The organism is Corynebacterium sp. HMSC077D03 (assembly GCF_001808545.1).
Lineage (GTDB): Bacteria > Actinomycetota > Actinomycetes > Mycobacteriales > Mycobacteriaceae > Corynebacterium > Corynebacterium simulans.
Map to the genome: position 1 here is coordinate 140,648 of NZ_KV793688.1, position 52,774 is coordinate 193,421.

Consider the following 52,774-nt stretch of genomic DNA (forward strand, 5'->3'; position numbering starts at 1 on the left):
CCCAGTGCTTCTCGTCGTTGGAAGCACTGGGGAGAAGCCACCTGCGGGGTGCAGGAGTCGTGGCTTTTTGTTTTCCTTCCGTCCGGCTATGCGCCGGGGGAAGCGCATTGCGGACACCCAAAACTATACCGCCTTCACGCGCGCCCGCAACCGAAACATCTTCCAGTAGGTGCTTAGCGGCTAAACTTTGAAGTATGCGCATATCTGTATATGTGCATGCAGAGAGTCCCTTTTAGGTTAACTGCTATCAGTGACCATCGACCACATAGCATGATATACACACATGCGCATGTCGCTACTTAGATAAAATATCCCTGAAGCTATTCTTGCGTCATGACTCGAGTAATTTCCGTGATTCAGTCGAAGGGCGGGACAGGGAAGACCACACTTTCAGTGATGCTCGCAGAGGCAATTCGGCAGATGGGGTATACCGTTGCAATCGCAGACGGCGATCCCCAGCAATCTGCTACCCGATGGGCAACCAAAGTGAAGGATTTTCCATTTCCTATCGAATCTGTCCACAGCTCAAGTGATTTCTCTGGAGTTGTCAGAAAGGGGAACAATCCGGACTTTCTTATAGTCGATACCCCTCCAGGTGGTTTAGCTTTCATAACCGAAAGCGCCGAGGCTGCCGATTTAGTCCTTCTTCCCACTGGTGTTTCCCCGATGGATATTGATCGAACTCAGGTAACGCTTTCTTGGCTAATAGAAATGGGGACACCAACAGCAGTTGTTCTGTCGAATGTCGACAGGAGGGAAAACTTCTAGATGAAGTCCATGCCGAGCTGGAGGGTGATGAGACTGCAGCGCTTGCTGAAACAGTCATCCCAACTAGGGCGGCTACACGGCGTGCCTTCGAAACAAGGCCCAGCAGTACGAAGGTGTGGGATTCTTTGGCCCGAGAAGTAATCGCAGCATTTGAGGAGTAAGGGGTAAACGATGGCAATTCCAAAGGCTAAGAATAAGGCACGGGAAGAATCACCTGGAAATAGGTCGGAGAGCTCGCCCTCAACAAAGATGTTCGCTCAAGCTAATGATAAAGCGACACGTCTTCAGTTGTACGTCCGTGATCGACAATTGATTAAAGAACTCAAACTCGCTGCAGTGGAAGAAGAGAAGAGCATCTCCCAACTTTTTGAAGAGTGGGCAACACGATGGCTCGAAGAAAGAAGCTGATTAACTGGTGTATATACCTACACACATGTGTATGTAGGTATATACATTTATTCCTTCTAGCGCTCTGACCTCGCTGTTTTCTAAAGCTCTGGGCCTTGTTCTTCTTCAAGCTCATCAGCGGGTGCTTGTTCGTCGGTAGTGTCGCTGTCGCTGGTAACACTTTGCTGCTCTCCACCTAGGCCGAGGCTGGCGAGGAAGTCGAGGCTTGCTCGCGCACCTTCGTTCAGTCCGCTGGTGTCTTCGTCTTGAGTGTTGTCGGCGTTTTCCTCTTCTGGTGTGGTCTCGGGTGCAGGTTGCTCTTCCCCTACGGTGTTCTGGACGGCGGTGTCTTGCTCATCGTGGTGAGTCTCGTCATTGTCTGGTTCGTAGGCAGCAGCAATGGTTTCTGCGACCATGTCGCGGATTGCCTCTTGTGCTGGCTCGTCTAAGCCCAGGCGGCGTAGTTCATAGGTGCGTTGTGCGGCAAGTAGGTTGACTTCATCAGCGATGTAGCCTGCATGGTCGGCAACATCGTTGGGGACTTCCTCTGCGCGCAAGCGTGTGGCGATGTCTGCGCGGTCAGCCCAGTCCGTCTTCTCTCGGCGAATCGAATCGAGGCGTTGTTGAAGATTGTGGGCGTGCTCGCTGTCGTGTTGTGCGGCAGCGTTTAGGCGCTTGTCCCATTCTTCTGTGTCGTCGGCGCGGTAGCAGATTTCATCCCACAGACCTGTCTCCGGCAAGCTACATCCGGCCTCTTCAATAGCTTGCTGAGCTAGGCTGCGGCGCTGTTGCGCCTGTTCAAGACGCTTATGTGCATGGTCTATGCGCTGTTGGTACGTGCCATAGCCTGCAGCGTCATGGTCGTAAGCCCGCTCGGCTACCGGGCGGGTGTAGTCCTCTTTAAGCAGGCGTTGGTGCTCAATGTCTGCCATGGCCTGCTCGTAGGCGCGAATGCGCCCAGCATCAAGGCATATCTGCTGGTAGTCGGCCTGTACCTCGTTGAGGGCTGCGTCTTTGTCCTCGTGTAGGCGAGTAGTAATACTTGCCTCCTGCCAAGTCAGCGACTCGACCTTCGAGCGGGCAAAGCGTGCGTGCTCTGCCAGCACAGTTTGGTTGAGCTGGTTGAGGTTTCCTTCCTTTCCAGTAAGGCGAGCAGTTTCCGCGCGGTCGTAAGGGTTGTGGGTGCGCAGCCACGTATCGAGTTCTATATCTGTCTGACCAGATACAGGAGGCAATTGGTTGCGCTTTCCGGTATCGCGCAGGCGGAGCTGTTCATCTAGACGGTAGCGGATAAGACGTGCCGGATCGTGGGCGTTGTCAATATTGCGGGTAGCAGCGTCCATGACGGTGCGCGGATCAATGCCCGCGTCAATGAGTTTCGCCCAACCGTGGCGGATTGGTTCTGCGCCGTCGTTACTGGTTTCAATCTTTCGGGCAAGGTCGCCGGGTAGGGTGTCGATCCAGTCGGGGAGGTAGGAGTCGATGAAGTCGTTGGTGGCTTCGTCTTTGCCCATAAGCCACAGGCCCATCATGCGATCGGGTGAGGTTTGCTCGTCTACAACTTCGGCGATGACCTCACGTGCGGCCTTCGGGGTGGTATCGCGCGAAATTGCCTTATTAAAGACGTCCCTAGTACTTGGGGTGTGGTCTATGCCTTGGTAGTGGTAGTAGCCTTCCTCAGCAAGTTCATCTAGCTGATGTTCGGTGACAGCATAGATGTGGTTGGCGATTTTACCGCGTGTCAGCGCCACATACAGCCCGGCCCCATCGACGTGGTGGTCGATAACGGCGCGGGTACAGTCCACGGTGCTGCGCTGGGCGCGGTGGACGGTAGCAGCGTAACCCCATTAAGAAATTAACAATATCGGACAGTTAAGATATTCCTTCCAGCGCTCGACATGCGAGGCTGCGAGAGTTGTGTCTAATTTTTCCCAAAACGCTACGGTTGAGCAGTGCCGCCCCCGAGGAGCATGGACAGATTGGTTGCCAGCTCTCGCAGCACTCCCTCGTAGAAGCGCTTCACAGACAGCTACTGTAGCCAGGTGATCTTCACACGGTACGGGTCGAATTTCTTAGCGCCAGGCTTGCCAGGCAGGATGTGAATTTCCATTAGCAGCCGAGTCAGCCGTCGCTTATCCTCAACAGAGGCACCGCCCCACCATTTGGCAAAGTCCGGCACGTCGGCAAGTTCTACAGCAAGGGGGTCAGCAGCATGACTGGTCGTTAGTTCACGCATTTTTCCATCAAGACCTGCAATCTGAGCTTCAATTATCTTTGACATTCGCACGAATGTTGGCATGTCAATCTCTTCATCGATAGCAGAATTTTCAATCTGCTCACGCTTGGCCAACAACGCGTTTCGCCGTCCTGAAAGTTCTAGGAGTCGTTCGGTAAGGGTGTTGTTCTCTGGCGCCAAGGCCTTACGCAAGGCATCCACGGCGTCAGGTTGCTCCATGCGTTTAAGAATGACAGCTTCGATAAGATCATCAACCTCAGCACCGATAGAGACATGGGTACCGCCCGGCTCAGAGCGCTTGCAGGTATAGAAACGACGAGGTTTACCATCCTTGTTCCGCCGACTACGCGAATACATCGGTTCTCCGCAGGTGCAGGTCAGGACAGAAGCGAGGAAATAGCGCGGTGCGTTACCGCTATGTGAGAGCCGCCGCGACGGGTCGCGCAAGATTGCATCGAGCTTTTCACCTGTAACCTCGTCGATAATCGCAGACCAGTTGCCTTTACCAATGATTTTGCGATCTTTAACAAGACGTTTCCCCGTATCCGGGTCAGTTGGGTTGAACGTACTCAAGCCGCGCACGCGTGGGTTGAGTAAAATGTCTCGCAGCGTTGGCGCCGACATAGGCCTGCCTGAAGTCGCAGTAAGACTGCGTGCATGAAAGACCTCGCGCACGGTTTCGCGCAGAGTCTTTCCAGCAATGACCATCGCGGCGGCGTCGAGAATAGCCTTGGCCTCTTCGTCGATGATGGTCTCAGCGTCAGCCTCGTAGCCGAACATACGCCGCCCGCCTGTCTTAGGCCGCCCTGTCCGGGCCCGGTCTTCGTAGGCAGCTCGGATACGTGCAGCACGATCAATAGACTCCTGCTCAGCAATCAGACCAAGAATCACGATAGTGAGCCGCGATGCAGGGTCTGAAGGGTCAATGTTGTAGCCACGGTTCGCTTTGACGGTGACGTTGTGCTTCTCGCACAACTCAAAGAGCGCCAGTGTGTCTTTGGTGCGACGGGTCAGCCTGTCGAGTGCGTAGACGTAAACAACGTCAATCTCGCGGTTCTCGATGGCGTGAATAAGCTTGTTGTAATCAGGGCGAGGGTCGCCAGAGAAGGCGGAGATGTTGTTGTCCACGTAGGTGGCGACCACCTTAGCCTCGTCAGCCTCAGCGTGCTTAGTGGCGAGGTGAATTTGCCGCTTCACACCGGCTTCTTCCTGCTTATCCAACGAAATACGTGCGTAAATCGCCGCACGCTGTGCTGTAGTCGCTGTCATACGCCCTATCGTACCCCAAACCCACATTCCCTATTGCCGCTGCCAGTGGCGCCGATACATAGCCCGTGTGGGCCCATTCCGCCCTGGGCGGATTCTTTCAAATCGAGAAAGACCGGCTGCCCAGCCTCGTCCAAGCCAATCGGCACTTTCAGCCGCTGCTCCCCGGCGCGGCCATGCCACATCCCGCTGGCAGCAAGCTCATCCACATCACGCACCCCGACCAGATCCAGAAGGTCATTTTTGTGCTTGCGAGTCTTAATCCCGCGATAAGAATCTGGCCTGCGAAAGCGCGCTAAATTTCGGGCAAGCAATAAAACATCGGGCGCCGAAACCGTGTCCGGCACACCGAGAACTTCCTCCCCGGCGGCGGTTACTACCTGTAGCTTTTCATCGACCACCAAGAAGATGCCGTCTTCTTCGGCCCTTTGACCAAGCGGCGTAAAGCGTTGCACTCCTACACAGATATAGGCCGTTATTTCCTCTTCTGCCCAAAGGTCCTCATGCGGTGGGATTGCGGTGGCGTCGACAAGCACGATACGAAAGCGCGCCTTTTTCGGCGCGCGTGCATGGGGCAACCACTTCACCCATTCCCACTGCCCACCGGCCTGCGGATAAACCTCAATTCCCAGCGTTTCCGGGCCATGCGCCACTGCCAAATGCGCCACCATAGCGCGCGCTACCCCAGCGGCATTTTCCCCGCTAAGCCCCAGGTAATTGAAAGCCTGAATCTGTATGACCACCGGCATCTGCGCCAAGGTGCGCAAAGCATTGACCGTATGGCGCACGCTGACCGCACAGACTGGGTCAAGGTCTTCCGTAGCTCCTGAGTCCGGTACGTTGATAGGCACACACAGCGACATCGGGCCAGTTCCCACCCGCACCTCCAATGCATCCGGGGCATCGGCATTGCGCTCCCACATCCGGTAGCTTCCCACCAACGCCGCGACCTGAGCCGGCGCCGGGTTGCGATGTTCCTCATGCGCGCGCTGCGCGGCAGAGACCTCAAGAACCTTCTCCCGCAGCGCTTTCAAATGCCGCAAGTAAGTCCGCCGCGTCTCATCCGGATCCTGGGAGCCACCCTGCGGATTTATCATCATGAACACAGAGGCCAGCATCATGAGTGGGAACATCAAGCTCATCGGGCTAATGCGGCGGCTAGGCCCTGCTCCCAACACCATGAGCGCGACCATGCCCAGCATCGCAGCCACCATGACAATCGGCATGAGCAGCCTAATCAGCGGCACAGGCTGCGGGCGTACGGCCTCCGGAACTGGCTCTGCATCAATGCCTGCCTGCGGAAGCGGCGGAGCCGGCTCGCGAAGTGCGCTGTCTAAAGGTTCGACAGTTTTCTCGCGCGAAAGCCCAAGAATGGACATAATTCCCCCCAAAAAATCCCTCCGATTTTTGTGCCGCGCCCACCCGCTTTTCCTGCTTATCTAAACCACGAGGCAGCACCCCCAGCTACCTTCGTGGCTAAACACGCAGACACCAAAATGCTGACTGCGGTGGACACGTTGCCACTAGTAAGCCACAATGTGTGCCTATAGGCAAGGGGGAGAAGGCAAAAGCCAATGATTTTGGCGCCTTCAGGATTCTCGGGGGAGGATTTTTGCACATGAAACATGCGCCAAGCATTGCGCCCACACAATCTGTGCGGCTTACGGTTCGTTTCAACATCGGTGAATTCCGCAAAGAGGCTGACGTTTGTTTGCCCTTAAACGTCAGTATCGGGGAGGCATTGGGCGAGCTTTTGCTGCTTGCCGACGCCCCTATTTTCACCGTCCCGCTCCAAGCCAGCACCGCTGGTGGAAAGACCATTGCGCTCAGCACGGCTCTGGAGCGCACGCCACTGCACGATGGCAGTCTGCTTCTCATCGAGCAAGTCACTGACAAGCCTGCGCCCATCGTGCGCGATGCGGCAGAAGCACTTGCACACGATGCCGCCGATGCTAAACCCGCGCGCACTGCCACGCTGTGGGCAAGTTGTGGTTTGCTCGGCGCCAGCTGCATCATCGCGGCGCTCGCGGGTCTCGCAGCGGCGGCAGCGGCGTGTGCCCTTGGCGCATTCGCCCTCGCGCTATGGACGCGTTCGACGCTTATAACGAGCCTTTTCATCCTTGCTGCTAGCGCAGCGGGCTGGCTGTTTGTTGCGCCCGCGCAAGATGAAATGCCGTGGGGAATATGGGCCGCCTGCGCCGGCGCACTTCTTGCTTTATGTGCCTGCCATATGGCGCGACTCGGCGGAACCCGACTGGCCATGTTGACCATCTCCGCCGCGATACTTTTCGCAGTTGGCGCGGCCGGCAGCTATCTACCCGGCGCGCAGTCCGCCGGACTCGCTGGTCCCACAGCCCCCGAGGTTGTACCTGCTGCCGGTGCTGCCTGTTTGTTGCTGGCCATGGTCTTTGTCTTGGCGAACGCCGCCTCACTGTCTACTCACCTAGCCGGGCTCAAGGTCCCGCAACTTCCCACCGCTGGGCAAAGCCTCAACGTCTCCGACTCGGTACAAAGCGACGTCGATGCGCGGGCACAGCGCGCCGGGCTTGCATATGAGGGCATCTGCATCGGCGCAGCCATCGCCGGCATTCCCAGCCTCATGGTTGTAGCAGGAATGCCGTTGAGCCGTTCGGACGCCGTAGCCGCATTATTCGCACAGCTTTTATGCCTGGCCTTAGCCGGTGCCACGGTATTGCATTCCGTGCGGCACGCCCGGGTGGTCTCCAGTTGGGCGCTTTCCACGTGTGCGCTGGCGGCCGGTACCGCCGCTGTGGTGCTTGTGGGACGGGGTTGGCAAGAGCTTGCTCATCCAGCTCCGTGGAGCCTGTGGGTGATGAGCGTGCTTGGGTTCATCATTGTGGCGGCGATGGCCTCTACCCCGCTGTGGTCGCACAAGATTGCAGCGGCTGAGCCCACCACGATTGCCTGGTACGAACGCGCCGAAACCATCGCGGTGGCCGCGTGCTTGCCGCTCGCCGCGCATGTGGCAGGCCTGTTCTTCCTCATCCGCGGACTGGGATAGGCCCAACATGGTGAACTCAAAAGTCGTCCAGAAAAGGCTCGCCGCATTACTGCTAGCGGGATTTCCCTCGGCAGCAGCAATTTCTGCATTTACCGCGCCGACCCTAGCGTCGGCGCGTGAACCCGACGTCGCCTGTGCACAGCCGATTGCGGCAGCGCAGTCACCGCATACCTCAGCGGAGCAAAGCGCGTATCGGGCGCGGTTGCATTCCTTTGCCACTGGCGAGGGAATCAAAGTTGCCGTCATCGATACTGGTGTCAGCCCACACCCGCAGCTGCGCGCTTTGCGCGGCGTGGATGACTTTGTCACGCCCGAAGAACCAGATCCTTTGCGGGACTGCGATGTACATGGCACCGCGGTTGCAGGCGTCATCGCAGGCTATGACATCGGCATTGCGCCGCGGGCCGAGATTTTATCCATCCGGCAAACCAGCGCGCACTATCGGCACCGCGCTGCTGACTCAGAAAGTACCTCCGGCACGCTGGAGACTTTGGCCGCCGCATTAAACCGCGCCTTGGATGAACAGGCCAAGGTCATTAACATCTCGGTGGTTTCCTGCGTTCCAAGCGACGCCGCCGACCGCGTCGACACCCACGATCTCAACGCCGCGCTCCAACGCGCAGAGCACGAAGGAACGGTCATAGTTGCGGCATCGGGCAATGCTTCTTCCGATGGATGCACCAAGGAAGACACCGTCTATCCAGCACAAGCGGATACCGTTCTCGCAGTGGGCGCGCTTTCTACCGCGCACGAGGTCGCGGACTATTCCATTCCTGCCCGCAATGGAGCGCCAGAGCTAAGCGCCGAAGGCCACGTCCCGCTCGCCCTAGCACCGGGTAATCAATGGGCAAAAGCCAAAACCACCGACGGCAAGCAGGCTGCTGAGTTCCACGGTACTTCTTTTGCAGCGCCAGTGGTCACGGGAACCGTGGCGCTACTCGCCCAACGCTATCCGCACGATTCAGCGGCACAGCTGCGCGAGCGTATCTATGCCGCCGCCGAGCCAGGCCACGGCTTCATCGATCCGCTGCAAGCCCTTACCTTTCACCGGGCACAAGACAATGACAAAAACGCTGAGGCAGAAGACGAAGAAAAGACAGTCACCGTCTATCCAGCTGCCGTGCATCGCAGCCAGGCACCAACCCGGCTTATGACTTTGCTTGGCCTGCTCGGCCTTGCTGGCGTGATCGCCGCAACGCTACGGCGCGCCAAGCAGCACTAGGAATTAAAAGCCGGCGCTCTACTCGGTTCCCTCATCGCTGCCCTGGCTCGCCAAGGCGCTTTCGCGGTCTAGAGGAGAGCCCTCCGGCAGCAACCGCAAGATTTCCCACGGGACTTTTGCCTGCGTGGTCGTGCCCAGCGCTTCGACCAGTGCACCTTGTGCCACAGAGTGCCTGATACCCGTCGCCGAAACCACATGGAAACCGTGACCGCTGTCTACTCCTACCCCGCCGGCTTCCAAGCCAGCGAACCGATCAGCAGTGGCCTTGCCGGCAATAGAGACAGTTGCCTCAACCGCGGGGCTCAAGACCGTTGCGCCCAGCTCATCCGCGCAGAGCCAACCACGACCTGGAGACAGGAAATCATATGAATTGGCGGGCAGGTTGAAGGGTAACGCGGCGTCGGAAAGCGCGGCGACTTCGGCGCCATCGACCGATTCGCGCGAGGCGCCCATGCCTGCCAGCATCTCTGCCTGCGTAGGAGTAATCGAGGCCACGCTCTGCTCATCGCCTGCGCCTACGCGCACCCACAGATCATCGCCGGTGTCTAAAATCTGCGGGGTTTGCTCAGGAAAGCGCAGCGGCGGAAGCTCCGCGTAGGCATTCAGCAGATCCTCCGGGATCTGCCACACATAGGAATCATCGCGCACGCCAATGCCGCGGCGTAGCACGCGGCCCTGCGTCGAGGCAGCAGAAGGCAGCTCTACGCGCCCTGCCGAAGTCAATAGCCATTCCTTGCCACCTGTGGAAACCAACGCCGCCTCCGCACTGCGGAGGTGCTCAACCTTGGCGTTGGCCAGTACCACAGTCTCCCCGGGCCGGCTGCCTTCCCCATCAATCGTGGTGGGATTTTCTTTGTCCTCGTCAGCTGCGGCCGCATAACAGGCCGCCCAGCCTTGTGCCGGGGTTGCAGGATCGGCCAAGTAATCTGGGGCATCGGCAATTCCTAGCGGAGTGCCAAGCCGCGCATTGCTCAAGAACTCATTGCCCATGGCCTGGGGCGCCGCCGGCTCTCCCGCGATAAGGCGCGCGGAGGCCAAATTGCTCACCGGATGATAGGACTCATTAACCAGAACGAAAAGCTGGCCTTCCTGCGAGCGCACGATGGGTGCATCGCCCGGATTGGGATTGGGCTGGAGCCACGCGAGCATTCCCGAGCCGATAGCCAGAAACGACACTGCGATGATCCCAAAGATGAGGGCGCGGCGCCGGCTCGCTAAAGGATCATGAATCATGCGAATATCGCCAAGTACCAGGCCATGCTCCACGCGGCGCTGCAAAAATTTATGCCCGGATACCTGTGCTTTCGTCGTCGGCATTGGACGTGACATGCAGAATTTCCCCCCTCAAACAAGGCAGCACCCCTACTGCCCTAGTTTTGTCATTCCACGCGTTAGCTTAACCCAGCGAAAGCTCATCCGCAGTGCGACGGTCACGGGTCTGCGCAGCACGCGCCGCCAAATCAGCATCTGCCGGATAGTCCACCTGGACCAGGCTAAGCCCCTTTGCCGGCGCTAGCGGAATGTGGGAAGAACGGGAGTTCAAAGCGAGCATCTCCGCGGCAAAGTCGATTCCCCGGGAGCCCTCGCCTACCCGCAAGCAGCAACCCACGAGTGAGCGAACCATCGACCAGCAAAAGGCGTCGGCGCCCACGCGGGCTTCATAAAGCTGCGGCTCGCTCGGGGTAGATACATCGACCCACTCAAAAGACAAAAGGTCGCGAATTGTCGTGGCATGCGGCTTTGCCTTACAAAAGGCGGCGAAGTCATGCAAGCCAACTAACTGCTCCGCGGCTTGCTGCATTGCCTCGATGTCCACCGCCTTCGGCCAGACCGCAGTGTCGCGGGCGCGCGTCGGCAATGCCCCGCGCGGATGCGTCGTGATGCGGTAAACGTAGTGGCGCTCAAGGGCCGAAAAGCGCGCGTCAAAGCCCTCTGGTGCTTGCTGGCAGTCATGTACGCGAACGTCTTCCGGAAGGAGCTTCGCTAGGCGACGCACGAGCTTTACCGGGTCCCCATCAATCGATCGCTGCTCGAGTGCACTAGCTGGAATGTCGAAGTGCGCGACCTGGCCTGCCGCATGCACACTGGCATCCGTGCGCCCTGCCACGGTCAGTTCGACCTCATGGCGCAGGATCATCGAAAGATTGTCTTCGAGAACCTGCTGCACCGTACGCAGCTCGCCCTTCTGCCGGGCCCAGCCATGAAAATCCGTGCCGTCATAGGACAGATCGATACGCAGACGCATGCTTAATTAACTCCCTTGTCCAGGGCCATCACTGTTGAGATCCCAGTCTTGTTTATTGCGCGTCATGCGCAAGCGCATCGGCGGGCGCAGCTTGCTCATCGCGACGTAGCTAGCCCGATCTAAGTGCAGGGTCCGCTTTGCCTTTCGCGCACCCGCTTTGACCATGCGCGCAGATAGGCGAATTCGCGGGTCGATGGGCTGATCTGCGCCTCTGTATTCGAAAACCGGCAGCCCCTTGCCGTAATACATCGACGCGATGCGCGCCAAGAAGGCAACGACAACGGTGATGATCGCGGCGTTGTGCTCACCAACATCAACGTGAAGCAGGCCCATGTAGACGCAGACCGCGAGCAGCGAAATCGAGGCGTAGAACTCGCCAGAAAATACGAGCGGGACGCGGTCCGAAAGCAGGTCACGCAGGATGCCGCCAAAGACACCGGTGATTACTGCCGCTGTTGCTGCAATCAAGAAACCATGGCCCAAATGCAAAGCCTTCTGGGCGCCGAGCACGCTGAATACAGCAAGGCCTAGGGCGTCGAGAAGCAAGAAAAGGTGCCTAAAGTAGTGCATCAAAAATGACATGGACACCGTGACAATCGATGCGGCGAGCACCACTAGGAGATACATCGGCTCGCCCACCCAGGTCAAGGGATAAGCACCCAAGACAATGTCACGCACCGTTCCGCCGCCTAGAGCAGTAATCGACGCTATGAGCATCACGCCAAACAGATCTAGCTTCTGCCGGCCCGCAGAAAGGGCGGCGGTCATCGACTCAGCGGTAATGCCGATGACGTACAGAACGGAAAACAGTGGAGTCATTTCGAGAGATTTGGGACCTTTCTGCAGTATTAGGAGTATTAGGGTTGTTGCATTTTAGCGACTGCCCAGTTTAACAAAGCCGAATACGGCAAAAGCCGCACCCCTTGCCAGTCTCCCCCAACTCTAACGGGCTGGAAAAGATGGCGCGGCGGTGCGGCCTTTTAAGGATTAGGCAGAACTACTCTGCGGACTCCTCGGAGGAAGCCTCGGTGTTTTCTGCCTGTGCTTCCTCAGCCTTAGCTTCTTCAGCCTCAGCCTGCTTGGAAGCGGCTGCGCGGGTAGCGCGGGTTGCCTCGGAGGTCACGGTCTCCTCGAGAACGAGGGAGATCTGGGACATCGGGGCGTTGTCGCCGGTACGGTTCTCCAGCTTGATGGTGCGGGTGTAGCCGCCCTCACGGCCTTCGAACTTCGGGCCCAGCTCGTCGAACAGGTGCGCAACAACATCCTTGTGCGGGATGAGCTTCAGCACTGCGCGGCGGTCAGCAAGGGTGCCGGACTTAGCCTTGGTGATGATCTTCTCAGCGTAAGGACGAAGCATCTTCGCCTTAGCATCGGTGGTCTTGATTGCGCCGTGCTCGAACAGGCTAGCAGCCAGGTTGCTCAGCAGGTGAGCCTGCTGGGTAGCGGAGCCGCCGAGACGGGCACCCTTCTTAGGGGTTGGCATTATGTACTCCTCGTGTGCGGATAAAGTGAGCGCGCGGCGAGCATAAGCTCGGGCCGCAGGTCAGTGTGGTGCTTTACTCGGAATCGTCCGCAGACGGATCCTTGAAGTCACCGGTTTCTGCGTCGTAACCCTCAAGCTGGGTTGGGTCGAAGTCCTCAGGGGTGTCCTTGAGAGCCAGGCCCAGGTTAGCCAGCTTGATCTTTACCTCGTTAATCGACTTCTGGCCGAAGTTGCGGATATCCAGCAGGTCCGACTCGGTGCACTCTGCGAGCTCACCAACGGTGTGGATCTCCTGACGCTTCAGGCAGTTGTAGGAACGAACGGAGAAGTTCAGGTCCTCGATAGGCATGCTGTAGGCCGCGATGTACTCCGTCTCCTGCGGGGACGGGCCAATCTCGATGCCCTCAGCAGCATTGTTCAGCTCGCGAGCCAGGCCGAAGAGTTCGACCAGGGTGCCGCCGGCGGAAGCCAGGGCGTCGCGGGCAGAAATCGAGTTCTTGGTTTCGACGTCGATGATCAGCTTGTCAAAGTCGGTGCGCTGCTCAACACGAGTTGCCTCGACCTTGTAAGAGACCTGCAGAACCGGGGAGTAAATCTGGTCAACCGGAATGCGTCCGATTTCACCAGAGGTCGGTGCTGCTGGAACGTAGCCGCGGCCACGCTCGACGACGAGCTCCATGTCCAGCTTGGCGGTGTCGTTCAGGGATGCGATGTGCAGATCCGGGTTGTGGATCTCCACGCCAGCCGGCGGCTGGATATCGCCCGCGGTAACAACACCTGGGCCTTCCTTGCTCAGGTACATAACAACCGGCTCGTCAGAGTCGGAGGACAGAACCAAGCCCTTGATGTTGAGGATGATCTCAGAGACGTCTTCCTTCACACCGTTGATGGTGGTGAACTCGTGGAGAACACCATCGATCTTGATGGAAGTTACTGCTGCACCCGGGATGGAGGACAGCAGGGTACGACGAAGGGAGTTACCGAGGGTGTAACCAAAGCCCGGCTCGAGCGGTTCGATGACGAACTTGGAACGAGACGGCTCGATGAATTCCTCGGTGAGCTGAGGACGCTGGGAAATGAGCATTGAATATCTCCTTGTCGACGCCCGCTATTTGACGTCGGTAGAAGGGGTAAAGATTGAGGTTTCGAAGATTCACTCTTCTCCGAATGCCACAAACGGGGCACTCGGTTACTAAGTTTACTTCGAGTAAAGCTCGACGATGAGCTGCTCCTGCAGCGGAACGTCGATCTGAGCGCGCTCGGGCAGCTGGTGCACGAGGATGCGCAGGGTCTCAGGAACAACCTGCAGCCATGCCGGTACGTTGGCATCGACCAGGCGGTCCTGAGCGTCTTCGAACCATTCCATCTTCTGGGAACGCTCACGAACATCGATGATGTCGTACTGCGAAACCTGGAAGGAAGGAACGTTGATCTTCTTGCCGTTCACGGTGAAGTGACCGTGGGAGACAAGCTGGCGAGCCTGGCGACGGGTGTTTGCCAGGCCAGCGCGGTAGACGACGTTGTCGAGGCGGGACTCGAGCAGAACGACCAGGTTGTCACCGGTCTTGCCCGGGCGGCGGTTAGCCTCGGCGTAGTAACGACGGAACTGACGCTCAAGAACACCGTAGGTGTACTTAGCCTTCTGCTTCTCCTGCAGCTGCAGCAAGTACTCGGATTCCTTGATGCGGTTGCGGCCAGCTTGTCCCGGTGGGTACGGGCGGCGCTCGAATGCCATGTCGCCGCCGACCAAGTCGACGCGCAGACGGCGGGATACGCGGGTAGCGGGGCCAGTGTAACGAGCCATTTTCTTACCTCTTCCTTTCCCTTAAACCTTGCGGCGCTTGGTTGGACGGCAGCCGTTGTGCGGCTGTGGGGTTGCATCCGTGATCGAGGAAACCTCGAGGCCTGCAGCCTGCAGGGAACGGATGGCGGTCTCGCGGCCGGAGCCCGGACCCTTAACAAATACGTCGACCTTCTTCATGCCGTGCTCCATTGCCTTACGAGCAGCGTTCTCAGCAGCCATTTGTGCAGCGAACGGAGTGGACTTACGGGAACCCTTGAAGCCAACGTGGCCGGAGGATGCCCAAGAGATAACAGCACCGGACGGGTCAGTGATAGACACGATGGTGTTGTTGAAGGTGGACTTGATGTAAGCGTGGCCTGCGGCCACATTCTTCTTTACGACGCGACGGCCAGTACGACGCGCGCCGGAGCGAGTCTTTGGAGGCATGAATTACTTCTTCTTTCCTGCGATCGTCTTCTTCGGGCCCTTGCGGGTACGAGCGTTGGTCTTGGTGCGCTGACCACGAACCGGCAGGCCACGACGGTGGCGAATGCCCTGGTAGCAACCAATTTCAATCTTGCGACGGATGTCAGCCTGAACCTGGCGGCGGAGGTCACCCTCGACCTTCCAGGTAGCTTCGATTACGTCACGCAGCGCCGACAGCTGATCATCGTCGAGGTTGTCGGTGCGCAGGTCAGGAGAAATGCCAGTCTTTTCCAGCAATTCCTTGGCACGGGTTGGACCGATGCCGTAGATGTAGGTGAGAGCGACCTCCATACGCTTGTTGCGTGGAAGGTCAACACCAGCTAGACGTGCCATGTGGCGTGTCCTTTCGGGTTGTTACGATGGTTTTCTCCCTATCCGCCCCGCTCCATGCAGCACTTCGCCCGGGCCGATGCCGGATCTGTGGGCTACTTACCAGTGCGGGCTCAGGCCATCGCAGCCTGAGGTGGGCTAGACATAGCGCCGCTATGTCAGAGGGTAAGGAGGCTTACAGTGTTTACTTGTAGCGGTAGACGATGCGTCCGCGGGTTAGGTCATAAGGGGACAGCTCTACAACCACGCGATCCTCTGGGAGGATGCGAATGTAGTGCTGACGCATCTTGCCAGAAATGTGTGCAAGAACTTTGTGTCCGTTGTCGAGCTCGACGCGGAACATTGCGTTTGGCAAAGGCTCGATAATACGACCCTCGACCTCGATTGCGCCTTCCTTAGCCATAACCTCTACTTTTCTAGGTGACTTCAAGTGAGTGTCACCTGCATGTTTGGTGTCTACTGCTTGGCGACGTCGCGGTAAATAAGACCGCAAACATACACCAGCGCTTTAGCATACGCTGCGTGCGAGCAATAAACAAACTCCTCTACCTGCGCACTCTTAGAGACACGCGCCAAAGCGGCAATAAAGCAAAAATTCTCCCCGGGGAATTATCTTCCACGGGGAGAATTCTCTTTGAAAGAGATTAAAAGCGTCTGCGCTTTGGATGCTTAGTAGATGAAAACCTTGGAGCCGACTGGCACATCGTTCCAGAAGCGAACAGCATCCTGATGCGACAGGTGGATGCAGCCGTTGGACTCGTAAGCCGGGGAACCCTCGTGGAAGGCGTGGCCGGAGTTGGTGAAGTACATGGAGTAAGGCATCGGCGCGTTACCGAACTCGCGGGAGATCTCGTCTTTGATCTTGCGGTTGATGTAGAAAGTGCCGCGCGGGGTTTCCTGACCTGCCATGCCAGCAGACATCGCAGATGCTACGTAAGAAACGTTGCCGTTGTCCTGCAGCCAGGTGCGCTTGCCGTTCAGGTCAACGCAGACGCGTGCATCCGCCGGGCAAGGGCCGCGGTCAAACTCGTTGCGCTTGCGCTGTGCTTCGGCCTCACGTGCAGCCGCCTCAGCCGCAGCATGTTCGCGTGCAACCTGCTCTGCGTGCGCACGCTCCTGCGCCTCACGTGCCGCACGTGCTTCCGCGTTCTTTTGGTCAATCAGGCCTGGGAAGATAGCGTTGACTGCAGCGTCAACAGCCGGCTGAATAGCATCTGCCGCAGCAGGGTTTAAAACCTTGACCTGATCGAGAATCTGATTACGCGTGTTCCAAGCCTGCTCGCGGGACTGACCGACGAAGTTATCGATCTGTGCGCGGGCGTCCGCGGTCAGGGCATCAATCTGTGCCTGCGCATCGGAGCTCATGGACTCGATGGAAGGAACGGTCTGTGCGGAAGCAGCTGGGGCGCCTGCCAAGACGGAGACGGTCATGACGCCGGCGGTCATAGGGGCAACTAGGGCACGACGTGCCTTAGAGGACACGTTGCGGGGGCGAAGTTTAGACATGGCAACGAGTATAGACCCTCACGTGGAATCCGCATACTCGACGCGACCCCAGTCCTCCCCCGTGATTTTCAGCTAATAGCGACGAGTAAGGATTCGCGGGCCGTTAGCGGTCGCGGCTACGGTGTGTTCCCAGTGAGCGGCGAGGCTGCCGTCAAGGGTGACCACAGTCCAATCGTCGTCAAGCACGGCGTTATCTTCCGTACCCAGGGTAAGCATCGGCTCAATCGCGAGAACGGAACCTTCTTGAATGAGCGGACCGCGGCCCGGCTTTCCTTCGTTCGCGAGATAAGGTTCTTCGTGCATGGTGTGGCCAATGCCGTGGCCGCCGTAGCCATCCACAATGAAAAGATCAACGCCGAACTTATCTTCAGCGCGGTAGGTTGCTTGCTCAAGAGCGTGCGAAACATCCGTCAAGCGGTTGCCCGGGACCATCGCCTTGAGCCCTTCAGCCAAAACCCATGCCGTGGCGTCGTTAAGCGCGGTTGCTTCGGGGGCCAGCTTGCCCACGCCGAAGGTCCACGCGCTGTCTCCTACCCAACCGTCGAGCGTTGCGCCGCAGTCGATGGAGACCAAGTCACCTTCCGCCAACACGATGTCTTTGCCCGGAATGCCGTGCACGATGACATCGTTGACGGAGGCACATATGGAACCCGGGAAGCCCTCGTATCCCTTGAAGGTAGGGGTAGCGCCCAAGTCCCTGATTGTTTGCTCGGCTACTTCATCGAGCTCGAGCGTAGATACGCCAGACGCCGCAGCGGCGCGCACGGCTTGCAATGCTTTGCCGACGATTTCTCCGGCGGCCTGCATCGCGTCCAGTTCACCTGGGGTGCGTGCGGGAATGGTTTTGCTGCGGCGTCTAAATCCCATGGCGTATTACTTGCCCATAGCCTTCAGGGTACGCTCGTTGATTTCCTCAACGGTGCCCTCAGCCTTGACGTTGATGATTTCATCGCCGTAGTGCTGGATGAGCGGGAAAGTCTCGTCGCGGTAGACGCCGAGTCGGGTGCGGATGGTCTCCTCGTTGTCATCAGCGCGGCCACGGGCCAGCATGCGCTCGACGACGACGTCCTCGGAAACCTCGAAGTTGATAACTCCGTCGAGCTTGACGCCCTTCTTCTCGAGCAGCTCGGCCAGAATGCCAGCCTGCTCCACGGTGCGTGGGAAGCCGTCCAGCAGGAAGCCGTTTGCAGCGTCGTCCTGGTTAAGGCGATCTTCAACCATGCGCGCGGTGACGTCGGTCGGAACGAGCTTGCCGGCATCAATGTAGGACTTTGCCTCAACGCCCAGCGGGGTACCCTCACCAATGTTGGCGCGGAACAGGTCACCGGTGGAGATGTGCGGAACAGACAGCTTCTCGCTCAGGATTGCTGCTTGGGTGCCTTTGCCGGCACCGGGAGGGCCGAGGAGTACGTAACGCATTACTTGAGAAGTCCTTCGTAGTTGGATTGTAGGAGCTGGGACTCAATCTGCTTGACGGTAGTCAGAGCAACCGAGACCATAATCAGAATAGCGGTACCGCCGAAAGCGGAGGTGCCGTTTGCGGAAGAATGGCCAACGCCGAGATCCAGCAGGATATTCGGCAGAATAGCGATCAACGCAAGGTATAGGGAGCCTACGAACAGCAGACGGTTCATTACGAAGCCGAGGTACTGTGCGGTTGGGCGGCCCGGACGAATACCCGGGATGAAACCACCATACTTCTTCATGTTGTCTGCCTGCTCGGCAGGGTCATACTGCACCGAGACATAGAAGTAAGAGAAGAAGATGGTCAGCACGAAGTACAAGACGATGTACTGCCAGGAGCTCGGGGACTGCAGGTGCGCAATCACGTTACGCTGCCACCAGTTATCCGGCACGTTACCGGAACCAGAGTTAACGATCTGGGTGATAAGCACCGGCATATAGATTAGCGAGGACGCAAAGATAACCGGGATAACGCCGGCCTGGTTGACCTTCAGCGGCAGGTAGGTGGAGGAGCCACCGTACTGGCGGCGACCAACCATGCGCTTTGCGTACTGTACTGGGATGCGGCGCTGGCCCTGCTCGATAAAGGTAATGCCAACGACCAACACGATAAGACCCGCGGCGACCATGGCGAAGACCAGACCGCCGTTGTTCTGCATGATGCCCACGCCGTCGGTTGGCAAGCGCGTTGCAATGCCGGCGAAGATCATCAGGGACATGCCGTTGCCGATGCCCTTTTCAGTAATGAGCTCGCCCATCCACATAACGAGGATGGCGCCCGCGGTCATGGTGATGACCAGAACGATAAGGGTAAAGAAGTTACGGTCTTCAGCCAGAACCGGAACGCCCTGGCCCAGCAGCTGCTCGCGGTCCGCCAGGGCCACGATGCCGGAAGACTGCAGCAACGCCAGCGCGAGCGTGAGGTAACGCGTGTACTGCGTCATCTTGGCCTGACCGGACTGGCCTTCCTTCTTCAGCTGCTCAAAGTGCGGGATGACAACGGTCAGCAGCTGGACGATGATCGAAGCCGTAATATACGGCATGATGCCGATGGCGAAGATAGACAACTGCAAAAGCGCGCCACCTGAAAACAGGTTAATCACGGAATACAGATTGCCGGACTCCTCCGTCAGAGAACGCAAACGACCGGAGATCGAAGCGTAATCAACGCCCGGGGATGGAATCTGGGCGCCAATGCGGTAAGCAATAATCATCAAGATAGTGAAGATGATCTTCTTACGCAGGTCGGCGTCCTTAAAAGCCTGCAAAATGGCGGACACTACAAAATCCTCCTGGCCTTCCGGCGCTATCAACATTTAAGGGAAAATAGGTGACAACGCTCGGAGGTGGAACTCATCTGTCCCCTAACATGGGGAAGGTTGAACACTTATGACCATGCAAGCCTACCAGCCACGCGCTATTTAGCCACATTTAAGGTAAGGATTGCCAGCCAACTAATAAGGAAAGCGCCCGCCTCCCGATCACTCGGGAAAGCGGGCGCTTTAATGCTTTAAGTAACGCAGTTGATTACTTGGTTGCGGTGGCGGTGCCGCCAGCAGCCTCAATCTTCTCAACAGCGGACTTAGAGAACTTGTCAGCGGTGACATTCAGCTTGACGTTGATGTCGCCGTTGCCCAGAACCTTGACCGGCTGGTTCTTACGAACCAGGCCTGCGGAGACGAGATCTGCAACGGTGACGTCGCCACCGTTAGCGAATGCCTCTGCGAGGTCTGCAACGTTGACTACTTGGTACTCAACGTGGTTCGGGTTCTTGAAGCCCTTCAGCTTCGGCAGACGCATGTGGATCGGCATCTGGCCACCCTCGAAAGCAGCGGAAACCTGCTTACGAGCCTTGGTGCCCTTGGTACCGCGACCAGCGGTCTTACCCTTGGAAGCCTCACCGCGGCCGACGCGGGTCTTAGGCTTGTTTGCTCCTGCGGATGGGCGCAGGTCGTGCAGCTTGATGATATCAGCCATGGTTTACTCCCCTGCCACTTCTTCGACGGTGACCAAGTGGCGTACCTTCTGAACCATGCCGCGGATGATCGGGGTGTCCTGCTTTACAACAGACTGGCCGATCTTCTTGAGGCCGAGAGCCTCAATGTTCTTGCGGTGATTCGGCTTGGTACCCACCAGGCCCTTTACCTGAGTAATCTTCAGAGCCATTGCTTATGCCTCCTGACCTGCGCGCTTACGCAGCATCTGGGCCGGAGCAACCTCTTCGAGGGACTTGCCACGACGTGCGGCAACCTCTTCAGGGCGAACCAGCTGCTTGAGGCCGTCCACGGTAGCGCGGACGACGTTGAGGGCGTTGTCGGAGCCGAGGGACTTCGACAGAATGTCCTGCACACCAGCGCACTCGAGCACCGGACGTGCAGCACCACCGGCAATAACACCGGTACCAGGTGCGGCAGGCTTCATCATGACGATGCCAGCTGCGTCGCGACCCTCGACCGGGTGGGTGATGGTGCCGGCGATCATCGGGACGCGGAAGAAGTTCTTGCGAGCCTCTTCTGCACCCTTCTGAATTGCGGCAGGGACTTCCTTAGCCTTGCCGTAGCCAACGCCAACCATGCCCTGGCCATCGCCTACGACGACGAGAGCGGTAAAGGACATGTTGCGGCCACCCTTAACGGTCTTGGAGACGCGATTGATGGTGACTACGCGCTCGATGTACTTATCGCGCTCGTTGTCCTGCTGATTACGACGATCGTTGCGACGACCGCCATTGTTGCGGTCGTTATTACGACCGTTCTCGGCGGAGCGTCCGCCGTCACGCTTTTCACGGTCCGACATTAGGCGTTCCTTCCGTTGATGTTTCCGTTTGCCATGATCATTAGAACTTCAGACCACCTTCACGAGCTGCCTCTGCGAGAGCGGCAACGCGACCGTGGTACTTGTAGCCAGCACGGTCGAAGACAACTGCCTCGATGCCAGCAGCCTTGGCGCGCTCAGCGATCAAGGCGCCAACCTTTGCGGCCTTTGCCTTCTTGTCGCCCTCGAGCGCACGAACGTCAGCTTCCATGGAGGAAGCTGCGACCAAGGTGTGGCCAGCCAGGTCGTCGATGACCTGGACGTGCATGTGGCGGGAAGAGCGGTGAACGACCAGACGCGGTGCCTCAGGGGTGCCGCGCAGGGTCTTACGGATGCGGAAGTGACGGCGTGCGCGTGCTTCGCGACGGCGGGAGGAGATGTCCTTGCCGATTGGGGTGCGCTTTGCGTTTTCAGTGTTAGCCATTGCTTACTTACCCGTCTTTCCGACCTTGCGGCGGACCTGCTCGCCTTCGTAACGAATGCCCTTGCCCTTGTAAGGATCGTCCTTACGCAGGCGGCGAATGTTAGCGGCGACCTGTCCGACCTTTTGCTTGTCAATACCAGATACGGAGAGCTTGGTTGCGCCATCCACAGCGAAGGTGATGCCCTCCGGAGCCTTGATGAGGATCGGGTGGGAGTAACCCAGAGAAAACTCGAGGTCGCTACCCTTCTGCTGAACACGGTAGCCGACACCGAAGATTTCCATCTTGATGGTGTAGCCCTCGGTCACGCCAATAACTGCGTTGTTGACGAGAGAGCGAGACAGGCCGTGCAGAGCGCGGTTCTTGCGGTCATCATCTGGACGGGAAACCGTGATTACGGAATCCTCGACTGCGATGGTGATTGGCTCTGGCAGAACGACGGTCTGGGTACCCTTGGAACCCTTAACCTCGACCTCCTGGCCGTTTACCTTGATTTCAACGCCGGATGGTACGGCGATTGGTGCTAGACCGATACGAGACATGTGTCAATCCTCCCTTACCAGACGTAGGCGAGAACTTCTCCGCCTACGCCCTTCTCCTGAGCCTGACGGTCGGTCAGCAGACCCTGAGACGTGGAGATGATAGCCACGCCCAGGCCGCCAAGGACCTTCGGCAGATTGGTGGACTTTGCGTACACACGCAGACCCGGCTTAGACACGCGACGCAGACCAGAGATGGAGCGCTCACGGTTGTTGTACTTGAGGGTGAGCTCGAGCTCGCAGCCCTCAACGGAGTAGTCAGCGATGTAGCCTTCCTGCTTCAAGATGTCGGCGATGTTTGCCTTGATCTTGGAGGTCGGCATCGACACGGTGTCGTGGTGCGCATGGCTTGCGTTGCGCACGCGCGACAGCATGTCGGCGATAGGATCAGTCATGGTCATGTGAGTGACCGTTACCTTTCTCGTTGCGGTTCCCGTACCCACCAAAGCGTTTTCCGTGTGATTTCGGGCTACTCACGCTCCTCACGGTCAATACCGTAAGGCGCTCGCCACCCTTTGATACATACAACGGGCCGCCGAAAACGGCGGGGGGCCTACAACAAAGTTGATGATGTTCAGTTCTTGATTCAGGCTCTACGTTTCTGCAGCTTGTAGGGCTAGATTTCATTTGCCATCTGGGCACACTACAGCCTCGACGTGAGTCCGAACTGCAACACTACCCGCTAACCTGCAGTTTTCCAAATCTTTTTTAGCGTCGAAGCTGCATGTCACTCTCGAGGACTAGAGTGGCCGTCATGACTGCAGAAAATGACCCTATCCACTCCGCCCACCAGTGGTTGGAGGAAGCGGCAGAACTAATCGGCGTCGACAAGCAAGATGCCACTGCCTTGACCCGTGAGCTGCTCGACCTTACCCGCGACGTCGCACACAGCACCTCGCGCCCGGCCGCTCCCCTGACGGCATATTTGGTTGGGTTGGCCTCGCGGGACTCGGACGAGGCGCGCGCGAACATCGCCAAACTGCGGACGGAGCTGAACTAGTGGCGGGCCGGGCAACAAAGTCCTTTGCTGTTACCAAGGTTCACTTGGATGGCACGGAGGTAACCCAGGTGGATACCCGCGCCGACATCGTCACTGGCGAGGAGCCGCTGGAGATTCGTGTCGGCGGGCAGACCCTGACCACCACCATGCGCACTCCGGGCCATGATATTGAGCTAGCTCATGGCTTTTTGCATTCTGAGGGCCATATCGCCACGCTTGCCGACGTCTCCGAAGCCCGCTACTGCGCTGGTTCCACCGTGGACGGTATGAACACCTATAACCTGCTGGATATCGATCTGGCCCAGAAGAATGTCATTGGGCTAAAAGATCTGCGGCTTACGCTCACCAACTCCGCGTGCGGCGTATGCGGCACCAGCTCCATCGAGGATTTAAACAAGAAATCGCGCTACGCGCTCCCCAACATCCAGATTGACCCAGCCGTGGTTGCGCAGCTGCCCGAAAAGCTGCGCGCCGAGCAAAAGCTCTTCCGCAAGACCGGTGGTATCCACGCCGCCGGCGCATTCACCTTAGACGGCAAGCCCATCGTTGTGCGAGAGGACGTCGGCAGGCACAACGCAGCAGACAAGGTCATCGGGCACCTGCTCCTTGAAGATCGCCTGCCCGCAGACGACCTTATTTTGGTTATGAGCTCCCGCGCCAGCTTCGAGCTTGTACAAAAGGCAGCAATGGCCGGGTTCGGTATGCTCGTTGCTGTTAGCGCGGCATCCTCGCTCGCTGTGGAGACTGCCCGGGAGACTGGCATGGCTTTGGTAGGGTTTGCCCGCGGCGATCGTTTCAACATCTACGCAGGTGAACTCAAGCCAGGAGAACTCAAGCGATGAGCAACCACTCTTCAAAAAAGATCCGCAGTACTGGGGAACTCATCGAGTTCCTTGCTGACGCCAGCATCAGCCCCGAGGTCGCGGCCTTACGTCCCGACTACCGCGCGCTGCTCATCGCCGTCGATGGCATCACGCCTGCGCCTTCCGACGCCCACTCGGAGCAGCTCTTGCGCAACGCCGAAGACGTTGCCCGCGCACGCTTGGGCAAGTGCGCCGTCACGGACTTCCCGCACATCGCAGCATGGCGCAAGGCTTATCAAGGATTCGGTGCGAAGCCATCGCGAACCCGCAACAGCACGGAGGCGCTCATACGCCGCGCGGAAAAGGGGCTGCCTCGCATCAACCGCCTCACGGACATCTATAACTCGCTGTCCGTGACTTACGAGATCCCCTTCGGCGGCGAAGACCTGAACGCCTATGTATCCGCTCCACAGCTGGTGCGAGCTACTGGTGCTGAGAACTTCGCCACTATGGACAAAGGCGAGCCTGTAACCGAGCATCCCGAACCGGGCGAGGTGGTCTGGCTCGATGCGAACGGGGTCACATGCCGCCGCTGGAATTGGCGCCAGTGCACCCGCACGGCGCTGCACGACGACACCACTGCGGCGCTGTTCATCCTCGATGCACTGGAACCTGTCGACGACGTCGAGCTGCGCGCTGTGGGTGAAAACCTAATCGAGGAGCTCCGGGAGTATTCCTCGGAACTCGTCGTTGCAATGCGCATCCTGCGTGCAGAAGATAATGATTAGTCGCGGTAAGCCTCAGGGCCCTTGTTGAGCCAAGCGTAAACGCCACCAATGAGGAAGCCGCCGCCGATGACGTTGCCCACCCAAACCAGCGACCAGTTGGTGAGAACAGCGCCCAGGGTAAAGCCATCCGGCAGTGGGTTAGAGCAGAAGAAGGTCAGCGTCATCAAGCAGAAGTTTGCGATGACGTGCTCGAGGCTAAGGCCCACGAAGCAGGCGATGATCGGCACGATGACGAAGAACTTCGAGACGATGTCCTTGGCAAAGACAGCACCGACGATGGCCATGTTGACCACGAAGTTTGCGAGGATGCCCTCAACCAGCAGGCCGCCTGGGCCCTTTTCTAGTTTGCCCATGGACAGCGTTGCGATGAGGTGCGATGGGTCAATGTGCCCCAGCTTCGCGGAAACACCCATGGCAGCGGCGAAGAGTACGGCACCAACAAAGTTGAAGAACGTGGTGACAACGAGCAGCCAAAAGCCCTTGCCCCAGCCCACCTGTTTATTGATGGCACCGTAGACGACGTACATCATGCTGCCGGTAGCAAGCTCCGCGCCGAGGATGACGATGGCGAAAAGTCCAAGGCCGAAAAGCATGGCGAAGACTGGTGCACCCAGGCCCTTTGCGTGCTTGTCGACGGCCTGACCTACGACGGCCGCGAAACCGGTACCGATGGCGAGATAGACGCCGGCCAAGATCGCACGTACCGCGAAGCGGGCGAAGGACTCGTCGAGCAGAGTCACTTTCTTCTTGATTGCTGCTGCAGCAGATTCGTTGAGAGACACGAAGCTTCCTTTACCTAGAGTTATAACTGCGATAACACTACAGCGAAGTTCCAGGCTGCGCCAACAACTTTATACCCACCACACGTGGGTATTTTCCGCGGTTATTGTTGCTAACGCCTGCCAAGGATTAAAGTTAGTTAGAAAATTCACTTACTTTTAGAACCCACCTCCCTCACCCCCTGGAGCCGCCGCCCATGCCCCCGCGTTATCCTCACGATCTGCCAGTTCGCAGCGCAGATCACACGCACCCCCGGGCAGCCAGCACCAGCGCCAGCACACAGCGCCGCCCCATCAATAGCAGACCCATCGATACCCGCCGCGCCGGCAACGGCAACCCCGACGGCGAGCGCACCTACGTGCGGCGCACTCCCCCAACGCCAACGACGCCGAAGACACCAACATCAACAGCAGCAGCGCCGAATCCACTACCTAACCGCCAAAAGCGCAGCCCCCAACCAAAGTCGCAAAGCACGGGTGGCCGCCACCGCGCGCCAGAAACGAACACGCCGGCGCTCCATACTCGCGCGCTGGAATTGTGGTCCAGCTCGGGCAAGTTCCGTATTACGGTTGGTGTCCTTGCAAGTGCGGTCCTTGGAAGTGTGGCTCTTGCCGCCACGATGCATCACGTGGTCGATCCTCCTGAAGGACTAGAAAGCAACCAAGTCCCTGTGGCAGCTGCTCCAGTCATTGAGCCCTCCGCCGCAGTTGAGATGTTCATCCCTGCAATCGAGGTCCATGCCGAATTCGAAGATGGCTCCTGCCGCGTCAAAGACGGCGCGCTTAACCCGGAAACGATGACGGAGGCCTGCACTTATACCGCTGCGGACCGTCCGTATTCGCTGCCAGGCACTAATGCACCAGACATCACCGTCATCGCCGGACACACCGGCGCCGGCGTTCCCGGTGTCTTCAACAACCTCTACGACGGCGGCGCAAACAAGCACAAGGTCGCCCTCGGCGACAAGCTCTACCTGCGCACTGCAAACTCCGGCGACAACTGGCTGGTCTACAGCGCCACCGACATGCACGACCCAGTAAAAGAAGGCCTCGCCGAAGACACCACAATCTGGGGCGAAGGCCCCATGCCAGGCCGCCTTCTCACCATCAGCTGCATTCAGCCGCTCAACCTCCTTGAAGCCTCCGTGCGCAATGCAGTAGTGGGCTGGCAATTTGAAGGCGTCACGACCGTTACCCCACCGGCAGAGTAGGCATACAAAACGCCAAACGCCCCCACCAAAAGGTGAGGGCGAAAAGCTTAAGCCGCTTTACTTGAACGGGAAGCCGAGCTCCTTGAGGAGGCGGCGGCCTTCTTCGTCGTTGGTAGCGGTGGTGACAACGGTGATGTCCATACCACGTGGGCGGTCAACCTTGTCGATGTCGATCTCGTAGAACATGGTCTGCTCGGTGAGACCGAAGGTGTAGTTGCCGTGGCCATCGAACTGCTGATCGGACAGACCGCGGAAGTCGCGAATACGCGGCAGCGCGATGGTCAGCAGGCGGTCCAGGAACTCCCACATGCGGTCGCCACGCAGGGTGACGCGGGCGCCGATTGGCATACCCTCACGCAGCTTGAAGTTCGCGATGGACTTCTTTGCGCGACGCAGCTGCGGCTTCTGGCCGGTGATCGCGGTGAGGTCCTCGAGAGCGCCGTTGATCAGCTTGGAGTCACGTGCAGCGTCGCCAACACCCATGTTGACAACAACCTTGGTGACACCTGGGATCTGCATGACGTTGTCGTAGTTGAACTCGTCGTTCAGGGTCTTCTTGATTTCCTCGCGGTAGCGGGTCTTCAGACGCGGAGTGTAGTTCTCGCTCATGATTAGATGTCCTTCCCGTTGCTACGTGCGATGCGGACCTTCTTGCCGTTTTCATCGAAACGGTAGCCCACGCGGGTCGGATTGCCCTCGGAGTCAACGATTGCAACGTTAGAAACGTGGATCGGAGCTTCCTGGGTAACGATTCCGCCGGACTCGGCGCCACGCTCGGTAGCGGAGTTAGCAACGTGCTTCTTCACGCGGTTGACGCCCTCAACGAGGACCTTATCGCGCTTCGGGTATGCTTCGATGACCTTGCCCTTCGCGCCCTTGTCAGGACCCGAAATAACAATCACCATATCGCCCTTATGAATCTTCATAAGACTAGATCACCTCCGGTGCGAGAGAAACGATCTTCATGAACTTCTTGTCACGAAGCTCGCGAGCAACTGGGCCGAAGATACGGGTACCACGTGGCTCGTTGTCGCCCTTGAGAATGACTGCAGCATTCTCATCGAAGCGAATGTAAGAACCGTCCGGACGACGGGTCTCCTTCTTTGCACGGACGACGACAGCCTTAACGACGTCGCCTTCCTTAACGTTGCCGCCTGGGACGGCATCCTTGACAGTGGCGACGATTACGTCGCCGATGCCAGCGAAGCGTCGAACGGAGCCACCGAGAACGCGGATGCACAGAATCTCACGTGCACCAGAGTTGTCGGCGACGCGCAGACGGGATTCTTGCTGAATCACTATGGGTCTCCTGACCTGGATTGATGTGCGGTAAGATTTCCGTCCTTACCGCACGCGGTCTACAAACTTGCGATGCTCAAGCCTTGACAACGGATTACACCGAAGGGTCTCGGACCGGCGGTTCGGAAACGCACCGCTACGGGCCGACCAGCTTTTGCAACCTATACATTCAACCACACGCCAGCACCCTTACCAAAACGCTGCTCGACGGCTGTCGACGCCCCCCTACCTCCACATTTATTTTCGCCAGTACACCCGCGTACCCCTTAGCCCATTATTTCGAATGCACCGACACACAAACAGTCTCCAAAACTATCGGCACACTCTGCACATATAAACCTCACCTTAACGTTCCTCAGTGCAAATCGGGTCGCACGACCATTCTAATAATCCAGTTTTTTCACAGCTGTGACGTATGAAAATTACAGTTAACTTCTGATTTCCGCGTGACAACTGTGAATTATGTGACTATTGTTGTTTGCGTCGCGAAAGACATTTTTTGCGCTTTCCCATATTTCCCGAAGGAGAAACACATGAAGCGTTTGCCACAGACCTTGACCGCTGCTGCCCTGACCGGCGCACTCGCCTTTGGTGGCGCAGCTGTTGCTCAGGCCCAAATTCCGGATTCGGTAGTGGACGAGACCCTGTCCGAGATGCCTACCCCGTCTGCGGATGAAGATACCGTCACCGAAAACACCCCAGCTGAAGAGGGCACCAGCGATATTGAACGCCATGATGTTGCTGCCGATCCGATTACCGTCGATGGTGTCGAGTACTTCAAGCAGGAAGACGGTTCTTGGCTGTCCAAGCCGGCCGCAGGCGATCCTGTTCGCTTGACTCCTGAGCAGGCAGAAAAGTTCGTGAAGGAGCAGCAGGACACCTCCGCAATTCCTGCTCCTGCCACCAAGGTAGACTCCGAGGGCAACACTTGGTACCAGAGCATGAAGGATCCGAACGTTTACGTCAACGATCCAGCCCTGGTCAACGTGGAAGTTACCGCCGAGATGCGTGACGCTTACGCAAAGGCATTCCCTTCTGAAGCTGCGAAGCCTGAATTCGACAAGAAGAAGCTCGCATGGTTGGCTCTTCCGGCAGCCCTGGTGATTGGTGGCATCACCTGGTACCTGTCCCAGGACGGCAAGACCTACGTCAAGGACGAGGCACGCAAGAACCAGGAACCGACCGCTGAGGAAAAGGCTGCTTCCGAGCAGATGCTGAACGCTAACAAGGATGCGGTTATCGCCCAGGGCGGTCAGCTCGCTGAGGGCAACGCTCCTTCCGCACCGGCAGCTGGCAAGTCCGCAGACGCCGCACGTGGTATGTCCGCTGAGACCGGCTCCAACTCCGTTGCACAGGCTTTGGCCGCACTGGCTGTAGCTGCGATGGTTGCCGCAGGCGCTTTCGCTGCACGCCGCAAGTTCTTCGCTTAAGCAAGAGCCTTCCTACCAAGTAGGAAACTGAATTGAGACTGGCTGCGCCGGTCGGGCTTCGGTCCGGCCGGCGCAGCTTTTTGCTATAGGCACCCTGGTGCGTCACAGTTTGCTTGGGCTCAAGATGAGCTTTCGCCCCAGAGAGCGCCGCTATTGCTAAACCGTTAAAGGCCGAACTGGGAAGGAGTTCTCCTCAGTTCGGCCTTTGTTCTTTCAAGCTAACGGGTTGTGCCTGCAGGCTCGTCAGTGGATGCAGGTGTAGCTGCATGTCCAGTGGCTGGAGCGAATGCTGGATCGGGCTTGGGATCCACAGTAAAGATATCGGTGCCGAAGCCAATGAGTTCGCCGGGGCGGAAAGCCGCGGTAGGAAGAACAGGGCCAGTCTTCTTCGAATTCGAGACGACCACCGGGGTAGTTACGGGAAGGCCGGCGGCCTTGATGGCGTCGATATCAAATTCGGCGAGGACATCGCCCCGCCTGACCTCATCGCCCTTGGTGACGTGGGAGGTGAAGTGCTCGCCTTTAAGGTTTACCGTATCGAAGCCAATATGCATGAGGATATCGATATTGCCCACCACTGGGTCCTTGGTGCGAATGGCGTAGGCATGGTGGGAAGGGAAGGTAACGGTGATTTTGCCGTCGGCAGGCGCAACCAGTTTGCCCACGGTCGGCTCGATTGCCACGCCCTGGCCTAGCTTGCCGCCGGCAAACATAGGATCGCTGACCTGAGACAGTGGCACGGCGGTGCCCTCCAATGGGGAGAAGATGGTGCAGGCATCCTCGGCTGCTACCGCAGCTGGGGTGGCAGCGGCGGCTTGAGCCTCGGCTGCCGGAGGATTCACCTCATCCGGATCAATGGAGCCGTTCTTGCGGGCTAGGTAGCGGCCATAAAGGTAGGCGCCGATGAAGGAGCCTGCGAGTGCGATTGCAGCACAGATAAAGAACTGACTGTAATCCTCCAGGCGCATCGAAACGAAACCGATGATGCCGGCCGCGCCGAGTGCCGTTGCCTTCACGTCGAAGATGGCAATGAGAGTCGAGGCCACTGCAGAGGCAGCCATGCCGATGTAGAAAGGCCAGCGCAAGCGCAGATTCACACCGAAGATGGCAGGCTCAGTGATACCGAATAGTGCCGAGGTACCGGAAGCACCAGCCAAGCCCTTGAGCTTTTCGCTACGCGCCAGGAAGTAGACCGCGAGGGCTGCGCCACCTTGGGCAATATTCGCCATCGCTGCCGTGGCGAAGATGAAAGATCCGCCTTGATCCCACAGCATGTATTCGATTGGTGGGAAGGATTGGTGCAGGCCGGTGATGACGATTGGCGAGTAAACCAAGCCAAAAAGGAAGCCGCCGACAGGGCCTGCAAAGTCATACAAATTGGCCAAGCCAACGCCCAACCACTCACCGGCAGTGCGCAGGAACGGGCCAATGGCAGCGAAAGTGATAAAGCCGGTGACCAGCAGGGTAATCAACGGCGTGAGCATGAAGTCCACCGTGCCCTTTAGGTGGCGGTGGAGGAACTTCTCAATCGTGGCCAGGATCCACGCAATAACCAGAATCGGCAGGATGGAACCCTGGTAACCGGCCTGTGCGACATCGAGGCCAAAGATGTTCCAATACTCCATGTCGCCGGCCTCGATGGTCTCAGCCACGTTGTAGCCGTTGACTAGGTCCGGCATAACCATTGCCATGGCCATACCCGCGCCCAAAAACTCATTGCCGCCAAAGCGCTTGGTGGCAGTAAAGCCCACCAAAATGGGCAGGAAGGCAAAGGGGGCAGAAGCCAGCAGGTTGATAAGTCCAGCGACATCTTTGAGTGCCGGCACCATTTCAATGGCCGCTTTCTCACCGAACAGCCCTTCAGCCGACAAGACGTTGTTCAGTGCCATGAGCAAACCGCCGCCGACCAGAATCGGGATGAGCGGCACGAAGATATCCGCGAGCACCTTGACGGCGCGGGAGAACCAGTTGCCGGAATTAGCGGCAATGTCTTTGAGCTCTTCGGTGGAAACGGCAACGTCCTTGTGGATCATGCCGTTCAATTCCCTATAAACAACGTTGACGTCACCTGGACCAACGATGACCTGGAACATTCCACCGGCTTCAAAGATTCCCTTGAGGTCAGGGTCAGCCTCTAAGGCCTTGGTATCGACCTTCTTCGTATCCTTCAGCACCATGCGCAGGCGCGTTGCGCAGTGCGCCAAGCCGATGATGTTTTCTTCGCCGCCAAGTGCACGCAGGGTCCGTGCGGCAACTTCCTTATGGTCCATAGGCAAAGCTCCCTTTCCTTTTCACGAGCTAATCAACCTAGAACCATTAGATACAGCTTCCAGACAAAAAGCCAAGAGCTCGGACATATTTGAGGGAAAATTCACCAAGTTTTACTGTTTGAACGGTCACTTAGTTCTTAACCCAGCCGCTCCATCGCGCTTCGCCTTCGCCAAATACGCTTGCCGACGCCGCGATTCGCCCACCGCCAGCAAAAATTTCCACGGCGCAGCCATCGGCAATGGCCATGACCTCGCCCTCTGGGCAGGCAATCACGCGCTCGTCATCGCCCACACTCACGCGCAGCAGCCCTTCGCCTGCGCTAAAGCGCAGGTGTACCCTACCTTCAGCATCAACCAGGCTATAGCTGCCGCCACGCGAAGAGCTCAGACTCACCGTGCTGCCGAAGCCCTCCCTACCAGCAGCATCGGGAATCGTCTCCCACACCGGCCATTGATAAAGCACGCCGTCTTCCAGCCATACCCGGCGCGGCAAGGTCAGGGTGTGCACCCAGCCCTCCTCCACGGTGGGCTTGTCATCTTGAGCAGGAAGGCCCATCCAGCCGAGCAGCAGCGCTTGGCCATCGCTCATGCCAACCAGCTGCGGGGCATAGAACTCGTGTCCATAGTCCAGCTCGCTGAAACCACGCTCGACGTGGAAGGTGGTGCCGTCCAGCTTGCCCACCAGGTAGCCGCACTGGTCGGAAGAAGCGTAGTGCGTTTGCCCATCCACTTTGACGGGTTCAAGCCCCTGCGGGCAAAAGACCAGGACGTCCTTAGACTCACCGGTTGCCTTATCAGTCAAGGTCACAAGGTTTGGGCACTCCCACATATATCCGCCCGGTAGGAGTTCGGGGCTAAGCCCCGGCGCGGCGTCGTCAAGCGCGAAATCCAGTGCTCCCTCAAAGTCCCAGTTCTTAAGGTCCTGCGAGCGGTAGAGCACCACCGCAGCGTTCTCGTCCTCACGTTGCGCACCGATGACCATGCGCCAGCCTTGCTCATCCCGGGAAATCTGCGGATCGCGGAAGTGCCCGGTAAAGCCTTCCTCACTATCGGGAATCAGCGGGTTCGCGGCGTCGCGGTAATAAATGCCACCCTCAGGGCCAGAAGGATCGAGAACGCGCACGCGGTTCTGGGAAGGAATGCGCTTGCCATCCACCTTGAGGTTGCCCGTATAAAACAGCCACACGTCGGTGCCATCGACCACGGCACCGCCGGAGTAACAGCCGTCCTTGTCATAGGGCAGGTCAGGCGAAAGCACGTCCGGATGATGCCGCCAGGGGCCTGCCACTGAGTACTTCGCCGAGGCATGCGCCCACCCCGTTCGCTTCGGCGCGTGCGGGAAGCAGGGGTCGTGTTGGTAATAGACGTGCATGGTGTCGCCATCTAGAAAGACACCATTTGGATCGTTGAGACGGCCATACGGGGGCGCGATGTGGAAGTTCGGACGGTAGTTCATAGCACCGATACTATGGAATCCATGAGAATCCATGTGTGTGGCGAAGGACTCGTCGACCTTGTCCCCGTCAGCCCAGGTAGCTTGCAAGACCTCACGCCGGCTTTGGGCGGCGGGCCTTTCAATGTGGCCATCGCGGCGGCGCGTCTGGGCGGCGAGGTCAGCTTCCAGTCGCGCCTTTCCACCGACGGTTTCGGTAACGCGCTGGTGGAAAGGCTGGAGCAGGAAGGCGTGGACACGTCTATGGTCCAGCGCGGTCCAGAGCCCACCACTTTGGCCGTGACCAGCATCGGTGATGATGGTTCGGCGTCCTATACCTTCTACACGGAGGGCACGGCAGATAGGTTGGTTGAGCCCACGCTTTCCGACGCCGAGATTGCCTGCTTCGGCACTGTTTCCCTCGCGTTGGAGCCAGGTGCTTCGCGCTATGGCGAACTGCTCAAGCAATTCGCAGCTAAGGGCAGCATCGTGGCGCTCGATCCGAATATCCGCCCGTTCTATACCAACGATGAGCACAAGGCCTTCCTCAACGAGCTACTTGCCCACGTCACCGTGCTGAAGCTTTCTGAGGAAGAAGTGGAATTCCTGGGCAAGCAGGCCCTCAAGCAGGTTCCCGTCGTGGTGGTTACCCGCAGCAGCGAGGGCCTCACGTTGCGCGCTGGCACGACCCGGTTCGATGTGCCTTCCGCCAAGGTCGACGTCGCCGACACCATCGGCGCGGGCGATACCATCATGGGCGCGCTGCTCACAGAGATCGCCCGCCGCAACCTCACGGCCGAAGAGCTCACTCACTTGAGCGAATACGACTGGAAAAAGATTTTGGAATTCGCCGCGGCAGCCGCTGCGATTACCGTCTCTCGCAAGGGCGCACAGCCACCGCACCGCGCAGAAGTGCTTGCCATGCAAGCAGATGTTCAGAAGAAAGAGGCCTAAATGTTTTCTTCCTACCAGGGCCGTAGCGCCATACTTCACACCGTGGCGTTCATCTTCGTGGCGTTGTCTTTCATCTTCCCGGTAGTCCTGGGCACTTCTGCCCTGCTGCCCACGTGGCTATCCGGCATCGTGAGTATCCTCGCTGCGCTCGCCATTCTTGTCGACGCCGCGCACAAAGCCTTCGCCCCACCTGAACGCCCCGCACGTGGCCTGCGCGCACTTTCCGCCCTCGCTGCGTTGACCGCGCTCATCGGCTGGATCTGCTGGCTTATCATCTTCAACAACTTCGACGCCGCCGGCACCACCATGTACAAGGTAGGTACCTTCACCCTGGGCACCAGCGCCGTGCTCAACATCTTCTGCGCCGCCATGGCCTTCCTGGATTGGCGGGCTGGCCGCGTTACTCCGGTCAAGCATTAATCGGCAAAACTGCCTTTGGCTCCCCGAAAGACATCAAGAACTCCTTGTAGTAGCTCTGCGCAGCCACAAGGAGTTCTTGTTATTCAGCAGCTTCGATTTCAAAGCTGGTGCCCAGACGAAGCGGGCCGTTCGGCAAAGAGGCATCATTTTGCCAACCAACTTTGTCAGCAGCGATCGACACTGTCACATGCTTGCCCACCCACGGCTCTGCCTTTTCGCGGCTTTCCTCGTGCGTGCTGTAGTGCGATGCAAGCAAGCCGCTATCGATCCAACGGGTTTCCTTGTAATTTGCCCTGTTCCCGGTGACCTCCCCCGGAGCATCAAATTCGAGGATCCAATAGTCGCCGTTGAGCTCGCTTTCAGGGAATCCGGATTCAGGCTGCGAGCCTAGGGTCTCACGACCTTTCTTCTTTACAACCTTGCCCGTCATCTTCAAGATGCCGTCTTCAATGACCACCGCTGGTTTCTTCGATTCTTCTGACGCCTTGGATTCTTGGGAATCCGCCTCTGCTGAACTTTGTGGCGCCATCGTATTGAACATCTTCTCTGTTTCTTTAGCGGAGTCGTTTTTTCCGGAATTACTGCAGCCAGAAAGCGCTAGGGCTGCAACACAGAGTAAGGAAACATAGCGGCGCATGATTGGACCTCAAAACACATAAGGAAATAGGAGACAGCGTTTTAGCTTAACGCCCTGGGGCGGTGAGGATTGTGGAAATCGGCGAATCTGCCGCGGCGGTCTCCCACACCGTCTACGAAGCGGCGAAGGTCTCCGGTGCCAAGGGGCACCAGACCTTCTTCCGGATCACGCTGCCTTTGCTTACACCGGGTATCGCAGCAGGCTGGATTCTGGCTTTCTTCGCAGGATTCCGTGAACTCGTGATTCTTCGCTGGTGCGCCGGAACAACATCAACCTGCTCGCGTCCTGGATCATGAACCAATTCGATCAAGGCCACCGCGCCGAGGCCATGGCAATGACCCTTATGGGGGTTGGAACTTCAATTATCGTCCTCGTACTCGTCACTTCCTGGCAACAAAAGGAACGCGCATGATCACCATGACTATAAATGGCCCGAAGGAATCATCGCGCACGGGACCGAACCGCACTTCTTCGAAATCGACGGTGTGCAGGCGTGGACCTGCGGCGTGGCCACCGACCCTGACCCACGAGAGATCGAAATCCCCAGCTTCAATGGCCTGGGACTGCTTCACACCTCTGTGCACGGTGAATTCAGCCGTAAGCCTTGCCTGCCGTGCAAGCTAGAGGATCTGCAAGAAAGCGGTGCGACGTGGGTGCTTGGGCACGTGCACAAGCCCATCACGCTAAGCGCAGAACCGTTCATTGGTTGGACGGGAATGCGTGCCGGCGTGCACTACGACCCGACGACTTCCGCGGTGAGCAGGTTTTCTTAAAGACTATTTCAAAGGTTGTCTTTGCGAGCAGAGACCGCTCGGGGGTCGTTAACTCGGATGCGGCGCGAGAGTTGCTGGGATGGTCTGAATTAAAAGCTCTTTGAGGCCGGCTTTCTTTGGAAAATCCCTGCGCTCGGACCAACCTGCGATGCATTCGATGAAGATGCCGATCAGACTGCGGGCACGGGTGCGGTCGATAATGCTGGTGCCCGTCTCAGCTAGGACGCAGTCCACCCACTGGTCCGAGTGCTGCCAGATATGGCCCAGCAACGAAGGATTTTCACGCAACAGAAGGACTCGATCTGCGAGCTGTCCTCCCCACGCATCGGCATCGCTGAAGAGTTCGCGGAGCGCTGCCTCCAAGTTCTTATAATCAGTCATCTGCGCGATGTCCACCAGAACCTTTGTTGCTTCGGGGCTGATGATGACACTGGTGATAACGGCTTCTTTCGTGCCAAAGTGGCGGTAGAAGGTCATCGCTGAGACATCAGCGGCTTCGGTAATTTCAGCCACGGTGACGTCGTCATATCCACGCTCTGCAAAAAGCTCGAGCGCCGCACTTCGGATCGCGCGCCGCGTCATAAGTTTCTTTCGGTCGCGACGATTAAGCCCAAGATTGTCCGAAGACGAAGATTCTAAAGGACGTGACACCATGCCTTAACTCTATAATTTCTGCTGCCTCGTGTGCATGAATAACAACGCAAATCCCGTTAAAACACAAGCAGCGCTACACAGGACAAAGACGCTATCCATCGCATGGATATAGGAGGCGTCGCTAGCCGGCTCGCCTGCCAAGTTAATTACGAGTGAGGCGATGAAAGCAACGCCTAGGAGCGAGCCAAGCTGCCGAATTGTATTAACCAACGAGGCACCACTTCCCCGGCGCTCCGGGTGAACCTGCGCCATCGCCTCCTGCAAAGCCAAGGATTGACCCGCCCCCACACCAAAGCCGGCAAGGCTTAACCCCGCGGCCAAATATCCATATCCGCTGGATGGACTCGTCAACGCACCAACCAGCAGCCCCCCGGCGACGAGGAAAATCGAGCTAGGCAGAAGCCACCGCCCAATCTTGCTTCGCCGCACCAACAGCCCGGCTGCCAAGGCGCCAACGATGGCAGTGCCGGCCAAAGGCATAAGCATCAAGCCACCCCGGGCAGGCGAGTTGCCCAAGATATTCTGCAGGTAGTGCGGAGTGACATAAAGCAGCCCGAAAAGCACCAAGTTGATAAAGAACAGGGTCACAGTATTCACGAGGAAGCGCGGATTGTTCAAAAGCCCCAAGTCCACGAGCGCTTGATCGCTCCTTCCGCCGAAGACCAGGGCCAGTGCCAAAGCAGCCAACCCAATCAGAATTGGTAACCAAACCGCACTAAATGAGACCTTGCCGCCGACGTTAATCATGCCAACCGTGAGAACAAGGAAACCAAAGGCAGAGAGCAAGATCTGTACCCAAGGCAGCACCGGATGGGAAGGAACAGCCCTTGCCTTCGGCAGTCGGCTACAGCCGAAAAAGACAAGGGCGATGACAACGACGTCAAGCCAGAAGATGCCTCGCCAGCCTAAAGCATGAATAATCCAGCCACCCAGGAGCGGACCTAAAGGAGCGCCAACACCACCGGCGGCGGTCCACAAACTATTGGCCAGTGCCATGTCGGAAGGCTCTATCACCGTGGGCAAAAGGGCCAGCGACATCGGCGTAAACACCGAGGCCGCAAGTCCCATGCCCGCACGTCCGACAATGAGCCAGATGGCCGACGGAGCAAGCGCGCACACGAGCGCGGATACAAAAAAGACCATGCTTCCTAAGAGGAGTAGTCGTTTATGTCCGAGCCTGTCGCCGAAGAGCCCGCACGGCAGCAATACCGCAAGGAAGGCGACATTGTATGCGGAGACAACCCATGCGGCTTCCGCGGGGCTCGCACCTAGTGAGTTCGTCAATGCTGGCAGGGCAACCGCAACCATGGTCGTATTCATATACAACGTCATAATTCCGGCACACAGTGTTAATAGATGCGACCAATGCGTTTTAGCGATAGTCTCTACCATGCGTTACAAACTACCACTTTTAAAGAGATTGGAGACTACGCTAATGGGCCACTACAAACCAGGACAGATTCCCGTCGGCGAAGCAAAAGAACTCTTCGAACTTCTAACTCGTTGCGACAAGGACTTCACTCCCCCGCTCTCGCAGCGCGCGGCCGTTGGACAGACCGACTGGGACAGCCAGGGAGCGAATACGGGAATCAAAGACTATTACGAGTCGTTGATCGAAAAGGCCACCATCATCACGGTCACCCGCAACAACAAGTTGGCAGGGTTCTGCGCTTATTACTATCCCTATCAATGGCAGGGCCAAAGCTACCTATACGTGAGCACCGCGGTCACCGCGCCCGAATGGCGCAAGCACGGACTCACTAACGCGTATGTGCGCCATATCTGCACCGCCGCAATGCGGTTGAAATGCCCCATCCTGGCCAAGACTTGGTCTACCAACAAGCAGAGTATGACGGCACTATCCCGCTATGCCGATAGAGCAGACACGCTTTGCGACGACCGCGGTGTCGGCATCGACACTGTCTACTGGGAGACCACGCTAGATACGTTGCTATACCGGGCAGCGCGACGAACGCTTAAAAAATACGCGCATATGAAAAGCCGGCCGAGCCTTCTTCCTAAAGGAGGAAAAGCTCGGCCGGCTTAAGTGTTGAAAAGCTAGGTTTTACTTAGCCTTCTCAACGACCTCGACGAGACGGAAGTGCTTGTCCTTAGACAGCGGGCGGGTCTCGGCGATCAGAACGCGGTCGCCGACGCCGGCGGTCTCGTTCTCGTCATGTGCCTTAACCTTCTTGTTAGAGCGCATGATCTTGCCGTAAAGCGCGTGCTGCTTGCGATCCTCGAGCTCGACGACGATGGTCTTATCCATCTTGTCGGAAACTACGATACCGATGCGGGTCTTGCGCGCACCGCGCTCCTTCTTTACTTCGTTCACGTTTGCCTCACTCATGATTAAGCCTCAGCTCCCGGAACTACGGACAGGCCCAGCTCGCGCTCGCGAAGAACGGTGTAGATGCGGGCAATGTCGCGCTTAACCGTGCCGATGCGGCGGTTGTTGGTCAGCTGGCCGGTAGCCTTCTGGAAACGAAGGTTGAACAGCTCTTCCTTCGCATCCTGCAGACGCTTTTCCAGCTCAGCGTTGTCGAGCTCACGGAACTCGTGGGCGGGGGTACCGGTTGCCATTAGAACTGGTCCTCCTTCTTGATGATGCGGACCTTGCAAGGAAGCTTCTGGCCTGCGCGGCGCAGTGCCTCAATTGCGGTGGCCTCGTTCGGGTAGGACATCTCGAAGAGGACGCGGCCCGGCTTAACGTTGGCGACCCACTTCTCAACCGGGCCCTTACCGGAACCCATACGAACGCCGAGCGGCTTCTGGGTCAACGGACGGTCCGGGAAGATGTTGATCCACACCTTGCCACCACGCTTGACGTGGCGGTTGATGGCAATACGTGCGGCCTCAATCTGACGGTTGGTGATGTAAGCCGGCTCGAGAGCCTGGATTGCGTAATCACCAAAGTTGATGCGGTTACCGCCCTTGGAAACACCGGTACGGGTAGGACGGTGCTGGCGGCGGTACTTAACGCGCTTAGGAATCAGCATGGATTAGCCCTCCTGCTTCTGCTGTGCGCGCTGACGACGCTGGCCACCACGGCGCGGACGACCGTTACGGTCACCGCGGCCACGGCCCTGCGCCGGAGCGTTCAGTTCGGATTCGCGTACGCCACCGACGACGTCACCCTTGTAGATCCACACCTTGATGCCAATGCGGCCGAAGGTGGTGTGAGCCTCTGCGGTGCCGTAGTCGATCTCGGCGCGAAGAGTGTGCAGCGGAACGCGACCCTCGTGGTAGCGCTCGGTACGGGACATCTCGGCGCCGCCCAGACGACCGTTCAAGAGGATCTTAATACCCTTGACCTGCGGCTGGCGCATAGCGGACTGGATAGCCTTGCGCATTGCACGACGGAATGCAACACGGTTAACCAGCTGCTCGGCGACGGACTGAGCAACGAGGGTTGCGTTTGCGTCGACCTGCTTGACCTCGAGAATGTTGAGGGCGACCATCTTGCCGGTGAGCTTCTCGAGCTCGCGGCGGATGCGGTCTGCCTCAGCACCGCGGCGGCCGATCACGATGCCTGGGCGGGCGGTGTGAATGTCGACGCGTACGCGGTCACGGGTGCGCTCGATAACGACGTCGGCAATGCCGGCGCGGTCGAGGCCCTTCTCGAGGTACTGACGGATCTTGATGTCTTCGGCTACGTAGTTCGCGTAGTCCTTATCGGCGAACCAGTGGGTCTTCCAGTCGGAAGTGATGCCCAAACGTAGGCCGTGAGGATGGATTTTCTGGCCCATTACTTGGCCCCTTCCTTCTGGCTCTCGACCACCACGGTGATGTGGCTGGTGCGCTTACGAATCATGAATGCACGGCCCTGTGCGCGTGGCTGGAAACGACGCATGGTCGGGCCCTCGTTGGCGTATGCCTCGGAGACGACCAGGGTGCGTGGGTCCAGACCGAAGTTGTTCTCAGCGTTAGCAGCTGCAGAAGCAACAACCTTAGCGACTGGCTTAGCAGCGCCCTGCGGAGCGTACTTCAGGATTGCAAGTGCCTCGGCTACGGACTTGCCGCGAACCAGATCGATGACACGGCGTGCCTTCATCGGAGTAACGCGGACGTAGCGGGCCGTTGCGGATGCGGAGGTGATGGTTTCACTCATCGCTTATCGACGTCCCTTCTTATCGTCCTTGATGTGACCCTTGAAAGTCTTGGTTGGTGCGAACTCACCGAGCTTGTGGCCGACCATGGAGTCCTCTACGAACACCGGCACGTGCTTACGTCCGTCATGGACGGCGAAGGTGTGACCGATGAAGTCAGGCAGAATGGTCGAGCGGCGAGACCAGGTCTTGATGACCTGCTTGGTGCCAGCCTCGTTCTGAGCATCCACCTTGTTGAGGAGGTGCTCATCGACGAACGGGCCTTTCTTAAGGCTGCGTGGCATTGTTTACCTCCTCTTAGCGCTTCTTGTTCGGGCGACGACGGCGCACGATCATGTTGTTCGAGTAACGGTTCGGGTTGCGGGTGCGACCCTCCTTCTTGCCCCATGGGGACACAGGGTGGCGACCACCGGAGGTCTTACCCTCACCACCACCGTGTGGGTGGTCAACCGGGTTCATGACGACACCACGGACGGTCGGGCGAACGCCCTTCCAGCGCATACGGCCGGCCTTACCCCAACGGATGTTCATCTGGTCAGCGTTACCGACCTCACCCACGGTTGCGCGGCAACGGATGTCGACGCGGCGGATCTCGGAGGACGGCATACGCAGGATTGCGTACTTGCCTTCCTTACCCAGCAGCTGGATGGAAGCACCAGCGGAGCGAGCAAGCTTAGCGCCTGCGCCCGGCTTGAGCTCCACAGCGTGGATGGTGGTACCGGTTGGGATGTTGCGCAGCGGCAGGTTGTTACCAACCTTGATGTCGGCGTTAGCGCCGGCCTCAACGATGGTGCCCTGCTTCAGGCCCTTAGGGGCGATGATGTAGCGCTTCTCGCCATCTGCGTAGTGCAGAAGAGCGATGTTTGCGGTGCGGTTCGGGTCGTACTCGATGTGAGCAACCTTTGCCGGGATACCGTCCTTGTCCGTACGACGGAAGTCGATCAGACGGTAACGACGTTTGTGGCCACCGCCGATGTGGCGGGGGGTGATGCGGCCGTAGTTGTTACGACCACCAGTCTTGGTCAGCGGGCGCAGCAGGGACTTCTCCGGAGTGGAACGAGTGATCTCCTCGAACTCGGACACGGAGGATGCGCGGCGACCCGGAGTTGTCGGCTTGTACTTACGAATAGCCATAATTCTTCCTTTTCCTTTCGGCTCTCCGGTGGCGCTTAAGCGCCGCCGCCGAAGATGTCGATGGAGTCGCTGCCTTCGCGAAGCGTCACATAAGCGCGCTTGGTGGACTTACGCTGACCGAAACCGGTGCGGGTGCGCTTACGCTTACCTGCACGGTTGACGGTGTTCACGGAGTCAACCTTTACGCCGAAGATCTGCTCGATGGCATCTTTGATCTGGGTCTTGTTGGAGTCCGTGGAGACGTAGAACGTGTAGACGTTCTGCTCCATCAGGCCGTAGGACTTCTCGGAAACGACCGGTGCGATGACAATGTCACGCGGGTTAGCGAGCTTAGCCATTACTTCTCCTCCTTAACTTCCTCGTTCGCACCCTGAGCGCGAGCGACGAAGGTGTGCAGAGCCTCAACGGAGAACACAACGTCGTCAGAGTAAAGGACGTCGTAGGTGTTCAGCTGGCCTGCGTCCAGGATCTGGACGTTAGGCAGGTTGTTGGCGCTGCGGCGAGCGTTGATGTCCTCGCGGCCGACAACGAGCAGCACGTTCTTGCGCTCGGTCAGACGCTCGATGAAAGCCTTAGCCGCCTTGGTGGACGGGGTCTGGCCCGGGACGAGCTCTTCGATTACGTGGATACGCTCGTTGCGAGCGCGGTCGGACAGTGCACCAAAGAGAGCAGCCTTGATCATCTTCTTAGGGGTGCGCTGTGCGTAGTCGCGCGGAACCGGGCCGTGGGAGATGCCGCCACCTGCGTAGTGCGGTGCGCGGATCGAGCCCTGGCGTGCACGACCGGTGCCCTTCTGGCGGAAAGGCTTACGGCCACCGCCGGAAACCTCGCCACGGGTCTTTGCCTTGTGGGTGCCCTGGCGCGCAGCAGCAAGCTGAGCGTTGACAACCTGGTGCATCAAAGCGATGGATGCCTCGGTGTCAAAGATCTCTGCTGGCAGCTCGACAGAGCCGTTGGTCTTACCCTCAGCGGTCTGGACGTCTAGCTTGAGGTTGCTCATGCGTGTGCACCGCCCTTCACTGCGGTCTTAACGGTGACGAGGCCACCGCGTGCACCAGGGATAGCACCCTTGATGAGCAGCAGGTTGGACTCGGCATCGATCTTCTGAATCTTCAGGTTCTGGGTGGTCACACGGTCGTGGCCCATGCGGCCAGCCATGCGGGTGCCCTTGAAGACGCGAGCCGGGGTAGCGCAGGCGCCGATGCCGCCGACGCGGCGGTGAGCAGCCTGGTTACCGTGGGCAGCACCCTGACCTGCGAAGCCGTGGCGCTTCATGGCGCCAGCGTAGCCGTGGCCCTTGGTCGTGCCGGTGACGTCAACGAAGGTGATGCCCTCGAAGATGTCAGCGGTAACTTCCTGGCCAACCTCGTAAGCAGAGGTGTCATCCATGCGGATTTCGGCAACGTGGCGACGTGGGGTTACGCCAGCCTTCTTGAAGTGACCTGCGGCAGGCTTGTTTGCCTTGCGTGGGTCGATTTCGCCAAATGCGATCTGGATGGCGTTGTAGCCATCGGTTTCTGCGGTGCGAATCTGGGTAACAACGCACGGCCCAGCTTCAACGACGGTAACCGGTACAACGCGGTTTTCCTCGTCGAAGATCTGGGTCATGCCGAGCTTCTTGCCCAGAATGCCCTTGATCTCGTTTTCACTCATTGTTAGTTCTCCACCAAATATCTATTCGTCGATCGCTTTACACTACTGAATGTTTACGTCGACGCTGGCCGGAAGGTCGATGCGCATCAAAGCGTCAACGGTCTTCGGGGTCGGGTCGAGAATGTCGATGAGGCGCTTGTGAGTGCGCATCTCGAAGTGCTCGCGAGAGTCCTTGTAGTTGTGCGGAGAACGAATAACGGCGTATACGTTCTTCTCGGTTGGGAGCGGCACTGGGCCAACAACACGAGCACCCGTACGGGTAACGGTCTCGACGATCTTCTTTGCAGAAGCGTCGATAGCCTCGTGATCATAGGCCTTCAGCCGAATGCGGATTTTTTGTCCCGCCACGCTTATCCTCTTCCTCGCTACCCCACATTCACATTCCCGGCGTATCCGGGGCGTGAAGCGGTGGGAATTGCTTCTCGATTTCTCTATAACGTTGTCCGGACTCTAGGGCCTGGGCGCAACGCCAGTTGTCTGACTGTCATGACGACCAAAAGTTGCGACCTGGCAATAAACCTGGTTGCAGTGCTTTCGACGGGGTACAAGACCCGTAAGTCAAAGTTCTATAGAAAGAGGACGGTTCCTCACGCATTACACGTGGAGGCACAAATCCAATTCATATACTGCCGCTGTTTATTTGCCATGCCCCTTCTCCGGTCCATTCGCTCGGGATGTCTCTACTAAACGCGGACCTAGCCCGATTGAATGACCTTCTCGGCACACACTTAAAAAGTGCCCACCTGCGAAGGTGTCATGTTCGCTTTACCAGCAACTTTGTTGAATATCGGGGGTGTTTCACCCACGATTTCCAAACGCCGTTGTGTTAAAGCAACCCTTGTATTTAAGCATGTAATCGCGCGTTTTCCAAACTTTTTTCCAAACCGTGTGCAAAGTCACGTTTTCCAAAAGATTGCACCTCAGCACCCCACAATGTCCGCATTCAGATATAGGCTCGGAAAGGTAGCTTTCTTGTTAAGGCGAAACTTCCCGCAATCAAGTCCCTATAGATAAGGAATAAGCACAATGACCGCTAATACCCCAGCGAATACTGATCAGAACGCTGCCCAGAACACCGCACAGAACGCAGCAACTTCCACCGAGCAGGCAAACACCGCCGCTGCTGCCCCGGAGGTCAACAAGAACCTGGAAACCGAGTACGGCACCACCACTATCGACGACGCCGTGGTTTCCAAGATCGCTGGCATCGCCGCCCGCGAGGTTTCCGGCGTTGCCGCACTGGGCGGTGGCGGCGCACGCATGATGGGATCCATCCGTGAGTCCTTCGGCGCATCCGAGGATGTACGCCAGGGCGTAACGGTTCAGGTCAACAACGCTGTTGCCACCATCGAAGTTGCCATCATCGCCGAGTTCGGTGTTGCTATCCACGAGCTGGCTGAGGCTATCCGCCGCAACATCATGAATGCTGTCGAGCGCATGACCGGCCTGGGCGTTGAGCGCGTTGACGTTGTGGTCCACGACGTCAAACTGCCAAAGGAAGACACTGCCAGCGAGCAGGCCTCCAACAACGCTTTGGCACAGGGCCAGGAATAGGCCTTTCAAAGACTAAGGCAGTTATTTAAATGATGGAGTCCACTCCGGAGCGCTTTGAACTAGATGCCGCTGCTGCACATCGCATCGTCGACTCAGTAGCAGGCATCCAGGGCGTCGCCAAGCTGCATCCCGGTTCTTTCGGCGAAGTTGCGTTGCTTTACCCCGGCAAGCGCATCGGCGGCATAAAGCGCCCGAGTCCGCGCGACGATAGCCATATCGAGGTACACCTTGTAATCGACGTCGCGAAGCGCATTCCGGTTGCCACAATCGCGGACGCCGCCCGCACCGCGGCGCTCGAGGCCTGCCCGGGACTGCAACGCGTTGATGTCGTCGTGGCTGATGCTTTAAGCAGCGCACTGGAAGATTAAGAAGGAAAATTATGAAGAACTACTCCACGCTGGGCATTGTTGCCGGTCTGGTTTTGGCCTTTTTCATCCACCTTGGCCTGTGGCCCACGGTGTTGGCCATCCTGCTTGCCGCCATCGGTGGTGTTGTAGGTGCGCACTTCGACGGCCGTATCGACCTCACCGCCGTGTGGTATGGAATTATCGGCAAGGATAAAGGGCAGGGATAATGCCATCTGCCACGCCACAACAGCGCACTGATGGCACCTTGCGGTTTACGCACAAGGCTCTCGAACACATTGTCACTAGCGCCATCGCTTCCGTCCCCGGGACCGAAGCCATCGACGCCAAGCTCGCCGGCTTAGCTGGGCGCGCATTTCCGCGCCTGCTTATCCAGAGCGATCCTGCTTCCGAGGTGCTAGCGGTGGATGCCTCGATCGCGGTGACCTGGCCGAGTCCTGTCACAGACGTAGCGAAGTCGACCCGCAAAGCCATCGAGGAATGGGTTGCGGCCTATACCGGCTACCGCACCACCCGCGTCAACGTCACCGTTGCCGCAGCAGTACCGGGCGAGCGCGTGTCAGGCCCTGCCGTCGACGCGCGACAAACGCCACGGGCAATCACTCCGCGGTCACTTCCGGAGCGCCAGCTTAAACCGATAACCACCAACCATACGGTGCCAATACGCAATATAGATGCGCCTGCCCCGCAACCGGTGCGCTCTATCGACGCTGACAGCGCTCCGCTTCAGGTCGCGTCCGTACGCGCCCCGGAGCCAACTAGGCTTTTGCAGGTAACGGCGCCCACGCCTAACCACGTCCGCCCTGTCACCGCTCCCAATCCCGTCGCCGTACGCAGCGTGGCCGCTCCTCGGCCGCTGCAGCCGCGTCCGGTAAGTGCTCCCCGCCCGGTTGCGCTGCGCACAGTCCGCGTACCCGAGCCAGCACCTGTCCGCCAGGCCTCACTGCAAGGTACCGCGCCGGTTCGGCATGTTGTAGCGCCCCGTCCACAGCCACTGCGCGAAATCACAATCAACCCTATGTACAGAGGGGGCCAGGATGTCTAAGAAAGATGCTCTCCCGCAGGGCTTTGGCCAAAGGCCGGCGGCATCCCCTGCAGCCCGTAAATGGGCCGTTGTCCTCGGAATCGTTTGCTTGGGCGCCGCAGCTTTTCTCGGAAGGGAAACGTGGGCTGTCAGCACTAAAGCCAATTCCTGGCTGCAGCCTTTCATCGACGTGATGTCACAGGACGCGGTCGAAACCTGGATGCTGATAGGCGGCGGCATCGCTATTGCCATTGGCCTTATCTTGCTCATTGCGGTGTTCAAACCACGCAAAAAGACACATACCAGGCTCTCCTCCGACACCGCCTCGATGTGGCTGCGCTCGGTAGACATCGCGCGCGTAGCCTCAGCCGCTGCGCGCCGCGTGCCCGGCGTCAGTGCTGCCCGTAGCCGCGCAGTAATCAGCAAGAAGAAGATCGGCGTCGATATCACCGTCAACGGCGACACTGAGGACAATCTGTTGGTCAGCCGCGTGGAAGAGGCTGTATCGCAAGCCCTTTCCTCGTTGGAGCGCGCCCCACAGCTAAAAGTAAAGGCAGAAAATCTCCCGGAGGTCGATAATCATGTCTAAGGGCTTGGCAGCATTCGACCGTTTCTTGTTATTCCTCATCGCCGTAGTCCTCATTGCGCTAGGGCTTTGGCCGATCCTCATCCATTTTGAGGTTCCCTTCGCCACTTCCCTGGCACGCTGGGTTGATCACGACGCTTGGGCAGCACTGCCTAGCGCTAATTGGTGGCCGGTAGCGCTGGGTGCAGCCACCATGCTCCTAGCGGTAGCCGGCATCTGGCTCATCGTGGCGAACTTGCGCCACCGGCGCTTCAACAACGTCGCATCCGATTCTTCGAATGATGAAGGCGCCATTTCCACCAATATGCAAGCTATTGCTGGTGCCGTGGCCAAAAGCTTTGATGCTCTCGACGGAGTCGAGAAGGTTCACCGGTTGGTGGCCTATGACCGTGCGCGGCCGACCTTGCAATACAAGATAGAAGCCAGCGCGGATATGCCACTAGATGAGCTAACCAAGGCTGTCGAAACCAGCGAGAAGGACTTCCGCTCAGCTTTTCCCGACGCCAATCTAGATACCGTGTACAAGCTGCACTTTAGCCAGGTTAAGGCACTGAAGGACTAGTCAATGTAGCCATCGGCGGCATCAGGGGCGGATTCAGCGAGGAGTACCTCGGTGACCGCCCCAAATTCATGCGTAACCCCACGTGACAGCGATACTTGCAAAGGCTTCCCGGGGCTACACTGCAGAATCTGCTTCCAGGAATAGTCAGCACGTTGCAGGCAGCGCCGTGCAATTTTAAATGCATGTAAGCCGTGGTCCAAAAGGATGGTTTCCAGCTCGGTGCGGATAAGCCACGCCCGCTCCCCTACGTTGCGCCTTTTCAACCCGCTGAGCTGGCGTGAATCTTGCTTTAGGCGGGTAATTGACTCCACTACGCCATAGCGATGTTCGATGGACTCCGAGTCCTTGATAACAAGAGGTCGACCAGGCCCCACTGGCCGAACAGCCGAGTACTGCCACGCCACCGGCTGCCGCGGACCATCATCGCTGGTACGGCGAATGACCACATTTGCCTCGTCAATAGTCACGCGCTCACGCTGGGTGACGAGTAGCCACAATCCTTCCTCCACGCGGCCGTCGCCAAGCGGCAGTGTCGGTGGATGCAACCGCGCCATTTGCTCCAACGCACGAACCATATCCGCGTCGTCAGCACCCCATCCGAGGCCTTGGTTGGCCAGCATTGCAAACAGCGTGCCCAAGGGCAGCTCCGGCTGACCTTCCCACGCAGCTTTCAGAGCCTGCAGGGTGCGGTCGATGCGTGTGGGATCAAGCATGGCTCATAGCTTAACTGGCGCGGGAGCAAGACACGCAAAAAGCCACCGCCTTCCCGGAAAGGGAAAGCGGTGGCTTTAAAGGGCGTTACTTTAAACGCTCAAGCAAATGCTCTTACTTGATGATCTTGGTAACGCGGCCAGCGCCGACGGTGCGGGAGCCCTCGCGGATAGCGAAGCGCAGGCCCTCGTCCATAGCGACCGGCTGGATCAGCTCGACGGACATCTCGACGTTGTCGCCAGGCATAACCATCTCGGTGCCCTCAGGCAGCTTGATGACGCCGGTAACGTCGGTGGTGCGGAAGTAGAACTGCGGACGGTAGTTGTCCATGAACGGGGTGTGGCGGCCGCCCTCTTCCTTCTTCAGGACGTAGACGGAACCCTCGAACTGGGTGTGAGGGGTGTAAGCGCCCGGCTTGATAACAACCTGGCCACGCTCAACCTCTTCACGCTTGGTACCACGCAGAAGCAGGCCACAGTTGTCGCCAGCCTCGGTGTAGTCCATCATCTTGCGGAACATCTCGATACCGGTAACGGTGGTGGAGATGGACTTCTCCTGGATACCGATGATCTCAACGTCCTCGTTGACGTTCAGGGAGCCACGCTCAACACGGCCGGTAACAACGGTACCGCGGCCGGTGATGGTGAAGATGTCCTCGATAGGCATCAGGAACGGCTTGTCCAGCTCGCGCTCCGGATCCGGGATGGAGTCATCGCAAGCCTGCATGAGGTCGACAACAGCCTGTACCCACTTCTCGTCGCCCTCAAGAGCCTTCAGAGCGGAGATGTGAACGATCGGAGCTTCCTCGTCGTAGTCCTGCTCAGCGAGCAGCTCGCGGATCTCCATCTCGACGAGCTCGATGATTTCCTCGTCGTCAACCATGTCGCACTTGTTCAGTGCAACGAGGATGTAAGGAACGCCAACCTGGCGAGCCAGAAGAACGTGCTCGCGGGTCTGCGGCATCGGGCCATCGGTTGCAGCAACAACCAGGATAGCGCCGTCCATCTGAGCAGCACCGGTAATCATGTTCTTGATGTAGTCGGCGTGGCCCGGAGCGTCAACGTGTGCGTAGTGGCGCTTCGGGGTGGAGTACTCAACGTGGGAGATGTTGATGGTAATACCGCGCTCCTTCTCCTCAGGAGCCTTATCGATCATGTCGAATGCGAAAGCGGTGTTCTCCTCAGGGTACTGGTCAGCCAGAACCTTGGTGATCGCTGCGGTGGTGGTGGTCTTGCCGTGGTCGACGTGTCCGATGGTGCCGATGTTAACATGCGGCTTCGTACGCTCGAACTTCTCCTTTGCCACTGTTTGTCCTCCTGGACTCTATGGCGGCTGCATAGGCAGCCACGTGGTTGGTTAATGTCATTGGCACTTGGAACGAAAACTCCGAAGCGCTAATGACGCTTTCTTTACGTGCCAGTTACACGATCCTAGATTTATGCCGCAGTTTTTTCAAACCGCCTAAATAGGAGGTAACCCCGCGCATGTTGTGCGGTCGTTGACCCTCGACAAGAATCTGATAACGGATCCTGGGAGGGTAACGGCCGGCTCAACCAACACTTTTTGCAAGTGCAAGTTCAGCCAACCGCTACCCAACCAGTTGCCTCACGCGGGAGAAAAGCTGCAAGCTCTTGCCCCGCCCCGCAACTGGAATCTACTGGCAAAGACTACCAGCCGTATGCGGGGCTGAAGCGTGAGGGGGTGGCGATTGCCTTAAGGCTAGTTAGGCCTTGTTGCCGGTGCGCTCTTCGATGATCTCGGTTGCAACGGAGGAAGGAACCTCAGCGTAGGAATCGAAGACCATGGTGAAGTTTGCGCGGCCAGCGGTGGAAGAACGCAGGTCGCCGATGTAACCGAACATCTCGGACAGCGGAACCTTTGCCTTGACAACCTTTGCGCCGGAGCGGTCTTCCATAGCGAAGACCTGGCCACGACGGGAGCTGATGTCACCGTTAACGGTGCCCATGTACTCCTCAGGGGTAACAACCTCAACGGCCATGACCGGCTCAAGAAGGACTGGCTTTGCCTTAGCAACAGCTTCCTTCAGAACCTGGGAGCCAGCGAGCTTGAAGGCCATCTCGGAGGAGTCGACGTCGTGGTAAGCGCCGTCCTCGAGGGTTGCCTTGATGTTAACCAGCGGGAAGCCAGCGAGGTAGCCGTACTGCATTGCGTCCTGGATACCAGCGTCGACGGAAGGGATGTACTCCTTCGGAACGCGGCCACCGGTGACGGCGTTCTCGAACTTGTAGGTTGCGGACTCGCCCTCCTCCAGCGTCTCTGGGTCCGGGTTGTAAGGCTCGATGGTGACGATGACCTTTGCGAACTGACCAGAACCACCGGTCTGCTTCTTGTGGGTGTAGTCCAGGGACTGAACCGTCTTGCGGATGGTCTCGCGGTAAGCAACCTGTGGGTTACCGATGTTTGCCTCGACCTTGAACTCGCGCTTCATACGGTCAACCAGAACGTCGAGGTGGAGCTCGCCCATGCCGCCGATAACGGTCTGGCCGGTCTCTTCGTCGAGCTCGACGGTGAAGGTTGGGTCCTCAGCAGCGAGCTTCTGGATAGCGGTACCCAGCTTCTCCTGGTCAGCCTTGGTCTTTGGCTCGATGGAAACCTTGATAACCGGCTCCGGGAAGTCCATGGACTCGAGGATGATTGGGTTGTCCTTGTCGCACAGGGTGTCGCCCGTGGTGGTTTCCTTCAGGCCGATAACTGCGTAGATGTTACCTGCGTCAGCCTGCTCAACAGGGTTTTCCTTGTTGGCGTGCATCTGGAACAGCTTACCGATGCGCTCCTTCTTACCCTTGGTGGAGTTGAGCACCTCGGTACCTGGGAAGACCTGGCCGGAGTAAACGCGAACGAAGTTCAGCTGGCCGAAGAACGGGTGTGCAGCAATCTTGAAGGACAGTGCGGAGAACGGGGAGGAAACAGCCGGCTTGCGGGTAACCTGCTCGTCCTCGTTACCAACAGCGTGGCCAATGACCTCACCGACGTCCAGCGGGCTCGGAAGGAAGTCAACGACCGCGTCGAGCAGCGGCTGAACGCCCTTGTTGCGGTAAGCGGTACCACACAGAACCGGGTAGATCTCGGAGTTGATGGTCATCTTGCGGATTGCTGCCTTGATCTCGTCAAGGGTCAGCTCCTCGCCGCCGAAGTACTTCTCCATGAGCTCTTCGTCAGACTCAGCAACAGCCTCGAGCAGCTTCTCGCGGTACTCTTCAGCCTTCTCCTGCAGGTCAGCAGGGATCTCCTCGATGGTCGGTTCAGCACCGGTCTCGACCTTGCCGCGCCAAGTGATGGCACGCATGTTCAGCAGGTCAACAACACCGTCGAAGTCGTCCTCAGCGCCGATTGGCAGCTGCAGAACCAGTGGCTTAGCGCCGAGGCGATCGATGATGGTCTGAACGGTGAAGTAGAAGTCAGCGCCCAGCTTGTCCATCTTGTTGACGAAGCAGATACGCGGAACGTCATACTTAGCAGCCTGACGCCACACCTGCTCGGACTGTGGCTCAACGCCTTCCTTGCCGTCGAAGACAGCAACAGCGCCATCCAGGACACGCAGGGAACGCTCGACCTCAACGGTGAAGTCAACGTGACCCGGGGTGTCGATGATGTTGATCTGGTTGTTGTCCCAGAAACAGGTAACAGCAGCGGAGGTAATGGTGATACCGCGCTCCTTCTCCTGCTCCATCCAGTCAGTGGTGGATGCGCCATCGTGCGTCTCGCCGACCTTACGGTTAATACCGGTGTAGAAGAGAATACGCTCGGTGGTGGTGGTCTTACCAGCATCGATGTGAGCCATGATGCCGATGTTGCGGACCTTGTGAAGGTCCTTAAGCACTTCTTGTGCCACGGTTTTACCCCAACTTATTTATCGTGGACGCTTCGCGCCGGTTCCCCGCTTTCAAAGCGAGGTTCCAGCACCAATCCGTCCGCATGGATAGGTCTTTATTAATTTTGCCACGTCTCGGCCGTCTTAGCAGCCGCAGGGCTACTAAAACTTCCAGCGGTGCACCTTAATACACCTTTATGTAGCCCGCCTCCCCAAGCTAGCCGTCTGCCCACAAGGAGAAGACACCAGCTTAGAAAAATGGCCCGAGCAACGATATGAAGTTATGTTTGCAGTTTCAACCGCAGAAAGCGGGTGGAACTGTTCAGCAAAACTATTACGTTGCTCGGACCATAGGCATACGCTGGAAAATTACCAGCGGTAGTGTGCGAAGGCGCGGTTTGCCTCAGCCATCTTGTGGGTATCTTCACGACGCTTCACGGAAGCACCAAGACCGTTGGATGCATCCAGGATCTCGTTAGCGAGACGCTCGATCATGGTGTTCTCACGACGCTGGCGGGTGAAAGTCACCAACCAACGCAGAGCGAGGGGGTTAGCGCGAGCCGGCTTAACCTCAACTGGCACCTGGTAGGTAGCACCACCGACACGGCGGGAGCGAACCTCGAGGTCCGGGCGGATGTTGCCCAGAGCCTTCTCCAGGGTGCCGACTGGGTCGGTACCGGTCTTCTCACGGCAAGCCTCGAGTGCACCGTAGACGATGCGCTCTGCGGTGGACTTCTTGCCATCGAGGAGGATCTTGTTCACGAGCATGGTGACCTGCTCGGAGTTGTATACCGGGTCCTTAACTACAGGACGCTTCGGAG

General features: G+C 58.2%; 66 protein-coding genes (1 of these 66 only partly in view). 20 read left to right on the forward strand and 46 right to left on the reverse strand.

Annotated features, from left to right (window positions below):
- The first annotated feature begins 333 nt into the window (after nucleotides 1-333).
- Together HMPREF2888_RS05760 and HMPREF2888_RS05765 are read left to right on the forward strand one after the other, a co-directional pair.
- Nucleotides 334-768: a ParA family protein gene (locus HMPREF2888_RS05760; protein ID WP_239239156.1), complete on the forward strand. Its 435-nt coding sequence runs from the start codon at nucleotides 334-336 to the stop codon at nucleotides 766-768.
- Between the two features lie 171 nt (nucleotides 769-939).
- Nucleotides 940-1,176, forward strand: a complete 237-nt coding sequence (locus tag HMPREF2888_RS05765) for a peptide transporter (protein ID WP_070456048.1) — start codon at nucleotides 940-942, stop codon at nucleotides 1,174-1,176.
- Nucleotides 1,177-1,256: 80 nt separating this feature from the next.
- Here HMPREF2888_RS05765 and HMPREF2888_RS05770 read toward each other — a convergent pair whose 3' ends face one another.
- The 3 genes from HMPREF2888_RS05770 to HMPREF2888_RS05780 form a co-directional block, all read right to left on the reverse strand.
- On the reverse strand, nucleotides 1,257-2,960 hold the full coding sequence (locus HMPREF2888_RS05770; protein WP_239239159.1) for a hypothetical protein: 1,704 nt from the start codon (nucleotides 2,958-2,960) through the stop codon (nucleotides 1,257-1,259).
- Nucleotides 2,961-3,184: 224 nt separating this feature from the next.
- Nucleotides 3,185-4,687 carry a recombinase family protein gene (locus HMPREF2888_RS05775; protein WP_070518501.1) on the reverse strand — a complete coding sequence of 501 codons (1,503 nt, stop codon included), beginning with the start codon at nucleotides 4,685-4,687 and terminating at the stop codon, nucleotides 3,185-3,187.
- Entirely contained in the window at nucleotides 4,666-6,036 is a 1,371-nt protein-coding gene (locus HMPREF2888_RS05780; RefSeq protein ID WP_070518503.1) for a hypothetical protein, read from the reverse strand. Before HMPREF2888_RS05780 ends, HMPREF2888_RS05775 begins: the two co-directional genes overlap by 22 nt.
- Before the next feature lie 239 nt (nucleotides 6,037-6,275).
- Between HMPREF2888_RS05780 and eccD the strand changes: the two genes are divergently transcribed.
- Together eccD and HMPREF2888_RS05790 are read left to right on the forward strand one after the other, a co-directional pair.
- Nucleotides 6,276-7,679 (forward strand): type VII secretion integral membrane protein EccD, encoded by a 1,404-nt coding sequence (gene eccD / locus HMPREF2888_RS05785; protein WP_070497829.1) that lies wholly within the window; start codon nucleotides 6,276-6,278, stop codon nucleotides 7,677-7,679.
- A 7-nt stretch (nucleotides 7,680-7,686) separates the two neighbouring features.
- Nucleotides 7,687-8,901, forward strand: a complete 1,215-nt coding sequence (locus tag HMPREF2888_RS05790; protein ID WP_070497803.1) for a S8 family serine peptidase — start codon at nucleotides 7,687-7,689, stop codon at nucleotides 8,899-8,901.
- A gap of 18 nt (nucleotides 8,902-8,919) precedes the next feature.
- Here HMPREF2888_RS05790 and eccB read toward each other — a convergent pair whose 3' ends face one another.
- From eccB to rpsH, 19 genes are all read right to left on the reverse strand, one after another.
- A complete protein-coding gene (gene eccB, locus HMPREF2888_RS05795) occupies nucleotides 8,920-10,230 on the reverse strand; it encodes a type VII secretion protein EccB (RefSeq protein ID WP_070497801.1) in 1,311 nt (436 codons plus the stop codon).
- 67 nt (nucleotides 10,231-10,297) lie between these two features.
- A complete protein-coding gene (gene truA / locus HMPREF2888_RS05800; RefSeq protein WP_070518504.1) occupies nucleotides 10,298-11,146 on the reverse strand; it encodes a tRNA pseudouridine(38-40) synthase TruA in 849 nt (282 codons plus the stop codon).
- Nucleotides 11,147-11,152: 6 nt separating this feature from the next.
- Nucleotides 11,153-11,965 carry a trimeric intracellular cation channel family protein gene (locus HMPREF2888_RS05805; protein ID WP_061920572.1) on the reverse strand — a complete coding sequence of 271 codons (813 nt, stop codon included), beginning with the start codon at nucleotides 11,963-11,965 and terminating at the stop codon, nucleotides 11,153-11,155.
- Nucleotides 11,966-12,143: 178 nt separating this feature from the next.
- Entirely contained in the window at nucleotides 12,144-12,629 is a 486-nt protein-coding gene (gene rplQ, locus HMPREF2888_RS05810) for a 50S ribosomal protein L17 (protein ID WP_061920571.1), read from the reverse strand.
- 73 nt (nucleotides 12,630-12,702) lie between these two features.
- Nucleotides 12,703-13,713: a DNA-directed RNA polymerase subunit alpha gene (locus HMPREF2888_RS05815; RefSeq protein ID WP_061920569.1), complete on the reverse strand. Its 1,011-nt coding sequence runs from the start codon at nucleotides 13,711-13,713 to the stop codon at nucleotides 12,703-12,705.
- Between the two features lie 114 nt (nucleotides 13,714-13,827).
- Nucleotides 13,828-14,433: a 30S ribosomal protein S4 gene (gene rpsD, locus HMPREF2888_RS05820; RefSeq protein WP_061920567.1), complete on the reverse strand. Its 606-nt coding sequence runs from the start codon at nucleotides 14,431-14,433 to the stop codon at nucleotides 13,828-13,830.
- Nucleotides 14,434-14,454: 21 nt separating this feature from the next.
- Nucleotides 14,455-14,859, reverse strand: a complete 405-nt coding sequence (gene rpsK, locus HMPREF2888_RS05825) for a 30S ribosomal protein S11 (RefSeq protein WP_034656521.1) — start codon at nucleotides 14,857-14,859, stop codon at nucleotides 14,455-14,457.
- Between the two features lie 3 nt (nucleotides 14,860-14,862).
- Complete coding sequence (gene rpsM / locus HMPREF2888_RS05830; protein WP_034656519.1) at nucleotides 14,863-15,231, reverse strand: 30S ribosomal protein S13; 369 nt, start codon at nucleotides 15,229-15,231, stop codon at nucleotides 14,863-14,865.
- 181 nt (nucleotides 15,232-15,412) lie between these two features.
- Nucleotides 15,413-15,631 carry a translation initiation factor IF-1 gene (infA, locus tag HMPREF2888_RS05835; protein WP_004566852.1) on the reverse strand — a complete coding sequence of 73 codons (219 nt, stop codon included), beginning with the start codon at nucleotides 15,629-15,631 and terminating at the stop codon, nucleotides 15,413-15,415.
- A gap of 266 nt (nucleotides 15,632-15,897) precedes the next feature.
- Nucleotides 15,898-16,734, reverse strand: coding sequence for a L,D-transpeptidase (locus HMPREF2888_RS05840; RefSeq protein ID WP_070456904.1), 837 nt, complete (start codon nucleotides 16,732-16,734; stop codon nucleotides 15,898-15,900).
- 72 nt (nucleotides 16,735-16,806) lie between these two features.
- Nucleotides 16,807-17,601, reverse strand: coding sequence for a type I methionyl aminopeptidase (map, locus tag HMPREF2888_RS05845; protein WP_061920561.1), 795 nt, complete (start codon nucleotides 17,599-17,601; stop codon nucleotides 16,807-16,809).
- Nucleotides 17,602-17,607: 6 nt separating this feature from the next.
- Nucleotides 17,608-18,153 (reverse strand): adenylate kinase, encoded by a 546-nt coding sequence (locus HMPREF2888_RS05850; protein ID WP_061920557.1) that lies wholly within the window; start codon nucleotides 18,151-18,153, stop codon nucleotides 17,608-17,610.
- A complete protein-coding gene (gene secY / locus HMPREF2888_RS05855) occupies nucleotides 18,153-19,478 on the reverse strand; it encodes a preprotein translocase subunit SecY (protein ID WP_061920555.1) in 1,326 nt (441 codons plus the stop codon). The genes HMPREF2888_RS05850 and secY overlap by 1 nt, the downstream gene beginning before the upstream one ends.
- A 247-nt stretch (nucleotides 19,479-19,725) precedes the next feature.
- The gene (gene rplO / locus HMPREF2888_RS05860; protein ID WP_061920553.1) at nucleotides 19,726-20,175 is read right to left on the reverse strand and encodes a 50S ribosomal protein L15; all 450 of its coding nucleotides are present in this window, start codon (nucleotides 20,173-20,175) and stop codon (nucleotides 19,726-19,728) included.
- A 3-nt stretch (nucleotides 20,176-20,178) separates the two neighbouring features.
- On the reverse strand, nucleotides 20,179-20,364 hold the full coding sequence (gene rpmD, locus HMPREF2888_RS05865) for a 50S ribosomal protein L30 (protein WP_061920551.1): 186 nt from the start codon (nucleotides 20,362-20,364) through the stop codon (nucleotides 20,179-20,181).
- A 3-nt stretch (nucleotides 20,365-20,367) separates the two neighbouring features.
- Entirely contained in the window at nucleotides 20,368-20,994 is a 627-nt protein-coding gene (rpsE, locus tag HMPREF2888_RS05870; protein WP_005527787.1) for a 30S ribosomal protein S5, read from the reverse strand.
- 40 nt (nucleotides 20,995-21,034) lie between these two features.
- Entirely contained in the window at nucleotides 21,035-21,436 is a 402-nt protein-coding gene (rplR, locus tag HMPREF2888_RS05875) for a 50S ribosomal protein L18 (RefSeq protein ID WP_061920549.1), read from the reverse strand.
- 3 nt (nucleotides 21,437-21,439) lie between these two features.
- Nucleotides 21,440-21,976 carry a 50S ribosomal protein L6 gene (rplF, locus tag HMPREF2888_RS05880; RefSeq protein ID WP_061920547.1) on the reverse strand — a complete coding sequence of 179 codons (537 nt, stop codon included), beginning with the start codon at nucleotides 21,974-21,976 and terminating at the stop codon, nucleotides 21,440-21,442.
- Nucleotides 21,977-21,990: 14 nt separating this feature from the next.
- A complete protein-coding gene (gene rpsH / locus HMPREF2888_RS05885) occupies nucleotides 21,991-22,374 on the reverse strand; it encodes a 30S ribosomal protein S8 (RefSeq protein ID WP_070518506.1) in 384 nt (127 codons plus the stop codon).
- Between the two features lie 353 nt (nucleotides 22,375-22,727).
- Between rpsH and HMPREF2888_RS05890 the strand changes: the two genes are divergently transcribed.
- From HMPREF2888_RS05890 to HMPREF2888_RS05900, 3 genes are read left to right on the forward strand one after another with little or no spacing between them, the layout of a single operon-like run.
- Nucleotides 22,728-22,973 (forward strand): DUF6457 domain-containing protein, encoded by a 246-nt coding sequence (locus HMPREF2888_RS05890; protein WP_061920542.1) that lies wholly within the window; start codon nucleotides 22,728-22,730, stop codon nucleotides 22,971-22,973.
- Nucleotides 22,973-23,815, forward strand: a complete 843-nt coding sequence (gene fdhD, locus HMPREF2888_RS05895) for a formate dehydrogenase accessory sulfurtransferase FdhD (RefSeq protein WP_061920540.1) — start codon at nucleotides 22,973-22,975, stop codon at nucleotides 23,813-23,815. Before HMPREF2888_RS05890 ends, fdhD begins: the two co-directional genes overlap by 1 nt.
- Nucleotides 23,812-24,564 carry a B3/B4 domain-containing protein gene (locus HMPREF2888_RS05900; RefSeq protein ID WP_061920538.1) on the forward strand — a complete coding sequence of 251 codons (753 nt, stop codon included), beginning with the start codon at nucleotides 23,812-23,814 and terminating at the stop codon, nucleotides 24,562-24,564. The genes fdhD and HMPREF2888_RS05900 overlap by 4 nt, the downstream gene beginning before the upstream one ends.
- Here the strand turns inward: HMPREF2888_RS05900 and HMPREF2888_RS05905 are convergent.
- Nucleotides 24,561-25,346 (reverse strand): formate/nitrite transporter family protein, encoded by a 786-nt coding sequence (locus HMPREF2888_RS05905; protein WP_070518508.1) that lies wholly within the window; start codon nucleotides 25,344-25,346, stop codon nucleotides 24,561-24,563. The genes HMPREF2888_RS05900 and HMPREF2888_RS05905 overlap by 4 nt on opposite strands.
- A 194-nt stretch (nucleotides 25,347-25,540) precedes the next feature.
- Between HMPREF2888_RS05905 and HMPREF2888_RS13090 the strand changes: the two genes are divergently transcribed.
- Nucleotides 25,541-26,554 (forward strand): sortase family protein, encoded by a 1,014-nt coding sequence (locus tag HMPREF2888_RS13090; RefSeq protein ID WP_246815041.1) that lies wholly within the window; start codon nucleotides 25,541-25,543, stop codon nucleotides 26,552-26,554.
- Between the two features lie 57 nt (nucleotides 26,555-26,611).
- On the opposite strand, the gene rplE is transcribed toward HMPREF2888_RS13090, so the two are convergent.
- The 3 genes from rplE to rplN are packed head-to-tail and all read right to left on the reverse strand — an operon-like array spanning nucleotide 26,612 to nucleotide 27,853.
- Nucleotides 26,612-27,163, reverse strand: a complete 552-nt coding sequence (gene rplE, locus HMPREF2888_RS05915; protein WP_046646792.1) for a 50S ribosomal protein L5 — start codon at nucleotides 27,161-27,163, stop codon at nucleotides 26,612-26,614.
- Between the two features lie 2 nt (nucleotides 27,164-27,165).
- Nucleotides 27,166-27,480, reverse strand: coding sequence for a 50S ribosomal protein L24 (gene rplX, locus HMPREF2888_RS05920; RefSeq protein WP_005527724.1), 315 nt, complete (start codon nucleotides 27,478-27,480; stop codon nucleotides 27,166-27,168).
- Between the two features lie 4 nt (nucleotides 27,481-27,484).
- A complete protein-coding gene (gene rplN / locus HMPREF2888_RS05925; protein WP_061920530.1) occupies nucleotides 27,485-27,853 on the reverse strand; it encodes a 50S ribosomal protein L14 in 369 nt (122 codons plus the stop codon).
- A 533-nt stretch (nucleotides 27,854-28,386) separates the two neighbouring features.
- On the opposite strand from rplN, the gene HMPREF2888_RS05930 reads away from it, so the two are divergent.
- The gene (locus HMPREF2888_RS05930) at nucleotides 28,387-29,283 is read left to right on the forward strand and encodes a hypothetical protein (RefSeq protein WP_070518509.1); all 897 of its coding nucleotides are present in this window, start codon (nucleotides 28,387-28,389) and stop codon (nucleotides 29,281-29,283) included.
- 218 nt (nucleotides 29,284-29,501) lie between these two features.
- Here the strand turns inward: HMPREF2888_RS05930 and HMPREF2888_RS05935 are convergent, their stop codons facing one another.
- A complete protein-coding gene (locus HMPREF2888_RS05935; protein WP_070518511.1) occupies nucleotides 29,502-31,553 on the reverse strand; it encodes a sucrose-specific PTS transporter subunit IIBC in 2,052 nt (683 codons plus the stop codon).
- A 130-nt stretch (nucleotides 31,554-31,683) separates the two neighbouring features.
- Nucleotides 31,684-33,009, reverse strand: coding sequence for a glycoside hydrolase family 32 protein (locus tag HMPREF2888_RS05940; RefSeq protein WP_070518513.1), 1,326 nt, complete (start codon nucleotides 33,007-33,009; stop codon nucleotides 31,684-31,686).
- 21 nt (nucleotides 33,010-33,030) lie between these two features.
- Here HMPREF2888_RS05940 and HMPREF2888_RS05945 point away from each other — a divergent pair, with 21 nt between their 5' ends.
- Both HMPREF2888_RS05945 and HMPREF2888_RS05950 read left to right on the forward strand, forming a co-directional pair.
- Complete coding sequence (locus HMPREF2888_RS05945) at nucleotides 33,031-33,939, forward strand: carbohydrate kinase family protein (RefSeq protein WP_061920520.1); 909 nt, start codon at nucleotides 33,031-33,033, stop codon at nucleotides 33,937-33,939.
- Nucleotides 33,940-34,359 (forward strand): multidrug transporter, encoded by a 420-nt coding sequence (locus tag HMPREF2888_RS05950; RefSeq protein WP_070518515.1) that lies wholly within the window; start codon nucleotides 33,940-33,942, stop codon nucleotides 34,357-34,359.
- Between the two features lie 79 nt (nucleotides 34,360-34,438).
- Here the strand turns inward: HMPREF2888_RS05950 and HMPREF2888_RS05955 are convergent, their stop codons facing one another.
- Entirely contained in the window at nucleotides 34,439-34,996 is a 558-nt protein-coding gene (locus tag HMPREF2888_RS05955; protein WP_141741016.1) for a hypothetical protein, read from the reverse strand.
- A 71-nt stretch (nucleotides 34,997-35,067) separates the two neighbouring features.
- Between HMPREF2888_RS05955 and HMPREF2888_RS13095 the strand changes: the two genes are divergently transcribed.
- Both HMPREF2888_RS13095 and HMPREF2888_RS12855 read left to right on the forward strand, forming a co-directional pair.
- Nucleotides 35,068-35,292, forward strand: coding sequence for an ABC transporter permease subunit (locus tag HMPREF2888_RS13095; RefSeq protein WP_235590997.1), 225 nt, complete (start codon nucleotides 35,068-35,070; stop codon nucleotides 35,290-35,292).
- A 54-nt stretch (nucleotides 35,293-35,346) separates the two neighbouring features.
- A complete protein-coding gene (locus HMPREF2888_RS12855; protein ID WP_162492721.1) occupies nucleotides 35,347-35,769 on the forward strand; it encodes a metallophosphoesterase family protein in 423 nt (140 codons plus the stop codon).
- Between the two features lie 48 nt (nucleotides 35,770-35,817).
- Here the strand turns inward: HMPREF2888_RS12855 and HMPREF2888_RS05965 are convergent, their stop codons facing one another.
- A complete protein-coding gene (locus HMPREF2888_RS05965) occupies nucleotides 35,818-36,351 on the reverse strand; it encodes a TetR/AcrR family transcriptional regulator (RefSeq protein WP_235590996.1) in 534 nt (177 codons plus the stop codon).
- A gap of 81 nt (nucleotides 36,352-36,432) precedes the next feature.
- A complete protein-coding gene (locus HMPREF2888_RS05970) occupies nucleotides 36,433-37,815 on the reverse strand; it encodes an MFS transporter (RefSeq protein ID WP_062042286.1) in 1,383 nt (460 codons plus the stop codon).
- A gap of 43 nt (nucleotides 37,816-37,858) precedes the next feature.
- Between HMPREF2888_RS05970 and HMPREF2888_RS05975 the strand changes: the two genes are divergently transcribed.
- Nucleotides 37,859-38,470, forward strand: a complete 612-nt coding sequence (locus HMPREF2888_RS05975) for a GNAT family N-acetyltransferase (RefSeq protein ID WP_061920509.1) — start codon at nucleotides 37,859-37,861, stop codon at nucleotides 38,468-38,470.
- A gap of 18 nt (nucleotides 38,471-38,488) precedes the next feature.
- Here the strand turns inward: HMPREF2888_RS05975 and rpsQ are convergent, their stop codons facing one another.
- From rpsQ to rpsJ, 11 genes are read right to left on the reverse strand one after another with little or no spacing between them, the layout of a single operon-like run.
- Nucleotides 38,489-38,773, reverse strand: a complete 285-nt coding sequence (gene rpsQ / locus HMPREF2888_RS05980; protein WP_061920507.1) for a 30S ribosomal protein S17 — start codon at nucleotides 38,771-38,773, stop codon at nucleotides 38,489-38,491.
- 2 nt (nucleotides 38,774-38,775) lie between these two features.
- Nucleotides 38,776-39,006 carry a 50S ribosomal protein L29 gene (gene rpmC / locus HMPREF2888_RS05985; protein WP_061920505.1) on the reverse strand — a complete coding sequence of 77 codons (231 nt, stop codon included), beginning with the start codon at nucleotides 39,004-39,006 and terminating at the stop codon, nucleotides 38,776-38,778.
- The gene (gene rplP, locus HMPREF2888_RS05990) at nucleotides 39,006-39,422 is read right to left on the reverse strand and encodes a 50S ribosomal protein L16 (RefSeq protein WP_061920502.1); all 417 of its coding nucleotides are present in this window, start codon (nucleotides 39,420-39,422) and stop codon (nucleotides 39,006-39,008) included. Before rplP ends, rpmC begins: the two co-directional genes overlap by 1 nt.
- 3 nt (nucleotides 39,423-39,425) lie before the next feature.
- Nucleotides 39,426-40,172: a 30S ribosomal protein S3 gene (rpsC, locus tag HMPREF2888_RS05995; RefSeq protein ID WP_061920500.1), complete on the reverse strand. Its 747-nt coding sequence runs from the start codon at nucleotides 40,170-40,172 to the stop codon at nucleotides 39,426-39,428.
- Nucleotides 40,172-40,534 carry a 50S ribosomal protein L22 gene (gene rplV / locus HMPREF2888_RS06000; protein WP_061920498.1) on the reverse strand — a complete coding sequence of 121 codons (363 nt, stop codon included), beginning with the start codon at nucleotides 40,532-40,534 and terminating at the stop codon, nucleotides 40,172-40,174. Before rplV ends, rpsC begins: the two co-directional genes overlap by 1 nt.
- Nucleotides 40,535-40,537: 3 nt before the next feature.
- Nucleotides 40,538-40,816, reverse strand: coding sequence for a 30S ribosomal protein S19 (gene rpsS / locus HMPREF2888_RS06005; protein WP_005527741.1), 279 nt, complete (start codon nucleotides 40,814-40,816; stop codon nucleotides 40,538-40,540).
- A 13-nt stretch (nucleotides 40,817-40,829) separates the two neighbouring features.
- A complete protein-coding gene (gene rplB, locus HMPREF2888_RS06010) occupies nucleotides 40,830-41,666 on the reverse strand; it encodes a 50S ribosomal protein L2 (protein WP_070518516.1) in 837 nt (278 codons plus the stop codon).
- A 35-nt stretch (nucleotides 41,667-41,701) separates the two neighbouring features.
- Complete coding sequence (gene rplW, locus HMPREF2888_RS06015; protein WP_061920494.1) at nucleotides 41,702-42,004, reverse strand: 50S ribosomal protein L23; 303 nt, start codon at nucleotides 42,002-42,004, stop codon at nucleotides 41,702-41,704.
- Nucleotides 42,004-42,666, reverse strand: a complete 663-nt coding sequence (rplD, locus tag HMPREF2888_RS06020; RefSeq protein ID WP_061920492.1) for a 50S ribosomal protein L4 — start codon at nucleotides 42,664-42,666, stop codon at nucleotides 42,004-42,006. The genes rplW and rplD overlap by 1 nt, the downstream gene beginning before the upstream one ends.
- A complete protein-coding gene (gene rplC, locus HMPREF2888_RS06025; protein ID WP_061920490.1) occupies nucleotides 42,663-43,319 on the reverse strand; it encodes a 50S ribosomal protein L3 in 657 nt (218 codons plus the stop codon). Before rplC ends, rplD begins: the two co-directional genes overlap by 4 nt.
- Nucleotides 43,320-43,361: 42 nt before the next feature.
- Entirely contained in the window at nucleotides 43,362-43,667 is a 306-nt protein-coding gene (rpsJ, locus tag HMPREF2888_RS06030) for a 30S ribosomal protein S10 (protein ID WP_070518517.1), read from the reverse strand.
- Between the two features lie 678 nt (nucleotides 43,668-44,345).
- Here rpsJ and HMPREF2888_RS06035 point away from each other — a divergent pair.
- From HMPREF2888_RS06035 to HMPREF2888_RS06060, 6 genes are read left to right on the forward strand one after another with little or no spacing between them, the layout of a single operon-like run.
- On the forward strand, nucleotides 44,346-44,873 hold the full coding sequence (locus HMPREF2888_RS06035) for an Asp23/Gls24 family envelope stress response protein (RefSeq protein WP_070518518.1): 528 nt from the start codon (nucleotides 44,346-44,348) through the stop codon (nucleotides 44,871-44,873).
- Nucleotides 44,874-44,902: 29 nt separating this feature from the next.
- On the forward strand, nucleotides 44,903-45,241 hold the full coding sequence (locus HMPREF2888_RS06040; RefSeq protein ID WP_235590995.1) for a hypothetical protein: 339 nt from the start codon (nucleotides 44,903-44,905) through the stop codon (nucleotides 45,239-45,241).
- 11 nt (nucleotides 45,242-45,252) lie between these two features.
- Nucleotides 45,253-45,447, forward strand: a complete 195-nt coding sequence (locus tag HMPREF2888_RS06045; RefSeq protein WP_061920486.1) for a DUF2273 domain-containing protein — start codon at nucleotides 45,253-45,255, stop codon at nucleotides 45,445-45,447.
- Nucleotides 45,447-46,283, forward strand: coding sequence for an Asp23/Gls24 family envelope stress response protein (locus HMPREF2888_RS06050; protein ID WP_061920483.1), 837 nt, complete (start codon nucleotides 45,447-45,449; stop codon nucleotides 46,281-46,283). Before HMPREF2888_RS06045 ends, HMPREF2888_RS06050 begins: the two co-directional genes overlap by 1 nt.
- Nucleotides 46,276-46,851, forward strand: a complete 576-nt coding sequence (locus HMPREF2888_RS06055) for a DUF6286 domain-containing protein (RefSeq protein WP_061920482.1) — start codon at nucleotides 46,276-46,278, stop codon at nucleotides 46,849-46,851. Before HMPREF2888_RS06050 ends, HMPREF2888_RS06055 begins: the two co-directional genes overlap by 8 nt.
- Nucleotides 46,844-47,410 (forward strand): Asp23/Gls24 family envelope stress response protein, encoded by a 567-nt coding sequence (locus tag HMPREF2888_RS06060; RefSeq protein ID WP_070432547.1) that lies wholly within the window; start codon nucleotides 46,844-46,846, stop codon nucleotides 47,408-47,410. Before HMPREF2888_RS06055 ends, HMPREF2888_RS06060 begins: the two co-directional genes overlap by 8 nt.
- Here HMPREF2888_RS06060 and HMPREF2888_RS06065 read toward each other — a convergent pair.
- From HMPREF2888_RS06065 to rpsG, 4 genes are all read right to left on the reverse strand, one after another.
- Nucleotides 47,407-48,123 (reverse strand): hypothetical protein, encoded by a 717-nt coding sequence (locus tag HMPREF2888_RS06065; protein WP_070432546.1) that lies wholly within the window; start codon nucleotides 48,121-48,123, stop codon nucleotides 47,407-47,409. The two genes, HMPREF2888_RS06060 and HMPREF2888_RS06065, sit on opposite strands and share 4 nt — an antisense overlap.
- 112 nt (nucleotides 48,124-48,235) lie before the next feature.
- The gene (tuf, locus tag HMPREF2888_RS06070; RefSeq protein ID WP_061920476.1) at nucleotides 48,236-49,426 is read right to left on the reverse strand and encodes an elongation factor Tu; all 1,191 of its coding nucleotides are present in this window, start codon (nucleotides 49,424-49,426) and stop codon (nucleotides 48,236-48,238) included.
- A 418-nt stretch (nucleotides 49,427-49,844) separates the two neighbouring features.
- Nucleotides 49,845-51,974, reverse strand: a complete 2,130-nt coding sequence (gene fusA, locus HMPREF2888_RS06075) for an elongation factor G (RefSeq protein ID WP_062042304.1) — start codon at nucleotides 51,972-51,974, stop codon at nucleotides 49,845-49,847.
- Nucleotides 51,975-52,322: 348 nt separating this feature from the next.
- A protein-coding gene (gene rpsG, locus HMPREF2888_RS06080; RefSeq protein WP_070518519.1) for a 30S ribosomal protein S7 crosses the window boundary here: on the reverse strand, nucleotides 52,323-52,774 show its 3' portion. 16 nt of this gene lie beyond the right edge of the window; only the last 452 of its 468 coding nucleotides appear in the window; its start codon lies beyond the right edge, outside the window — the gene reads right to left on this strand; it ends in the stop codon at nucleotides 52,323-52,325.

What these genes read in the sequence shown, in the direction of transcription:
- rplP (WP_061920502.1), bottom strand. Translation starts at nt 39,422, where the DNA reads ATGCTGATTCCTAAGCGCGTTAAGTACCGCCGCCAGCACCGTCCTACC.
- HMPREF2888_RS05955 (WP_141741016.1), bottom strand. Translation starts at nt 34,996, where the DNA reads ATGCGCCGCTATGTTTCCTTACTCTGTGTTGCAGCCCTAGCGCTTTCT.
- rpsK (WP_034656521.1), bottom strand. Translation starts at nt 14,859, where the DNA reads ATGCCTCCAAAGACTCGCTCCGGCGCGCGTCGTACTGGCCGTCGCGTC.
- rplX (WP_005527724.1), bottom strand. Translation starts at nt 27,480, where the DNA reads ATGAAGATTCATAAGGGCGATATGGTGATTGTTATTTCGGGTCCTGAC.
- HMPREF2888_RS06045 (WP_061920486.1), top strand. Translation starts at nt 45,253, where the DNA reads ATGAAGAACTACTCCACGCTGGGCATTGTTGCCGGTCTGGTTTTGGCC.
- HMPREF2888_RS05940 (WP_070518513.1), bottom strand. Translation starts at nt 33,009, where the DNA reads ATGAACTACCGTCCGAACTTCCACATCGCGCCCCCGTATGGCCGTCTC.
- rpmD (WP_061920551.1), bottom strand. Translation starts at nt 20,364, where the DNA reads ATGGCTCTGAAGATTACTCAGGTAAAGGGCCTGGTGGGTACCAAGCCG.
- HMPREF2888_RS05765 (WP_070456048.1), top strand. Translation starts at nt 940, where the DNA reads ATGGCAATTCCAAAGGCTAAGAATAAGGCACGGGAAGAATCACCTGGA.
- HMPREF2888_RS05930 (WP_070518509.1), top strand. Translation starts at nt 28,387, where the DNA reads ATGAAGCGTTTGCCACAGACCTTGACCGCTGCTGCCCTGACCGGCGCA.
- HMPREF2888_RS06060 (WP_070432547.1), top strand. Translation starts at nt 46,844, where the DNA reads ATGTCTAAGGGCTTGGCAGCATTCGACCGTTTCTTGTTATTCCTCATC.
- rpsQ (WP_061920507.1), bottom strand. Translation starts at nt 38,773, where the DNA reads ATGAGTGAGGCAAACGTGAACGAAGTAAAGAAGGAGCGCGGTGCGCGC.
- rplV (WP_061920498.1), bottom strand. Translation starts at nt 40,534, where the DNA reads ATGAGTGAAACCATCACCTCCGCATCCGCAACGGCCCGCTACGTCCGC.
- HMPREF2888_RS05840 (WP_070456904.1), bottom strand. Translation starts at nt 16,734, where the DNA reads ATGTCTAAACTTCGCCCCCGCAACGTGTCCTCTAAGGCACGTCGTGCC.
- rplQ (WP_061920571.1), bottom strand. Translation starts at nt 12,629, where the DNA reads ATGCCAACCCCTAAGAAGGGTGCCCGTCTCGGCGGCTCCGCTACCCAG.
- eccD (WP_070497829.1), top strand. Translation starts at nt 6,276, where the DNA reads ATGAAACATGCGCCAAGCATTGCGCCCACACAATCTGTGCGGCTTACG.
- HMPREF2888_RS05815 (WP_061920569.1), bottom strand. Translation starts at nt 13,713, where the DNA reads ATGCTCATTTCCCAGCGTCCTCAGCTCACCGAGGAATTCATCGAGCCG.
- HMPREF2888_RS06055 (WP_061920482.1), top strand. Translation starts at nt 46,276, where the DNA reads ATGTCTAAGAAAGATGCTCTCCCGCAGGGCTTTGGCCAAAGGCCGGCG.
- HMPREF2888_RS05850 (WP_061920557.1), bottom strand. Translation starts at nt 18,153, where the DNA reads ATGCGTTACGTACTCCTCGGCCCTCCCGGTGCCGGCAAAGGCACCCAA.
- rpmC (WP_061920505.1), bottom strand. Translation starts at nt 39,006, where the DNA reads ATGGCAACCGGTACCCCCGCCCACGAGTTCCGTGAGCTCGACAACGCT.
- HMPREF2888_RS05775 (WP_070518501.1), bottom strand. Translation starts at nt 4,687, where the DNA reads ATGTGGGTTTGGGGTACGATAGGGCGTATGACAGCGACTACAGCACAG.
- HMPREF2888_RS05965 (WP_235590996.1), bottom strand. Translation starts at nt 36,351, where the DNA reads ATGACGCGGCGCGCGATCCGAAGTGCGGCGCTCGAGCTTTTTGCAGAG.
- rplR (WP_061920549.1), bottom strand. Translation starts at nt 21,436, where the DNA reads ATGGCTAACACTGAAAACGCAAAGCGCACCCCAATCGGCAAGGACATC.
- HMPREF2888_RS05760 (WP_239239156.1), top strand. Translation starts at nt 334, where the DNA reads ATGACTCGAGTAATTTCCGTGATTCAGTCGAAGGGCGGGACAGGGAAG.
- rplW (WP_061920494.1), bottom strand. Translation starts at nt 42,004, where the DNA reads ATGGCTAAGCTCGCTAACCCGCGTGACATTGTCATCGCACCGGTCGTT.
- HMPREF2888_RS05975 (WP_061920509.1), top strand. Translation starts at nt 37,859, where the DNA reads ATGGGCCACTACAAACCAGGACAGATTCCCGTCGGCGAAGCAAAAGAA.
- HMPREF2888_RS06065 (WP_070432546.1), bottom strand. Translation starts at nt 48,123, where the DNA reads ATGCTTGATCCCACACGCATCGACCGCACCCTGCAGGCTCTGAAAGCT.
- HMPREF2888_RS05790 (WP_070497803.1), top strand. Translation starts at nt 7,687, where the DNA reads ATGGTGAACTCAAAAGTCGTCCAGAAAAGGCTCGCCGCATTACTGCTA.
- infA (WP_004566852.1), bottom strand. Translation starts at nt 15,631, where the DNA reads ATGGCTAAGGAAGGCGCAATCGAGGTCGAGGGTCGTATTATCGAGCCT.
- HMPREF2888_RS05805 (WP_061920572.1), bottom strand. Translation starts at nt 11,965, where the DNA reads ATGACTCCACTGTTTTCCGTTCTGTACGTCATCGGCATTACCGCTGAG.
- rplB (WP_070518516.1), bottom strand. Translation starts at nt 41,666, where the DNA reads ATGGCTATTCGTAAGTACAAGCCGACAACTCCGGGTCGCCGCGCATCC.
- truA (WP_070518504.1), bottom strand. Translation starts at nt 11,146, where the DNA reads ATGCGTCTGCGTATCGATCTGTCCTATGACGGCACGGATTTTCATGGC.
- map (WP_061920561.1), bottom strand. Translation starts at nt 17,601, where the DNA reads ATGGGATTTAGACGCCGCAGCAAAACCATTCCCGCACGCACCCCAGGT.
- HMPREF2888_RS05900 (WP_061920538.1), top strand. Translation starts at nt 23,812, where the DNA reads ATGAGCAACCACTCTTCAAAAAAGATCCGCAGTACTGGGGAACTCATC.
- rplO (WP_061920553.1), bottom strand. Translation starts at nt 20,175, where the DNA reads ATGGCTGATATCATCAAGCTGCACGACCTGCGCCCATCCGCAGGAGCA.
- eccB (WP_070497801.1), bottom strand. Translation starts at nt 10,230, where the DNA reads ATGTCACGTCCAATGCCGACGACGAAAGCACAGGTATCCGGGCATAAA.
- HMPREF2888_RS05970 (WP_062042286.1), bottom strand. Translation starts at nt 37,815, where the DNA reads ATGGTAGAGACTATCGCTAAAACGCATTGGTCGCATCTATTAACACTG.
- HMPREF2888_RS06050 (WP_061920483.1), top strand. Translation starts at nt 45,447, where the DNA reads ATGCCATCTGCCACGCCACAACAGCGCACTGATGGCACCTTGCGGTTT.
- HMPREF2888_RS05890 (WP_061920542.1), top strand. Translation starts at nt 22,728, where the DNA reads ATGACTGCAGAAAATGACCCTATCCACTCCGCCCACCAGTGGTTGGAG.
- rplC (WP_061920490.1), bottom strand. Translation starts at nt 43,319, where the DNA reads ATGAGTGAAAACGAGATCAAGGGCATTCTGGGCAAGAAGCTCGGCATG.
- HMPREF2888_RS13090 (WP_246815041.1), top strand. Translation starts at nt 25,541, where the DNA reads ATGCCCCCGCGTTATCCTCACGATCTGCCAGTTCGCAGCGCAGATCAC.
- rpsD (WP_061920567.1), bottom strand. Translation starts at nt 14,433, where the DNA reads ATGGCTCGTTACACTGGCCCCGCTACCCGCGTATCCCGCCGTCTGCGC.
- rplF (WP_061920547.1), bottom strand. Translation starts at nt 21,976, where the DNA reads ATGTCTCGTATCGGTCTAGCACCAATCGCCGTACCATCCGGCGTTGAA.
- rpsS (WP_005527741.1), bottom strand. Translation starts at nt 40,816, where the DNA reads ATGCCACGCAGCCTTAAGAAAGGCCCGTTCGTCGATGAGCACCTCCTC.
- HMPREF2888_RS05780 (WP_070518503.1), bottom strand. Translation starts at nt 6,036, where the DNA reads ATGTCCATTCTTGGGCTTTCGCGCGAGAAAACTGTCGAACCTTTAGAC.
- rpsE (WP_005527787.1), bottom strand. Translation starts at nt 20,994, where the DNA reads ATGTCGGACCGTGAAAAGCGTGACGGCGGACGCTCCGCCGAGAACGGT.
- HMPREF2888_RS05945 (WP_061920520.1), top strand. Translation starts at nt 33,031, where the DNA reads ATGAGAATCCATGTGTGTGGCGAAGGACTCGTCGACCTTGTCCCCGTC.
- rpsH (WP_070518506.1), bottom strand. Translation starts at nt 22,374, where the DNA reads ATGACCATGACTGATCCTATCGCCGACATGCTGTCGCGCGTGCGCAAC.
- HMPREF2888_RS06035 (WP_070518518.1), top strand. Translation starts at nt 44,346, where the DNA reads ATGACCGCTAATACCCCAGCGAATACTGATCAGAACGCTGCCCAGAAC.
- rpsC (WP_061920500.1), bottom strand. Translation starts at nt 40,172, where the DNA reads ATGGGCCAGAAAATCCATCCTCACGGCCTACGTTTGGGCATCACTTCC.
- HMPREF2888_RS05935 (WP_070518511.1), bottom strand. Translation starts at nt 31,553, where the DNA reads ATGGACCATAAGGAAGTTGCCGCACGGACCCTGCGTGCACTTGGCGGC.
- rplD (WP_061920492.1), bottom strand. Translation starts at nt 42,666, where the DNA reads ATGAGCAACCTCAAGCTAGACGTCCAGACCGCTGAGGGTAAGACCAAC.
- rplE (WP_046646792.1), bottom strand. Translation starts at nt 27,163, where the DNA reads ATGAGCGAGAACTACACTCCGCGTCTGAAGACCCGCTACCGCGAGGAA.
- HMPREF2888_RS05950 (WP_070518515.1), top strand. Translation starts at nt 33,940, where the DNA reads ATGTTTTCTTCCTACCAGGGCCGTAGCGCCATACTTCACACCGTGGCG.
- HMPREF2888_RS06040 (WP_235590995.1), top strand. Translation starts at nt 44,903, where the DNA reads ATGATGGAGTCCACTCCGGAGCGCTTTGAACTAGATGCCGCTGCTGCA.
- rpsM (WP_034656519.1), bottom strand. Translation starts at nt 15,231, where the DNA reads ATGGCACGTCTAGCTGGTGTTGACCTTCCACGCAACAAGCGTATGGAG.